Origin of the sequence: Alteromonas sp. 14N.309.X.WAT.G.H12 (assembly GCF_036697315.1) — a bacterium.
Lineage (GTDB): Bacteria > Pseudomonadota > Gammaproteobacteria > Enterobacterales > Alteromonadaceae > Alteromonas.
In genome coordinates this window covers 30,484-88,154 of record NZ_JBAHZB010000001.1, presented here as the reverse complement: position 1 = coordinate 88,154, position 57,671 = coordinate 30,484, and the positions used below count along the sequence as shown (strand labels likewise).

Here is a 57,671-nt window from a genome sequence, read left to right as displayed (position 1 = left end):
TTGAGAGTAATAAGTACAATTACTACAAAAAAGGAGCCCGTCGCCTTGGCGTCCGTTCTCGTCTCTCAAAGCAGGGGGACACGCTTACTGTCCGAACCCAATTGGTAACCCGAAATGTGTCGGTAAAGGTATCTGAAGCACACCGATGATCCCCAAGGCGCTTTTGTCGCGCAAACAAAGACATTTGAATCAATATAACAAAAGCTAAGCAACTGTTTGACATTGTGTCATTTATATTTTATTGTTGATTAGTGTTGACGATGCAGTACCCAACACTTTAGCTGTATCGTTCAACAACATCACCCGGCGTATCATTTTCTATGCTTCCCCCAAAGCCAGAATTTGCCACGTCAGCATACAAAAACCGCGACCTTTCGCGGTTTTTTTGTTTGCAACAAATGAAATGTTAATTGACATCAATGCTCATTTTGATTATTATAGTGACTCACATACACAAAGGATTCACTATGCTTCTTGTCGACTACCAACAAACTGTACCTATCATTCATTCTGATTCTGCCGGATATGACCTTCCTCGCTCTTCCGTGCTGCTCGCGCAAGGCCAAGGCCGTCACTTGGTTCGCGTTGACAAAGCGGAAGAACCTTTTCGCCGATTCGATGGCAAAAAGAGCCGTTACAGCTTGGTACTATTGGAGTTGAGCGAAACATGTAATTCACCTAATGATGAGGCTTGGGCCTGCGTCGTAAGCGGAGAAAGACAGTGGTGGACACCTGGCGAACTTGCTGACATCGGCATCAACGTTCGTCGCACCAAAGAAGGTGTTTGTTCTGAACAATACAGCATCTTCGAACATATCCAATTTTGAGAAAAAGCCGGTAAAGTTGATCGTGTGGACGCGGCTAGCTCTCACTTTACTATCGAGCAACGGCTAACGAAATAAGAAGCATCGCCCGATCTCGGGCCTTTCTCTGCAACGAAACCGAAAATATCGATCATGGTTCTGCTAGCGAACATATAGTCTGCCTCATCCAAAAATATTGAACATATGTCAGCCGCATTCTACGACTCTATTCTTCGAATGAGTCGTCGGAGGCTTCAATCTGTATGGTTGTGCAGCATGGACTCAATGCCGAGATACATGTACTCATAAGCATACAATTCAGATAGCACCCGTTGGGTTCGGGGTTGTTGTCCGGACAGACTGAGTCCAAACAGCAAACAATTGGGAATACACCCTACATGTGCCAGGACTTGCAAGTAGGCTTGTTCTGCGGCATCTCTTGGTGACGGGGATCCGAAACGAAACTCAAAACGCCAATGAGGCTTGCTTTGGGGGAATTTTAGCAATCTCTCCACTTTCAATCCGCTCTTTGATGGTTATCAACCCTTTACGCTTAGCGTTCGACTTTATAATTTCGTCAATGAATTTTTCGGTTAGGCAGATCTGATAGACTTCGCCCTTACATCGGTAGTTACTAACCAGGCCATTTTCCATAAGTAGCGTGATCGCCGTTTTCAAATCTTTTTGTTTGCTTTTTTTGGTGACTTCGTTTTTTCCAAACATATCTAACAAATGAACAGCATTCACTTCCACGATATCGTTAACAATGCTCACTGAACGAAATTCATTAACGATATAGCGATGCAGATACCTTGCCACGTCACTGTCGTTTTCTTGTGTCGATGAAAAGTTATACTGGCGGTAAGCCATTTCATCAATAAGAGATACGATCTGATCTGAAAAGAAAACAAAACACTTGTCAGCGCCCCGGCCCCTGACTTCCTGATCCAATATAGCGGTTGAAAATATATCTAAATTTATCTCTTTGCCTCTGCGTTCAAAAGGAGAGAGTACCGCGGTACTATCTCGCAGTACCTCAAGTGATGTTTTAACCTCCGTAAAACTCCGTGTGCGGCCATGCTTTTGGAGTTCTCGACGAATATCACTGTAAGTGAACGACACACCATAACGTACGGTTTGAGATACCGTTGCCTTAACCAGGTGCCCATTGGTCGCCATAACCAACAAGATTTCCTCAATCAATGCCTCAAGGGAACCTGGGTATTTCAGGTAGTCATTGCGCTTAGCATTTTTATCCATGTTTGTAATGATTGCAGGCTTTAACCGAAGAAGATATTTAACGCCATCTTGAACAAAGGGCCGTTCCTTCGTTAACGTCGCGGTCCGGTCTGACGCTGGGATTGGTGGGTTTTTCCCCCTGACGAATCGAGGCAGAAAGCTGTATTTAAATTGGTTAGAATATTTTGTTGGATCCTTTTTTGAACTGCGAGGTACCTGATCAACATGAGCAAACAATGCTAGTGAGAGTTCATCCAGATTGGCTTCGGTGATAAATTCTACTTTTGAAATATTGTTTTGCGTAGACATTCAGCATTCCCATCATTTGAACGGTTCTAAAATATTCTGTCGCCCCACAGCGCGACAAGCATCAATATAACAGTTGGAACCGCCTACGATCCACTGCGGATCCACTGCGATCCAACGTCGATGAGAGACAAATGAGCCGTTAGTTGTCTTTTTCGGTAGGTAGATTGCGACTAAAATGTAGGATAATCGCGCTAAAGTTACTTTTTGTAATATAAAAAGCTTTTTACTGGATAAAATATTATAAAAAGCGACAGCGTTTCTTTTTTCGGATTGAGAGAGAGCGCCGTTCTCCTTCATTTAAATAGATCAAATCAGCCTGACAAGCCCGTATCAGTGCCATTCTCCTACTTTTTTATGAACTGTTCAGCTCAGCCCTGTCCAGCGCCATATTCCTACATTTTGTTAGGCTAACAATAGGTTAATTGCCCTGCCCAGCGCCATTTTCCTATATTTAACCAGGCTGACAATAGGTCAATTGCCCTGCCCAGCGCCATTTTCCTACATTTTATCAAGCTGACCGTCGATGAATTGCCTTGCATAGCGCCATTTTCCTACATTTTATCAGGTCAACAGTAGGCGAATGACCCTGCCCAGCGCCATATTCCTACATTTTATCACGCTGACAGTCGATGAATTGCCTTGCATAGCGCCATTTTCCTACATTTTATCAGGTTAACAATAGGCGAACTGCCCTGCCTAGTGCCATATTCCTACATTTTATCAAGCTGACAGTCGATGAATTGCCCTGTCCAGTGCCATATTCCTACATTTTATCACGCTGACAGTCGATGAATTGCCCTGTCCAGTGCCATATTCCTACATTTTATCACGCTGACAGTCGATGAATTACCCTGTCCAGTGCCATATTCCTACATTTAACCAGGCTGACAATAGGTGACTAACCCTGTATAGCGCCATATTCCTATATTTAACTAGGCTGACAATAGGCGAATAACCCTGTATAGCGCCATATTCCTACATTTAACCAGGCTGACAATAGGTGACTAACCCTGTATAGCGCCATATTCCTATATTTAATCACGCTGACAATAGGTGAGTAACCCTGTATAGCGCCATATTCCTATATTTAATCACGCTGACAACAGGCGAATAACCCTGCATAGCGCCGTTCTCCTACACTTTAATGAATTCGAGAAAGCAATCCATCGCTTGGAACGTCATATTCCTCTACTTTCGACTTTATGATTTGGTGTGCCAGATAAATGATCTCTTGCTTGTGATCACTACGAAATTGAGTTCACATCGCTAGGCTTTTTTTGCGTTTTACATCACGTAAGTGTGGTTTATTGGAAACTTACAAAATAATAATAATGTAATTATTATTATTATATGTTTATGTAATGAGGGGTAGGACTTATGTTAAGGGGGCGCATTTTTTTTTATTAATCTTCAATAGGTTACGTTATTTTCATCGCCATATACCTACTGTTAGAGCGCGAACCCCCTACTTTTTGAGGGCAAAATACCTTGCTATTAATCGCAATATTCCTCCATTTTATTTTTTCTTTTTTAGATAATCACAGGTTACCCACAGGGTTGTGCACATCATTTGCCCTCATATCGCCAAATACCTCCTGAAATATAGAAATGTTATCCACAGGGGGAGGCCTGTTATCGGTAGGTATTCTGCGCTAGCGCCATTTCCCTACCAATACATCGCCATTTTCCTACCGCGTAAACACCGTTATTCACAGCCATTTTAATGAGTAACCGAGGCAAGTACGGCGAAGCAGAAAACTTCCGCTTCGACGGCTCAGAGCCGGGACAATGTGGCTTCCTTTTTCTTTAGGCGGCGTCCTAACAGCAGAAGCACAATACCTGAAAAAGATCCTACGAAAGGAGCGCTTACTACGGTGGCCGTTTCCTCTTCGGCAGTCAGTGCCATTCCTCCATCGCTGACAAGAAATACACCTTGATTGGAGGATGATGAGTCTTCGGTAAATCCAATATCGTGACCAATGGACAACTCTAATGTGTCGTAGGCAACATTGGTGGTTTGATAAAGCAGTCCTGATCGAACAACATTTCCGTCTTCATCCAGGTGAAATCCTAGGCTAGAAAAAACATGGCCCGCATTACCTAAATCTTCATTTCGGATTTCACCAAACAAGCTAAACCACGTTTCAAAGACTTCTTGTTCTGTCTCGTCTCGGATAACGCTATCTTTTTCATAATAACTTTCACCATAAATAACATCGGTTAACTGGCCATAAATACCGGTTGTTAATGCATACACTTCCTCGTAGGTTGGTAACCGCCAACCGTAAAAAAGCCCACCCTCTTCAAGTTCTTCTTGGACATCAGAGATGGACATTCCTATCGTTTCGGATAAATCCAACCACTCTAATCCGGTCGAGCTATCAACGGTAATCAAACCGTCGCCCTCTGATACCCAATCGGTTGATGTGTATTCGGCATGTACAGACAGTGATACGCCACAAAACAGCATCAGTATTAAAATTATACGATTTGGCATTTTTATTTAACTCCTTGCCTTATGTTTCTCTTCTTAAAAAAAGAGACCATTAAAATCGATGTAAACATAAACGGTAGTGGCACGTCATTCATCGTCCCTATTTCGATGATGGAGCCACGAGAATAAGTATCATTGACATCGTTCCATGCCCCAATTTTTTCTTCGTTCTCATTGTTCAATATGTAAGTGACATAATCCTCCCCATTACCACTACCGTCAGTTGGTTCACCTTCAGCAAAACCATCAAAAGTGAAAGGGTCTCCGCTTAGCCACACGAAAACCCCCTCTTCGTCAACGTCGGTTAAACCTATCGTGATCGTATTGTAATATCCTGCGTAGTCAGAGGTCCCCCCTTCCCCCCAGGTATCATAGACAAAGTCGTTTTCGGCCTGGCTGTTAATACTGATCAGGTTGCCTCCTAGGCTCTCTGCGTATTCCTGCAACTCCTCAACCGTACCTTTCGACGTCAAAAGGTATTCATTTCCGTTCCAGTAAACACTGTCTAAAATCACAATTTCAGCCTGTGTACATGCACTGCCCAGAAGCAGTAAAGCCGTAAACATGAAGCGATTCCGTTTTCTCTTTACCATTCGCGTTAAACCCACCTAAATCCTATTGCTGATTTTTTTAAGCAATAGGCGTACCATTGTCTTTCGAACCGTGATGCTTAAAATAAAGAGAAACATTTAACCGCCGTCTTGATAGGAGAAAAAATATCACGAGCGAGATGCCAGTCCATGGTGCCGGCACGGCCGCTAAATTTCGACTATCAACAAGATCTACCAGTGACTCACCGGTAACATCTCTTACCTGCAAGGCGTTGATGTGAACGTTACCCGCATTAGCGAAGACTTGGAATTCAAGTAATTGAGAAATGTCATCGGCAACAAAAACCCCAATGACATATTCGCCCAGGCCCTCTCCTTCCCCGGAAAGAAGAACGTCGTTTCCACTTCCGTCACCGACACTCATGATCCGATCCCCACCGTTAATGCCATCGCGAAGATCCGTAAACCAAATTTGTACCAGGTATGTATTACCTACGGTCAAGGTGTTGTCGCCTATCTGGAGTTGCACAACATCCTCGCCACCCCCAAAATCCAAGGTGCTGAGTATTGCATCATACTCGCTACTCCCGGTTGTCTCACCATTAAGGAAATCGTATTTTCCACCCGTGTCATCGCTAAAGTATGTCGATGATTCAACAAAAATTGCGTCAGCAATAACGGTGCTTTGATCTTCCTCACCCTCAACGTTAGAGCTGTCGAACGAAAAATTATACGCCTCTACACTTTCTCCCAGCGTTACGACATCCTCGACGCTTTCCGTGTCGAACGTTGGGTACCAAGAGATAAAGGCAGCCCGTGCCTGGCCAGTATGCGCGCATAACAGAAGTAAGAGAGCAAAGAAGGGCTTGGTGTTTAAGGTCGTCATGCTATTCCTGGTTAAGACTTTTGTTTGGTGGTAATGCAATAAGCGTTCCCAAAGCAAAAGCCTTACCGGTGAGGCAATGAGCGAAGCCTGTCGCGCTATAGATGGCGAATTCCGCGATGTTCGTTAAAACATCCTATTGCGGATCAAGAAGAACGGTACCATTCGGACCGATGACGGTCTCCAGCTCACCCTTTAAGACAGCGTCGTAAATAAAGGTAAGGGTACTGACATCCTGCTCACAAACTTCTAAACGGCCTGTGTACGTGATTATTTCTTCGTAGAGCGCAGGCAGGGGGGTGTAGTTAATAACTTTGGAGGAAAACGACTGTTGAACCGCCTCAAAAGAGCTTATGTCCGATTTAGAGAAAACCAAGAACTCTGGCGTCCACGTTACGGGCGTGTTTTGGCCATCTTGATTCAGCAAGTCCATCTTTTCCTGAAACTGGTAGGTCGTTAAATCGAGAGACCAATACTCATTCAGCGCTAACCATGCATGAAAGTGCAATGCCTTTGACCCCAGCTTTTCCGGCACAACCGAGGTTGAGATGCCAGGTCTAAATCCGGTGTGACTAATGACGCCGCCACTGGACTTGCCATCGACACGCCAAGCGGACTCACCAACCATCAACCTACTTTTGATCCCTCTACGCTCCAAGAAACACTGCGCAAGAAGGGAAATGCTGAGGCAATTATGACCATGGGTTTCCGAAGCCGCTTTAGCGAGAACCTGCATTGCGGTACCTAATGCCTTAAAATCGACATTTTTAAAGAGACGTTGAACGCGCTTCAGGTTCTTTTCGACGTTAACTTTAGTGGCCTTCATGGTGCTCCTTATTCGGGTTAACCCAAATGCCTAAATTATCAGCCTCGTCATAGAAGTTATCAAGGTTTTCGTCGAGCTCTTTGAGTGGCGGCATGCGATCCCATATTGGACTGCTCTTCTTGAGTTCCTGCCAGTCCTTGACTGTGTTAATGCTTTCAAGTCGTTGGAGTGCTTCGTACATATTGGAGGCGTCTTCCCCGAGGCGTTGAAGATAGGTGTCTAGCCTTTTTTTTACGTGATTAGCAATTTCTTTTCCAATAACACACGCATCATCATCAACAGCGCCTTCTTTGAAAAATTGCGCAATAGAGATCGAGACATTCCACTTCATAAACATTTACCTTTTAATGCCAGAACGAGAGCAGAATAATACAATCATTTTGATTACTTATCAATAGTGGGCCGCCCGTCATCGATAGGAATGTCAAGGTTTACGGGGGCGATTTGGGGCTGGACTCATCCTGACACTCTCGTCGACGGGTAACGCAAAACGAATTTCTTTAGGCAAACAACTGTCCACGATTCGTTGTGCGGCACTTTCCGGGGATGTTGCATTGTTGGTATTGACGACTTGTCGAATCAATTCCATATCCGCCTTCAAATCATGGGCGTTTAACGTGTGTACAACTTCGTTCGTTATTTGCTGAGGTGTTAACACAGACATATACTCTTGAAGTATTGGCAGAAGGGTTTCATTTAGCACCGATGCGGTACCCGGCATAATATGCTCCCTCGCATTGGGGAAACTAAGAAATACCGATTTTACATTTTTCAATACGGGTACCCGCGCGTGTTTATGCATATTTTTGACAAGTATTAACCAATCGGCCCGGGTTCTCGAACTCATTGCTCCTTTTTTTGAAAGAGAGACCGTGCCACTCATATCCAACAAAAACTGACTCATTGAGTTGAAGGGAGTTTGGTTGGTACTGTAATACTTTTTTAACTCATGCTTCCCATGTAACAGTTGTACAGACTCAGCCACCATGGCGGCATCATTGTTATTGGTCTTGATTGTGAATGGTTGGACAATCCGCCGCTTATCTTTTGGCTCCCTCCCAGCATTATAAAGGGCTTTCTGTTTCTCTTTTAATTCTTCCGTAGCCAAGCCGGAAGCGATCGTCCGATAGGCAAAATCTTCCATCGTCCCATTACGCACGCGAGCGCCGTTCTGGCCAAAGACTTTAGGGGTATACTCCGTGGCATCAAAATAAAGTGCTCTTAATGGCTTTCCGAGTTCATCGGCAGCCCTACTCACCCCTTGAATAAAGGGATGGGTCGCGTCTTCTTCCCGGGAACCGTCGAAAACCACCCGGGCAAACATCCCCTCTTTTGCAAGCGCGTACGCCATATTACTTACATCCACAGCTTGTTCTGGATCTACAACAGAGGGTAACAGAGCCCCGTAAGCGTTATTTTGTGTTGGATGGTTAAATTGTGAAAGCGCTTCGTGAGATTGTTTGCTAGCACGCAAATCAATTTCGTTGTGCCAGCGTTCAATCCGGCTCGCGTTTGAGGTCGCAACGTGCGCTTTTACGTGGGTGAATCTCGGCATGATGTCACCGAGCGTTTTCAGTGCGTTCGATAACATCTTTAATCCTGGCGTGTATGCTGGATAATACGACTCCCCCCGCTTCATTCTTTCGTAGCCGCCCATCCCCCACTTAGAATCACTAAAAACGTGAAGTTCTTTTACATGAAAACCATTTTCTTTTGCGTATTGACTAAGGAGCTGTACACCACGGCTGATGGCGTATAATTCGACGACAACGCTATTCCTAGCACCAAACGTGGTCGCATTGAATTCAATGTCTCGATAAGGCTTCCCGGGTTCTATAAGGCGTAATGTACCCGCTATTCCACCACACATTTTATCTTCGAGGTATGAGCCATCACAAATTATCATTGCTCCGAGCGGAGGCTGATTCTTTTTATTAATATGACTGCGTTTTTGCGTATTACCGTAACGTATTCCAACACTTTTCCCCTGGGCCTGTTTTTCACGCATCCTGCAACATCCTGTTCATTCCTTATTAAGATGTTATCACAACACCTTAATTTTTCGTCGGAACAACACGCTCTGGATGGACAGGGAGACAGGTATGAAAACAAAATACTTCGTTGCGTTGGACGTGGTGGTCGATGTTCTGGCAGAATAGCCAGGAATGGGACGCCCTCCTCGTGTGGTCGGGAGTCTTAACTAAAAAACAATTTAAAACGCAAGGAGGCCATGACTATTACGGACACTGTTGACCATGATCCACCAGCTTCACATTACCATAAAACAATCTGAACTCGCCCATGATACGATTTTCATCTGTCATCAAGACGGATTGCTCACTTTCAGTTACGATGAGCCTGGCCACGCCTCCGTACGCCTGAAATGCCAACTCGAACCGGCTGACATTGTCTCTCCTACCTCGTTCTTTTATGAACTAGGATCCTTGGCGGCAAGAAAAAAAACCGTGTTCCCCCTCGTGGATGTCGCGCGTTTCGTGCAGTCGCCTGAGAAGTCCGTCACGGTGGAACTTGATCGTATTGCCGTACGCAACCAATTCGATACATTTTTTTATCCGCGGGATCACAAAAACAACTTGTCCCCCTTACTCCAGCACCTAGTGCCCGTCTTTTATCAAGGTTACCGAAACGCGGTTCTTGATTCTTTAGAGGGACGGAAAGGTAATCGCTCGTTTTTTTCGGGTTAATTTACTTTCTCAAGTTGCGCGTCGGCATACTCACTCGCTTTACCAAGGAATTCGATATCCTCCATAAAGGTTTGGGCGGCCGCTTCATCTTGGAGGATTCGAACGTCCTCTCTCAGCGGGCCAGAAAGATCATAGGTACCGAAGTCAAAATTGAACGCCAGTTCTTCGCCGGTACGTTCGCGGGCTCGTCGCAACACTCGGGTCGTCGTGGGCGTTGGTATACCAAAAATATCGCTAAAGTCACGCCGTCTCACGCTCTTATTCAAAAGAAGCTGCGCATCAACGAAAGCATCAACGATGTCGTATTTTGAAACACGTTCTAGCGCTTGGTACAACCGTGCACCGTGTCTTTTTTTGGCCAACTCTTTTTGGTTTTTCTCGTCAATGAGGTAGGCCGTGAAGCCGGTGTTTTTTTCGTAATACTTGGATGCGCCATACTTTATATTTGACGGGAAAGCATCGCGGTACTCACGGATCGTCCGCGTTACCTGCGCCGGGCCAACGCCGGTTAGCGCCATCAGCATTTCTCTTTTCATCGGTTTATCATCGCTGAGCATACACGCTTCCAGTGCGATCAGGCGAAGGTTCTTAAATTTTCTCATTACATCTCTCCAGGTTTTTCAGGTCACCACTCGTGCACGTTGTTTCGTGCTTAAGTTAATTATTAACAACCCGGTTTCCGTACTCACTAGTATGCTCAATACGCCTTATAAAAGGACCGTCGACTTCGGTTGGCCGATCTTCTTATTATTTTAATCAATTTGATTATTGTAGGTCAACCTTTTTGGTGATCCGAATACCCATAGCCCTCATAAAGGGGCCGGAAACACCACATCCCTAAGAAGCGACGGCGTTCCTTTTTTTGTAAAGCAGCCCTAATGAAATGTAGTTTTTGGCCGTTTCACTCGGAGTCCCAAAACTTGCCTGCTGCGCCAGTTCAAGCAACGTGTTACGAATGTAATCGGGATCCCCATGAACTTTCAGTATTTTGTGCGCCTTGTTCTCACAAACAATCGTATCTAACGTTATTCTTGGCTGCCCTACTACATCACCATCCGGCAGTATCACCTGATAGACGGTTGGACGGAGCCCGCCATCGTTGTGCAAATGAATGGACAGAGAGCCGAAGTCCGGACGTTGGTATATTTCAATGGAATTCCGGAGTGCCTTTAATTGCTCTACCATACGCGAGCACGTTTCTTTTTTGGTGTACATATTGTCCCTCATCGCTTTGCTTGATGTGTTAAGTCAATATGGGAAGTATACACGAAATGGCGACAGAAACAATCAATATGATTACGTGGATCCATTTATATTTCCGAGTTCACCAGGCCGCTACACCCAATGGGTTTATTTTTTAGTATGGTTATATTAACTTGTTTTTATTGACGAACGTAATCATGTGGATTATTATAAATCTCTCACACACACACTCACATTGGAATCTACTATGAAAATATTTCTTACCTCCCTACTTATTGGCTCAATCAGCGCTGCCTTTATTGCAACAACGTTCAACGTAGACCTTATCGCTAACAGCAATCACCGCTTTTACACCCTCGATGGGTACGCGGCCACTCACCCTGGCGTATATATTGTGGAATACAATGGCACGTTAGATTACATTCAACAATTAAAAGAAAGGGTACCTGCAGATTGTGAGATCGGTCATGATTACCTCACCTCAGCAATGATGAGTTACGGACGCGTACCTTTCAACGAGGTGATTCAAAGGAGTTTGGACGATACAATAAAACAGCTTTGCACTCGGTGACTACTCCCGCCTCACCGGGCGAGGGTTCACGGCCCGTATCCGGGCTGTTGCCCTGAACCCTATCAGGGCAACCTTTTTCGTGAAGGCTACCCCTCCCCTTCTGGCAGCAACTGCATCTGGAACGGAATAAACATAATAGATTCTGTCAGCGCCCACTCACGAAGAAATACGCTAATGAGTAAATCGTATTTTCTCCCTTTGATTTGTATGGGCAACTGAGAGAGCGCATTTCCGCTTTCATCACGCTCAATAGACACATCGCCCAACGTAATGTCCTTACTACAACACTGTTTTTTACCCATCATATGAACAAGCGAAGAGAGCATCGCTTTACGCAATTGGTGCAATTCAGCTTCTATGTGTTTGATAACCGGAGTCGTACTTGACTGCTCACCCTCACCCGTGGTGACTTGTTCAAATAAAGTAATGATTTCCGGTGACAGGTGGCTCTCAATAAACTGCCTTTCCTCGGCATCGGAACCTTTCCGCGCGAACAAATTATTAACAACATAATTGGTACGGGATGAAGCCATGGCCGCTAGTACATGCCCGATCCCCGCCAGAGAACTGCGGAACATAGTATCAATGGTTCCGCCTACCCTACCGTCAATGTCGTCAACCTCATGCAACGCCGCCAATGCAGATAAAACATTGTTTTTACGGGTGGTAAAGTCACCTTTTTTCCCACGGAGCGCTTCACACAACTTATGTGCCGCTTTTACTTCAGCTATATTGCACTGAACCAGGAAAGGGTCTCCCCGCTTTTGCGCTTGCGCTAATGCTCTGTCACTGAAGGCCACAATCGGCTGTAACGATTTTTCACTTATCATCGACTGGTACGCCTTAATGACACTATTATGCTTATTGGCACTCACACAAGCGCTAAGGGCAACCAGGGCTTTGTCTGCATAAGACAATGCGACCAGTTCCGCGATGAGAGGAAAAGCTGCCGTGTCCTGTTTCGCCAAGCCGTTTTCGATTTTAAGAACGGCCACACTGAACGCGAAAACGCTCTCTTTGGGAAGCGTAGCGTGGCTCTCACGCTTGGCGCGTTGCAAGTTGTTTGTCATTTCGACAAGTTGGGCGGTTGTTAATTCCATTTTAGCCTCTTAATAATCCATTATTGAACGGTCGATACAATAAATCAAAATGAGCTCTACATCAAGATATTGACCTCCTTCAGCGTCCCATGAATATATTTTTTACACTCCAAAACACCGACTCACCAGTGTAAACAATTTTACTCCGGCACTCAAAAAGAGTAATCCAAACCCTCATTCACACACATTTCCAGGAGAAGGAGGAATTGATATTTCGTATTTTTGTGCGTTGAAGGAAGGCTGCGGAACTGTAGTATCAGAATGAAATCGGGGTCAAAAGGAATAATGTTGAGGCCACCCTTAAAGATAATGGTTTTTGTGTTGACACGTAAGATCAAAATGATTATTATAGGCCATCAAAAACAAACGGGGATTTTTTGATGGAAACCGGACACACAAAACCGAGCGTTGGGGATAGGGTTATTTGTACCGCAGGCAGTTTGATTGGTAGTATCGGATACATTGGTGACGCCAACGTTTCGGGCTCATCGTACCCTCTGTATTTTCATGCGCGCCCCTTTTTTGACGGCGACACCTTTTCTTTTTCGGGCGGGTTACGTCAATACGCGAATAGCTCTGAAATCCTCAATACCGGCAAAACAACAAGATTCACCGTTGAGCTTTGTGAGGCAGGTTATACCGGCCTACCAAACGGGGAAAAACAGGTGTGTGACGTTGCGCTATGGGAATACCGCGATCCGTCCCCTAGCCCTTTCACGGGGATATTTTCAATTGATGATATCGCAAACAGGGGATTTGCAGACTATGACTTTGTCAAGCAAGACTCGCCTTCCCCTTTAGTCAAAACTTTCAACAAAGAAAGTGACTTTGTTGGCCGTGCCATCTTTAATGCCGCCAAGCAATTTGAGCCGCTGTCATGGACTCGCAAGAACGGTGTTTACGTTGTTAAGGCTGGGTTTAACGTTCTTGGTGAACACCCGAATACCAAAGCCTTTGAGCAATTCATTCAAGCCTACAAACTGACGTGGCATGAAGTAGAAAACGGCTGCGGCTATATCGTACCCAATATGGATGTCGCAGATTGGGCTCCTTCTGGATGGCGTGAACGCACAGATAAACCCATCTCTTATTAATTCCAGAAAACGGAGGGCATTCATGGCTCATCAAACACAACTTGCTCGTACACTTTTTGGAAACATTGCGAGCCTTATAGAAAACGCTGGGAATATCTTGCTTAATCCCCATGGTGAAAACACCAACAGCTTGAAGGGGGCTGTCCGCTTCGCTACAAAGAGCGTTCGCTATACCGCTACGCAGATACAAGAAGAAGACACGCGCCCTTTTCAATACGAAACGCGCAATAACACTATTAAGCAAGAGGAACAACTTTCTGTAGAAGGGCTTGCTCAGTTGAAAACGATACTCCATACCTTTCGAGATAGCGTTACACAGCATATCAATGAAACCCTTGGCGAGGTTATTAAGCTTCCGACCCCTCCCGCCGAAGAAGCTGACAACATCGTTGCGGGCACAAGGTATTTTGTCGGGCGATTCACTGAAATCAATGGTGAAATGCACTACCCGACCGTATTTTTAATGATTGTGCCGCCCGAAGAGGATGCTAATGATAAGCTTCACTCTGTTTTTTCTACCTGCCGAGGGGAGAACGTTAAAGCCAGTGCTGACTTTGTTACGTTTTTCGATGGACTTGCGGCTAAAGAACCTAACATAACTGAAATTTCCAAGCCCGATTTCGATATCATGCAAAAACACCTCGCTGTACTGTAAGGTTAACCCTCAAAAACAGCGCCGAAAAAGGCGCTTTTCTCTTGATTAAATAGAGAAATTCATGCCTAACTACCAACAAGAAATTGGCTCGATCCAATTTACAAAGACTGGGTATATTATTGTTGACTATTAAAATCAAAATGATTATTATAAAGTCTAAATTCACACTCTTGAGGCGTTTATGAAATACCTAATACTTTTTGTCGGCATTGCGGCTTTTGTTGTTCCAATGGTATTAAAATCCTTCACATCAACAACCGAAAATCATACGTTCCATACTCGTTCAGCAATGTGTATCCAGTCTGGTTCTTATAAGTCAAATAAATGCCAAGTTCTGGTGGACTACGGGGTTGATCCTCAGCGATATATTCAAGATGACAACTACCGCGAACAGGTTGATAAAATGCATATCAATGAAAATGGGAAGGCCACTTTGTGATTGGCTGATGTCCTTATGGTGGTTCTCGAAGGGCAGCTTAAAGCCCTTTTTCGCCTGCGCGTTATTCCTCGCCAAGCACAAATAAAACGCGCAATAGGCTATTGATACTTATCTTTCGCGACGATCGTTCGACTTTCAATCATAATGCGTGCTAATACCGAATTAACGGCTATAGCTCTTTTTATCGGTGCACGCAAAATCCCTACCCCGTGCTGAACGGCCACGACGTCACCCTTGCTAATGTCTGCATCCTTTACATGGTGAAACAACACGCAGCAATCTGGTAACCATGGGCGATTTCTTCCTTCTCGTATAATTTTCACTGTTTCTCCCTTTCAGAACTCGTTATCAAGTAAAGTTATAGGATCCCACCACGCCAATCACAACTTTGCAGTGCATATTAAGCAATTTACCTTCTTTGTCTAACGCGATACCAAACCCTATTTTTCAAATCTCCCCCAATTACATATTATTTCATTGAATCAAAATGATTATTGCTGTAATATCTTATAAAGATTTTCATTCACACACAGGAAAAGCCATGTTTTCACTTAACGATGTCTCAAGAGAAATCAAAGCATTCACAGCACTTCACGGTCGCGTCAATCGCGCGCTCAACATTATCAACAACGCTAAGGACGCACAGGATCCGGATAACCTGCGCGAGGTTGGACGCGAACTCCGCACCAAGATGCGCCCCTACAGTAACGAGATCAAGAGCGCGGACGGCGCGTTTCATCGCATTGTTGAAGCGAGCCTAAAACAACTGGATAAAGGGCTCCCTGGTAGCCTAACAGCCAAGTTATCACACCTGAAAAACGATACTACAGGGAGGGATCATTATTCTGGTTTTCTTTTTTTTACACCTGATAAAGAGTCCCATATCGTGTTAAAAATAGAAGCAGTGGTAGACCAACTTAACGACGTCGAGTTTTCTTCTGTCGCGCTCGTCGCCTCACAGAAGCCTCCCCAATGGCTATCAACACCCTCGACGTGCTTTATCGAAGACGTTGCATCACAAATGTTGCTCGATCCGTTTTGGCTCCCTAAGCGGATAGATAAAGACGCGCTAGAACGTGCAGAAGCCGAAATCAAACGTTTGTCACCTTTCTTAGAATTGTCCTTAGCACTCTTGGACAAGCCTCACTAACGCCGTCAGAACTATCGTTCCAGCGAGCCTCGCCTAACGTATCCGCCAGGGCAAGGCTCCCCCTCGGTTTTAATGAGAAACCAGGTACCCCAGTACGCCACCATCGTTGTTTTATTTCAATTTATCCTTGACACAGATAATCAAGTTGATTAATATAAACACTGTTAACCATGACCAAGGGAACAACATGATCCGATTAACTTGCGCTCTTATCGCGGCAACGTCAGTGGCCACCCTTTCGGGTTGCAGCTCTGCACCGAGACAAGTGACACCAACATATTATGTTGATGCCGTTGTTGTCGACTTCAAACGCGCACCTAAAATCTGCTACGTTAAGCGCAAATCCAGCAATAGCAGCGGGAAAACACTCCTTGGGATACTTGGCGGCGGCGCAGTCGGGTATCTTATTGGTAAAAACATTGGTAGTGGCAGCGGTAAAGACATTGCTACAGGCCTCTTTACGGTCGGTGGAGCCGTCGTGGGCGGCGCGGCCATGGTTGAGCCTAGCTACACCCCTCGCACCGGTGAAAAACTTGATTGTAAAAGCAATGGGTATAAAGCAACACTCGTATATCGCCATCCTGAATCCGGTATGGTGATCACAGAAAGCCGATTGTTTAAATCTCGCCCCAGCAAAGACACTGAGGTCAACATTCCCGTTCTTGGCAAAACCGTTTGGCAGAACGGATGAGCCTTTTTTTAAGGAGATAATATTATGTTGACATAACAATCAAAATGATTATAATGGTAGCATCTTAAACGTCCTGCTTTGAGGCCTTATGAAAATCAACATCGCCCCCTACACGTCTTATCACGAACTCGCGAAGAAAAATAACAATTCACGCGTTTGGTTAGAGGGCGAACCGCTTTTGCGTGCTGGGTATAAAGCCCAGGGCTTCTTCCGGGTTTCGTTTGACATAAAAAAACTTACCATTCGTTTGCATTTTGTGCCGGACTCCCCCGAAGCACGTAAGTTACACCGAGAAAAGAAGCTCCGAAAAGTCAGTGGTCGTAAAATGAAAGGCTGGATAAAGCCTATCGTTGACATCTGCAACGCGGATGTCACCCAGTTATTTGGCGAATACTGCCGTTTCCGCGCTCAAGCATTCTCAAATGGCGTTATTGAGTTTTCCGTTCACCCCGAAGAGCTAGCACGGGTGAAGCGTGAAACCACGTTCCTTAATAACCTTGAGGCGGGCGAAATACGTAAAGGGGATGCCTTTCTCGGTATTGGCATTTCTTCGGCGGGACTGGCCGAGGGCTTCGCCAATAAAGGGATCCGCTGCAGGCAAGTTTGGGCTGTTGAAATGGAAGCCCGGTACTTGGATGTCGCTTGCCAAAATTCACCTGACGTATACCAAGGCGCACACCTTTTTGCGGGAAAGGTTGAGGAAATTGAGAAAGACCTGCTCGAACCGGTTGACGCTTTTTCTTTTTCAATGCCGTGCACAAACCATTCCCTGCAAGGCCGAGCAAAGAAATCACTCGCCTGCGCAGAAGATGGCAATGAAGTCACCGCGTTATTTGGGGTTGTGGCGATGATCAAAGCTTCAAACCCAGCCCTTATTTTTTCAGAGAACGTACCAAGTGCCCAAAATTCGACAACGTACCAGTTACTAAAAAAAGAACTACACCGCCTTGGCTATACCTGCCAAGACATGATCCTCGATCAATCACACAGCGGTGCCCTTGAACGCCGTACTCGCTACTGGTTTGTTGCCTACAGCAACGGGTTGGCAATTGGGGATGTTGACGTCGCTCAACGAAAACGTGTTTATGATACGTTTGGGGAAATCATGGAAACGGATGCTGAATACACCGGCAAATGGCATGACATAGAAAAACTGATAACCCGTGAAGCCGTCAACAAAGCCAATGGCCGAAATTTCGCTATGAGCCTGCTGACGCCTGAGACGCGTATTATCAATACGTTGTCGCGTAACATCACTAAGCATCAAGTTTCCAATCCCGTGGTACCAAGTAACGATTTGAAAGCCTATAGACTCCCTACAATCAATGAGCATGCCGACATTAAACTTGTACCTCGGCGACTCATTGGCCACGCCTCTGCAACAACAGCGCACGAAGGACTAGGACAAGGAATTGCATATCATCATGCCGTTGGCCTCGCAGAAGCCACCGCACAAAAACTGCTCGACAAACACGCCTCACAAAGCACTCTCGCTTTCTGAGGCGGCCACCACCACTTTTATGATTAACAAAGGACTTCCAATGACGACATACACCGTTTTCGCTTTCTACGATGAAACTGGACAATCCGCAGCTTTTCATGTTGAAGCTAGGAACCCGAGTCACGCGTTTTTTGTGGCCGCAAAAGAAAATACACAAGCAACGTTCCTTTCCGCCGTAAAAGGGGCGTTGTTTGAGGGCGAGGATGTCGGGTTTACAGGGGGATCTGTTGTTGATGCCAGCACTATCTTGGAACAATCAGAGGTTTTCGACATCTAAAGGTTGTCAAACTCTTTGCTTCGATTGGCACACTCCTTGCTATATTCTTATTTCGAAAACACTAATTAATAAGGGTATTTGGATATGCACATCTTAAAATATGCGGCCTTGGCCGCCATGGTAGTCGCAGGAAGCGCTAACGCTGAATTAGTCGAAACTGACTGGCTAACTGACGGCGATGGGCTCGCGACGTTAGACACCACGACTGGACTGGAATGGCTTGACTTAACAGTCACTGATAGTTTGTCAATCAATGAAGTGTCACTGGAGCTCGGTGAAGGCGGCGATTATGAAGGCTGGCGTTTGCCCACCGCCGAAGAAGTTGAAGCGCTGATCATTAGTTATTTTGGTATCACTGACTATAGCGAAGATGTAGACACTTACACTGTCGACAACAGTGACGAACTTGTGGATGAATGGCAGTATTACTTTGGTGAATCCGGCGCTGATGGCCGTTCCATGGGGCGCTATGAAAATACCTCTGGGGATGGTTCGTTGGCGGGGACGCGCGATAGCGGAACCATCTTCATTAGCTATGGCACTGACGACTTTGATGAAGCCTATCGCTATTACGGCGTCTTTCTAGTCTCTGATGGGGGGACCACATTAAGCTCTGTATTAGATCCATCCATCAACACGCCCACCAACGTGCCAGCACCCGTTGGATTAACCTTGGTAGGGGCCTTGCTGGGTTTCGGCGCATTTAGGGGCCGACGAGGCAACCACCTACAACCCGCCTAGTGCTAAATTTAGAATGCCTTTATCGGGCTCCCTGTCTTTATTTTATCAATATAGACAATCCCATTTCCGCACCGATAAAGGCCTTCCCTGGATGGCTCGTTTCCAGCTATCCCAAAGCGAAACAACTAAAGAACCAACGCCACCATCTCGCTTACTGTGCTAAACCACCCAAAGAATATTCGCCTGCTTTACTTATCTTTGACACTCGGAAGGCTGCCATATTGCTCCTATCGGAGGTAAGAGGTAGTGCTCACTCTCAGGATTATGGGAGATACTTTCGGTATAATTGACTATATTAGGCATGTATTCATCTATTGCAAAAGCACTAAATTTGCCTTGTAAGCACATTGGTGAGCCACAAGTGTACGCTATCCCAACTCCCGATTCGTCCGACATTTCAGTTATATACGCTTCCAATCCATTATCGAGGATAATATGCGCATAAACGTCAAACTCTACACCGTTTTTTAATTTAGCTTTAACGGGCACTACTGTTCCTTATGGGGGGTTAAACTAAAGTATAGAATAATCAATACAATCCCCTTAATCAACTCAATGTTTATACTTGACCTCGCAATAAAACCCAGTATGGCACCTCTCCTTATATCAATTCCTCGTATATGTATATAATTTTTATAAGGTGCACTGACACACTTTTGAGACTGTCAAAGGGGAAATCGATACCCTCTTCTCCGTCATGTTGTTCCCTCGTCTTTCTTAATTAAATGGCTTCAAAGGCTATATTTTGTTGACATTTATGTTCAAAATGATTATTATAAACACTCATTCACACACACACAGAGATTGATTATGAACACTGACCTTTTCGAGAACGTATCAAAGAAACTGTATGCTATCGCAGAAAAAGACGCCGTTGTTTCGGAGTTACTGGAGGCAGGCAATCCCTTTGAAATGACACCTCATGCATTCCAACTTCTCATCATCAATGCAATGAGCAACGACGGCAACAACACTGCGTTGATTAACGTGCTTCAATGTATTGTGCAACGACAGTTTTACATTGAATGCATACCGTGCCTTAACGGCCAGTTCGCGTTTGGCTCTACGGAGATTGATGGTGAAGACATCCCCTATATCCACACCACACCAGCATCGGCTTTCGCGGATTTAGCAGAGGAAAAGCAACGCTATAAAGAAGAGATAGAAAGCGGAGACCGTGAACCCGATGATGAATACGAGGGTCAGGTTGCCGTACTTAAATGGGACGGGGGTGATAATATATCCATCTTGGAATTCGGGCCTTTCCCGTCCGTATGGATCGAAAACGAATCATGGCGGTGGCATGCCGGGATCGAGGACAGTGCTGCCGCCTAAAGCTCACCAAAGGGGCGTTCGCGCCTCTTCTCCCTGACGTTTTACAGGCACTCATCTGCGCTGTTTTTTTTGTCAAAACTAACGCTAAAAAAGCGATTTGTGTTGACTTAAGTAATCAAAATGATTATTATAGACGTTCGTTCCCGCGCACCTTATTCCATGAGGATAGAACATGAAAATTGCACAATACCGCCGTCTCACTGAAAGCTTAAACCGAAAAGCACACGTTGACTACCATGCTTGTGTGACGAGTCAAGAACTTGATGGATGGCGCATGATAACGACACGCCTCGTTGACGACGCGATCCATGCTATTTGCCCTCGCGCCAAGCTGGACGATGTAAAAGAAATGTCTAAGGCCATTGCAAAATGCAATGATTTATTGGCAATTTCTCCGTAAACCCTCGCCCGACAGGCCTTCATTTACGCACACGCAACACCATAAATACCACCTTCGCAATTAATATAACAAAAGATACGATTATTTGTTGACTTAAATAATCAGTATGATTATCATTGTTTTGTTTTCACACACACGAGATAAATGATTATGTACATTGAAGATATGAAACAAGATGTTGATGTTGCTACCGCTAACCTATACCTCAAGGAGACCCAAAGGAAAGCGAAAAACAACCTTCGTAGCATTGAAGAACTGGATCTTCGTTATTTCCATTTTTGCAAGAAAAATGGCCTCGACTCAACAATGGGTCCCGAAAGCCTCCTGTTCACGTTAGAGATGGAATCCCCCTGCTATCGTTACATAGAACGCTACTTAACGCTGCGGGACCGCGCGTTTGAAGATGGCCTATTTCTCATGTCCGACGTGCCTCTCAAGCCCACCCCCCTCGAAACGAAAATGGCCTTAAAGGCAGTAATGAAAGAGCTTGAGGAGCTGGCAGAACTCGATACAGAAACGCTTATTGAGTCCGTTAAAAAAGAAACAGAAGACGATGGCTCTCCCACCATTGATGTCTCAGTTTCGATGCCTGAGCGGAACGCCAAAACGACCTTGCCTTGCTTATCTTCGGTAAAAAAGGAAACAAGCCCTATCCAGTTCGGTTTAATTTTTTAAGGCTAAGGGGGACAACTTTCCCCCTCTCATCAATTACGAGGTAAACCCTATGAAATTTTATGACTGCATCGACAATCTTGGGAAAGCGAAATATCTTGTTAATTTTCACGACGAAACACAAACCTATCCTGACGGCACGCCTCGATTAAACGTGCGAAAGTTCACCAACAAAAGGAAACGTGATCAATTTGTTCGCTCGCTAAAAAAAATGGATTACCTGCAACTGGGGACGCATTAACGAAAAAGCATTGCAGCGAGAACTGCTACGGTGCCTTTTTCCTATCTTGGTGATCCCGGCGCAGAAGGTAACATCCGCTCCTTTCCTGGGGGCGGAGGATTCGAATAGTCGGGTACTTTAAAAAGCCGAATCGCTCACCTCAACCAGCCTCACGTCAAACCGAAACAGTTGGCTCAACCAACACGTTAAGGCAACGTGCTTTTTGACTCGAACATCGTCGTTTACATATATAACGAGGATAAAAAAAAGAAGCGGTCAAGCTTCTTCTTCTTAGACGAGTGAGTTACTCCCAAACATGGCCATGGCCTTTCTTAACAAGACCGCCCAACCACGACCCTAAGAAGCCGTTTAACCTTGCTTTCAGTTTAGGCGCTACGTATCCAGGCCGGGGATAGACCTCATTATAGATCCGCGGTATCGTCCTTTGATAAGCGTAAACTTCGACTGTTTTACGTTCAGGACTATAAAATAAAGTCATTTTTATATCCTGGCTTGGCTCACTATTCTGGGCAATAGAGAGAGCCTGTGTATTTGGGCCGTTAAAGTTGTCTAGGTTCTCCAGTCGCTCGAACACTAAATCTTGAGTTCCATCCGCCTTGCTCTTGCCGTTACGACGCAACGTCCCATCTTGTTGGATAATGTTAAGCGCTACGAGTTTGTCAAAACTGGCTTCAAAAACTGATTTGCTCATAATCTATGCTCCCTCGGTAGTTATTTATTCGAGCAGTAGGAGATGCTCGATTCAATCTCTATTATACATATCTATTAGATATGTTTCAACGTCACGTCCACAATTAATACCAGTTTTTATTCCGCTTCTTTCATTTTCTTTTATTTCATAACATCAAAGCGCGACTAACCCGTCGCGTAAACGGGCACCATGTTGCGCTTTGCAGGTCCAGGAATACAATCATCGCACATACCTAACAGCTATGTAAAAATGGTTGGGTTTCTCTTTATTCTTGTTGACACCTGTAATCATAAAGATTATTATGGGTACTCATTCACACACGGGAATTACTTATGTTCATCACTTTAAATACATACCTCGAAGCGGAATACAAAGAACGTTGCGAAAACACGTTCGTTGCTCGCGCGTACCGCAAACAAGGCGGTATCAAAGCCTTTAAAGAGTCCTTTTATGCCGTGGGCAATTTCACCTCATACTTGAAGGCCATCAGTGGTTCTACGCTCAGCATTTCGCAAACCTACCACTTAGCAAGAGCGTATCTTGTTCACGGTGGCAGAAAAACGAATGAAATCCCTGCCATTCTCAACAGCATATGCCTCTACTACGACATCACCTTACCATTAGCGTACGGGATCACCTCTAAGGAGTATTGGGCTGAACGGTTTCCAGCTCATACAGAACAGGATACCAAGGCTGCGTTGGAACCGGGCCAGGCGATTTCATTAATACAATAGCAATCCACCCCATATTCCTTTAATGTGTGGTTTGCGTGAACCACACGCACCGTGGGACAGACACGAACATCGAGGTCATTATGAACTGTACTATCTGCAATAAACCTATCATCTTAACTCCCAGCGCCAAAGAGCGGGCCGCTAAATACGGAGGAAAACCCAGCGATTACACGGCTCTTTTTACCGAACATTCTGATTGCGCTATCAAAAAGCGTAATGAGGATACTTTAGAATTAATGCGACAAACCACTCAGCAAAGGGAAAATGAAAGGGGGCGCTACCCTTTGCGCCAGGAAACAAACCTTTAAGGTTATTCGGCGAGATCTTTATTCTAACCCGGGAGGATCTTGACAGTGCCCAGGCTTCACCCCTCAATGGGCATAATAAAGTGCGGTACGGCGGCTCCTACACCAGCCGTACCTACAAAGCGTGTCCGAGGCAACCCGCTTTGATAAAAGTTATTATACCTTCCTGGCGCTGGCTGCATCAAATTAAACGCTAAAACATCCATCATGGAGGGGGAGAGCCGCTTTCCCACCCCTGCAGGGTTTCTCAAAACGAATTCATACGAACTCGAAAAAAACACTTTAACATATCTAATAGATATGTATAATAGAGATTGAATCGAGCATCTCCTACTGCTCGAATAAATAACCACCGAGGTCACCATGAGCGATTTTACCACTTTAACCCTTACCGTCACGAAAGCCTATTTTGACGCGCACCAAGGCCTGTTTGAGAATACGGCGCTTATCGAGGTCAAAGAACAAGGTTCCGTCGTTCTTCTTGAATACCATGACGTCAGTGACGAACACTTGGGCATTGAACCCATACTTCAACGGGACCAGGTACCTTACGACAAGGCATGGACTATCATCGCTGGACCTGAGCATAACCGCATCCTTGCTAACGGCAAAGCGGAGGCTGAGGCCTTTCCGCGTGACCTGCCTGACCAGCCTCGACTGATTGAATTGGACGCGGCAATTTTAGCTTACGAAAACGGCGAAATCGGGGCCTTTCTTAATGAACAGAAAAAAAAGGCGGCTTCACGCCCGCCGGCATCCTCTCTGTTAGAGGATGAAAACCAAAAAGCGACCCTACTGCGGAGCAAAAAACAAATCCCTTTCGCACTGGGTAACGAACTTAAAGGTTATATAGAAACCGGCGAAGGACTCGGCTTGGCGGTGCACGTTGACGGCTATAGCGACAACATCTCCCAAAATCATAATGGTACCCCCATATATATCGAAATGTACGAGGGCTGCCTTCGTGCGGTCTTGTATTCAGACATTAACCAAGAGGATCCCACTCACGTCATTTCGCTGGAGAACGCAAAAATCGACAACCGATTTTAATGCACTGTTTAACTGACATGGCCGTACCCGGCCATGCTTAACTAAAATGGAAAATGTATGTTGTCACCAACAAAAGAGAATAATAGAAAGCTATACACTGAAGCGCGTTTGGCTGCCAATTGTTCCCAGAACGACTGGGCGCGCCTTTTTAATTTACAACCTGACACCGGCGTTAAACACCGGCAAAAAGGACAACCCAATGTCTCTGCAAAAGAGAAAGGGACAAAAGGGGTGAACCTCTCTGAGTGCTTAGCGGCCGAGCTGCTTCGCTATTTTCATGCCCAGGGATATGACGTCAAACACATCGAATTTGACGAAAACAATCGTATCGTTAACATACCCAGAACTGACAACAAGTGATCAGCCCCGTTCTCCTCTTACCGGGCATAGGGAATTAAGTGAGCATTGATTGAAGCCTCCGACGACTCATTCTAAGAATAGAGTCGTAGAATGCGGCTGACATATGTTCAATAGCGTTCGAGTAGATCCTTCTCACCATGGACGGTTAATTGGGGAGGCATCGTTTCATGGCTTACAAAAAAAATGGGGACGCTGGGGGGAAGTAGACAAGGAACCTTGCAACAATATACATGGCCGGTTGCATTAGCAGAAACGAGGTTGGCTTGCCTTTATTGAAATAAGGCAACGATACCTGTTGCGTGCTCCCCACCGATTTAAGTGGGGAGGCAGCCTATAGGATCACCTGCCGCGGCGGGGTCTATACTTGGGAGCACTCTCTGGTTCGGGCAAACGTCCATCATGAAAACGGTACAATTCTTTAGCTTGCCGCTCAGTCTCTTCGAGTGAAATAGCGTCCAGGTCCTCACCTTGCTTTTCCCGCGCCAGTTCAACCCATAGCAATAGATTTTCTTCGTTCAGATCTTCGAACGCAATCACATCTATTGCGCAATCTTCAACAAGAAATTCTGTTAAATTTTCTTTTAGAATGTCGACTTTGCGAGAGTCAAAAGAAACGCCAGCCTTTTTCAGCTCTTCAAGGGCTGCACGGACTGCTTTATCCACATGAGAATCAGATAAGTTAATCATAATTAGGCAAAGACCTCTTAGTTTAGTAGGAAGTACCCCCCTTTTATTCTGCTTTATTATCTGGCAAAAAAAAACGCCCCAATTAGGAGCGAATAGAGGGAGCACACTCGTCACAACGGGATACGGTGTTCATTGGTTCGCGTGAGGTTGGGCGACGGGTCACAACTCCCGTCGCCACTTTTGCCAGTTATCACACTGGCGATTCACACACGAAGTAAACGCTTTGCTTTTGGGTTGATTAGGCAGTGGATAGCGAAAACCATCACCGCTTTTTACTAGAAGCCATTGTCTATGCAATAACACCCAGGGAACCATACCCAAACTTTCGTATTTCTGAGATGACCGAACGTAGATTCTGGACCAACATTGGCTCTCTAAAATACATCCTAGGCGGAAGCGCTTAGCACATTTCCGCCTAGCTAAAATCTACGTACATAGTAATCTTTTTGAATCGTCACGGCAAGCGTTTTCTTTAGTTTTAACTATTTTTTTTGTTTCATTACGCAACGAGATATGAATGCCTGGTACGTTACTCTACTGCCCACATTAACCACAAATACAGCACGGTAAGGGAAGGCTAGCAGGCATAAAAAAAACCCAGGGCTTCGTTATCATTGATTTATATTTCACTGCAGCGCTTGCAGTACACGCTCAAGGAAACGCTTACCTTTGTCTGTCAGGTAAGCACGGCGTACCCTATAGTCGTTCTCATCATGCTCCAATTTAATTAAACCTAACCCATCCTTGTGTGGGCTAACGCGATCACCCAGCATCCTTAGATTACGGCTGATTGTTGCTTTGGGTATACCTAAACGCTCCACCAATCCTGTAGAAGATAGGCCTTCATTACTGGCTATCTGGAGAAATACAGCAAAACCGTTAGGGGGGAAGTCGGGGTGATACTTTCGCAGTAGAGAGGCGATATTCAATCCCCTTTCAAGTTCTTTTCTCATTTGTTGCGGGTCCAAAATGTTTCATGATTTTATCCCTACCTTCTCAGTCACGCCGGTAAGTTAGGCTATGGATGTTTTCCATGTTTTAAAGGTAGGAGTATGTAGAATCAAAAGTTTTCGTCGAGATCCTGTTGTCTGACGACGTTCCTGGGGAAATGTAAAACCAAACCGTTGCGCGGTTCAGTTTTCTTCATTTAGTTGAGATTGAAGCGCGTCAATACGAGCCATCAGCTCTTCTAACTCTTCCCTAGTCTCTTCTAGGTATTCCAGGTCATCTTCAAACACAGGCCCTCCTTATACCTCTGAAAAATATCTAAGATTGTGCATTTTGTTGATGTCCTGGTCAGAAAAACCAGATTCAGATAGCATTTTAGATTCGTAGTAACCTAGATTTATCAAGGCTGGTTGCGCGGCAAATTCTTTGTCACTCATGTATGCAGACGAAAGCTTTTGTACGCTTCTAAGCTTAAAGGTTTTACCTACCTTACTGACAACGATTACGCACTCATAGTGCCCACCAAAACCATCATCAGTTTTAAAAATATGCCTGTTGGTCATCTGTAATACCTTATCGTTTAAACTTTTAACTTACGGGTATACTACCATTTAGTTTCACATTGTCAACTAATAATTAAGCGGTTTTTCTTTCTTTAATGCACATCCATGATGAAAATATATATTGCCTGGTAACACCTAATAACAGAATGGATTCTTTTTTTACGTCAAAGATATCGCTGTAAAGACGCGTCGCTGGCTGGTACTTTATCGCGGCAATATCGTCCGCAAACCCACCCTGGATAAACGCATCAATGTGACGCTTACCAGCCGAGGTCACATTAAATAAAGCACCGTACGCATCATAGTTACATCTCCCATCTTATATCACTAATTAAACGCTGAATTTTACTCGATGTATGATTCTTTATTGGAGGAACGTAACGCTTTTGCTCAACGTATTCTAGACTTGGAAAGATAATAACCACTAATATAAAAATAATTAAGTAATTAAACCTCTTTCACTTGCGCATATCTATTGGGTATGTATAATTAATCATGAATCGGGCATCTCCTACTGCCTGTTAACTGGATTAAAGCCGAGGTGATTATGAGTAAATATTTAAAAGCGCATTATGAAAACTTAATGCTACAAGCGCAAACTGCCGCTGAATCTAAATTTTCAGCAACTTTTGTAACTAGCAGTAAAAATGTTTTATTGCTACGCGAAAAGTCTCCTAGATTAACTCGCCAGCCATTTTTAACGATGAAAGTTAACTTACATGACATGCACTTCCATGATGGTCGTTACGACATGAGTTTTGATAGTGCCGTTGAGGACTTCAAAGGGTGTGTTGAAAACTCGTCTTTTAACCCTCAATTCGACACTCCAGCTATAAAAGGAGGCAAGTAATCATGGTTATTGCTTATCAAATTGAAGACAATCATGGCCGAGCTTAGCATGACAACATTGACCGTCCTGGCAACCCCAGAACGGCTCTAAGTGAGCAAAGAGCCATTGAATAATGCCCTGTCTCCTACCTGGGCTTTTACATAACCTTGCGAGGTATACACTAATTCATTGCTAGCACAAGCGCGTGATTGCTTGTCACAGCTTATCGACAGTGCCTTTCTCGATGCAACAGAAATGGCAAATTATTGCTTAGAAGTATTTGATAAGTATGAATGGGAGCCTAAGAGCAAGTTAAGCGAAGAAGGTGGCATTCGCTGGGCTGCACTTCTCCAAAAGGGTAATGATGGAGAACTCAATGGTGATGAACTATCAGAGTTTCTGGAACTAACAAGTCCTGAAGGACAAACTCATATGTACTATCATCGAATCCATGCTAGGAAGCTTGTTAATTCACTTCAGGAACATGAAAAAGAAGCGAATTCAACGGTTGTTTCAATTGATAAGGCGAGCAAAAAGGGCTGCTGCAACATGCTTGTTTGACTTGGGATCTGACGAACGCAACGCCGTAAAGGCTTTATCTCCTGATGCTATTTTTGATGCAGTACAGCTATCATCTTCATTAACGATAAATGTAGATAACACAGAGTATGATCTCGAACCTTATTGGCCATATCTTTCAGAAGATAATGCGTTAGAGATATTAGAGGACATGCGTACCGCCATCGAGTCAGAACTGGCCTCGCAATACAAGGCGCTGACCTGATAAATACCCGTTAGCTTTCAACCCTAAAAGATGAATCCGTAAGCAAAGTGAAAGCCATCAACGGTTTCATCGACAATAAAATCAATATTGGTATTGCCTTGCACTTTGATGGCTATAGCGATTGCTGCTCAACCGATAATCAAGGTAAACCCGTGTCTATTGAACGGTACGATGGTGATTTACGTGTCATTGATTACGCTAAGTTTAATCAGGAAGATCTAACACACGTTATTTCACTGGAAGGCGGACGACACGAAAAGTGCGTAGCGGAACAACCCTTATATAGCGCTAATGACATTATGGTTAGCGCTTCACTTTGTATGAGATAACTATGCCCACCAAAGAACGCAATAACAAATTCTATGACGCAGCGCGATAATCAACAGGAACCTCTCAGACCGATTGAGCGAGGTTTTTAACTTACAGACTGACACTGGCGTTAAGCATCGACAAAAGGCCATCCTAATGTCGCTGAACTCCCATTTATAGGTCATACCCTGGTAGAAAGCACTTCCAACAGGACGCGCTACCCCTCTCTTTTTAAATCACAGATAACCCGTATATGACAACGCTGTATGTTAACTCCCCCTGCAAAGATCCCCCTTACATGAAAGCGGTAAGGGCCATCGTTGGTCAACAAACGGCAGCGATATTCACATCCTGCCTTACCTAATACCGCATCGCTCGACAACACATCTAGCACTTCAATCCCACCAAGACGCGTCGCTGCATGGTACTTTATCGCGGCAATATCGTCCGCAAACCCACCCTGGATAAACGCATCAATGTGACGCTCACCAGCCCAGGCTACATTAAATAAATCACCGTACGCATCAACTAATCCGCGACGCTTAGTCAGACGTTCTTTACGTGTCATTCCCTTTGCTCTCTCACACTCTATACGGATCTTTTCCAGTAAGGTGCGGAGCTCACTATAAATACCCTCAAGGCTAGGCGTTATCTCTTCTGTTATACGTAGCACCAACGCTTTAGAGGCCACAGGTAAGGCTTTCCACTGCGCTTCCTTCCGCTGCATTTCGGTCGCTTTACGACTGATTTTTTTGATCACCGGCACGGCTTTTAACACAAGGCCGCGAGCCGCTATATCGCGTAACGCTGCCGCTCTTTCATCAATGAACTGACCGACTTCACTGCATGCCGCCAAAGCAGAAACCCGCCTCTCAAAGGCTTTCATTGTGTGTACCGCTGGCGCACTGTAATAAAGCTCACTGGCCGCTTCTCCCACCGCACTCGATTCGTCTTCATCCATTTTCAACAAGCCTGAATCCTTAACCAGCTCGCTAAATAACACCCCAATAAGACTGTTCGCATACCCTATTGCGTCTTTTTGGGCCGACTTTGTTTTAAATGATTGTGCTGACAATGCGGCTGACTCTGATGCAACGAATCGCTCGTAAGTATTAACAAAAAAGGTATTCCCCTGGCTCTTTTTAGCTAAATAAATCATGTCTAACATCGTAATACTCCGTGCGTGGCTGCGTGAAATTCACCTTGATATAATAATCAAATTGAGCACGAAAATCAAGTTTTAAATGCCCATGTTTTGTCATTACTCACGGTTTTTACTAGGACTTTTAACCATAAAACCAAACCTTTATCACAGTTGTACGAACGTTGTTTCGTTTCAATTCTTGAACTTCGAACGGTGAAAATGCGTGCTATCATGCCTGATTGAAACGGTCTTACGTGTCATAAACGCCCTGGTTTTTCGTTTCCATTCAACGGTCAAACCATAAAGCGGTGGCATCATCTCGACGTGTTGTTGTGCTTAAATTCACATATAGCGGGTGGCGTTCTTGTTAATCCTATTGGTAACGCTTACGGTAAGCTTAGACATGATATCGCGTCCATATCAGGGCTATCTATCAAAATAAAAGGAGAGTGGGACCCGACGACTTACGATGCAGTAAGTGTTCTCGAATTTGTTGTCCGTAAAATGGGATGTCCTATAAAACTACGCGCTATATTGCTAGAATTAAACACGGACGTTAGAACATTATGACTGGAACTTGCGCTTTAGATATTCATTCTCACGCTCCGGTAAAAGGCCGGATATTCCTTTTCCCGATGAACATTTAATGCCGGTTTCTATCCCCCTACACTGGGCTACCTTAGAGTAGAGCTAGCTCCCATAGGCCGGTTAATGGCCGTGTCTTGATACCCATTGAGGCCGATATTGCTAGGGCATCGGTAAAACCATCCGCCCCGTAATCCACCTATTTCTTTAAACCATTAAGGTTTAGGTGAGCGTTTTTAGCACCCCTGCGCAGCCTGGTAATAAGCATAATCAAGCGGTAAATAAAGGTGATCATCAACGTTACCAACGTACTCCCCCTCTTCGTGATTGCTGGCTTCAGGTTTAATCATCACTCGGTAAGTCTCCGGGTCAATGTCCAATGCGTCACCATCAATCGTACTACGGATCCTTGATTCCACCCCCACTTTAAGCGCTCTTATGTCATCTTCCTCAAGCAGGATATGACCGTACCGCGAAGTGAAAAGCCGCCCTTTCTGAGGCAATACTGCCCAGCCCTTAGATGCCATCAATGCTACATCACTCAGTTCGTCGTCGCTGAGACGAAACAGCATTTCCTCATCACGGCACGAACCGTAACTTTCAAATCCCTGACTATCCTTAGCTATTAACACATACTCTCCGCTCTCAATATTCTTGAGCCAATGCGAGGATAATATCTCTTCATCGTAACAAAAACACCCCAGTTTATTGTCGTAAAAACCGGTATTTATAATCTGCATGCTCTACTACCTTCGCCTATGAATAAGTCACTATAATAACCATTTTGATTGCCAAATTCAATCGGGCAAAATAAAAAACTCCATATTAAAAGGCTCAATACTCACTCGTTACAATACTATAAAAAGGAAAATTCACCCCCATCAACACCTAACCCTGAACTCTAAATTTCACCACTACAACACTTCCCCAGGTAAATCTTATAACAAAGTCTTATAGCGCAATAACGACACCAGGATCTTACGTAAACGATTCTGTAAATCTGCACCTTATAAACGAATCAATACCATTATCTCTACATAACACACACACAAGTAAAACTCCCTAATCCATACAGTCGCGGTTATAGACCAACAGCATCAATATAGTTCCCAGGCCCCAGCACCACACATCCATCTTGGTGAATAACAAGGGGGGACTCTCCTTATCCTTGCTCATTCACCACCCTCCTAACTGCTACATATACCCCTAATTAATGCCTGTTGTTATCCCTCAATACCTTCAATCATTCCTACAGAGTTTCAACAACTTTCACGCGACATAACATTACCCAGTAGCCTGTTACAGGTAACAACGCTACCCTCACCATCGGACAAGAACTCTCCCCTAATTTTCCTGTTGTAATCCCAACAATCTTAAAACAGAACCGTTCACTGCATACAGAGTTCCACCAATACATAACACGGCACGCACACATACTAAGCAGGCTTTCCGCCTCACCCCTGATTCGTTTCCCACTACACTAGCAACATTTCTTACCGGATATACGTATAGCTAAACCTACAGAACGCTCAACGTTTTTCAGTCGCATTTTCAGTTGTTGAAATAACGCAACGTTGATGTAACCACCCATTAAATGATGCAAAAAAAGCATGAAAAACGATATTTTTAAACACTTCAAAGTTGCGTCTATTGTCTCATTTTGGTAAAATAAAATACATTAACAGGCAGTGAGAAACGTCCATGGGGAATAATTTTTTAACAGTTGGTAATATCAATGATTTACCTGACTTAATCAGCGATTCTGATGGTGTGATAACAGACTTTTCCACTGCTTTTCATGCTTACATGGCTGACATTCATGGTCATGTCGCTCACGTAAATGAACCTGAAAATTACAACTATTCCGACGCATACCCTAACCACCCCGAACCTTGGGTCCACATAAAAGAATTCGTGAATAACCCTGTTCATTTTGGCTCTGTTAAAATCTACCGAGAGGCCATTGACGCATTAAAAGTACTACACGATGCAGGGGTGAAAATCCGTATCCTTACCGCAACAGGCGACTCCCGAGATGTCATAAATACGAGATTAGATTGCTTTAACGAACACCTATCTCGCTATGTAGAGGATGTCCAATTCCTTCCTTTTGGGGCCCTTAAAACAGATGCTTTAAAACGTTACCCCCCTGGTTTTTTTATTGATGATCTTGTCCGTGAATGTCACGGTGCGCTATCAGCAAACCACAAACCTTTCCTTTTCCATCGTCGTTACAATGCATCGGCCACATTACTAAATGGTGTCCACAGATTGAAATCAGGATGGTCTTCCTTGCCTTATTTTCACCAAAGAAAAAGCTCTGGATAATCGTATTCACGAGGTTGGAACACCTCCTTTTTTTTCTTGGCATTACGGGGCACGCGATGCGCACCCCTCCATTTCTTTTGTTAATACATCATCAATCACTCAGCAGCACCTAAAATGACCTTTGTTATATTAATCACCTTTTATACTTTGATTTATCAGGGTTCAAATCTACATCATATCTATAATGGGATCCCCGCCGATCCATAAAAAGCAGATCCTCAAAGGGGATTTAACGGTGCGCTCCCGTCACACCGTTAAATGCTCTCGAAAGCCGCGTTCCGTCTATTTTTGAATAAAACCACCCGAATACACACTCCCTACGTTACTCCGAGTTAAAAAAAATAGGGAAACGGATTATCCAAAAATAGGGAAACGGCTAGCAGTAACGCATTTTTATTCCGATTTCTGCCCAAGCATGGTGCTTGTTTAAAGACGCTTGAATCTTGCGGTTTATGATTAGAAAAAAATATTTTTCCTATTTTTATAAAAATCGAAAAAAGGGGGTAATATAGGTTCGCCATAATAAAAAGCATGGACGCTTCCCTGTTTTTTTTTCGCAATCATGATTGTCAATGAAATATCAACACCCAATACAGAGAGATTATTTATGGAAATTAGAATGAATAAACACACCAACAAGCAGAAAGGCTTCACCATGATCGAAATAATGGTCGCCTTAGCTATTATGCTTATCGGTGTCGCAGTCATTGCGCCGCTCATGAATGACTACTTTAATTCAAGTAAAGTTAGCAATGAAATTTCAGCAATGCGAGGCTCAATGCAAAACCTTACACGACGTTATCAGCGTGAGCCTATTACTTCTGATGTTGATAACCAAGAAATGATTGAGTCTGGTATGCTGTCGAGCAACTATCGCACAAGTGGTACCGATGTTATCTATAATATTTTTGATGGCATTATTGAGATTAATGGTGTCGATGATAATGGCTACACTTGGGAAAGTTCCGGTATTGATGAAGACGTGTGTTCTGAATTTGCGGAAAGTGCCCGCTCTTTGCCTGTAGATCTTATTCAGATTGGTGGTGAAGATTACCGTTACAGTGAATCAGGAAACAGCGACTTCACTTCTGCTTGCGTTTCTGCGGCAGAATCATCTGAGGGTGACACGGTCACTCTTACCTGGACTCGTGAAGAAAATTAATCGTTACTTGGTGGTTACACAGCGCCAGCTTTATAGCTGGCGCTTTTCTTTTTTTCCGCAATAAGCAGGCACAAAAAAGCCACCCTTCTGGGTGGCTTTTGAGTGTTTTCAGGATGGTGAAAACTAAGTGATAAACAAGGTAAGTAAATTAATAACTTAACTGTTGCTTATTTTGTCATCTAGGAATTTTTTTGTCAAGAATAAAAATGGCAAACCTTGTGTTAAAATAGTACCAGCAAGCCTCTCCTGAGATACCGCATAGCAAAAAGGGATTTTATGAATACTGTATCAAATAAAGCAAAGGGATTTACCCTCATCGAAATGCTCATTGGTTTCGCCATATTTATGGTTATCATGTCGTTTGTTATTCCTTTCATTGCCAGGCAAGTTTTTTTCTTTGATTTGGATCAAGCCTCATTTGAAATTGCCAAGGTTGTTGACGGCGTCGACCGCCGGAATTTTAATGACGGTTTTCTGTTCTCGCTTTGGGATGAAAATGGAGGGGCTACGCCAACGGAGGAAACCTTAACTTGGGACGAGGGGAGCGAGTTTATTACCCTACTTGATGAGTACCTAACGTCGAGTTCAAATCCATGGTGTGGTGTCGACGATGGTTGGAACCCTGCGAACGAAGGGGGACTTCCCGATTTGGGCGATGAAACATCAGTCGAAGACGTTGCTCTGGTCGGCTGTCATTTATTTAGAAATTCCTTACCTTTCAACATCAAATTATCTGCTGCATTAAGCAGCGATCCTGTTTATGACAGTGTTGATAAATTCCGTCTCTACATAAATTTAGAGGACGCACGCTTCGACTTAAATGACGATGGCGAAGTCACAATGACTAAAATGGAAATGTTCAGGGCTTCCCTACGTGATTCGTTTCGGCGAATTCAATATGGGACAGCGAACGTTCTGTACGGAACGCCAGGCTCTTCTCTTGATGACATTGACGATGATGAGTCATTCTCAACACCCTCTGAGTGTGAAGCGGCCCTCGACGGTGGGGGGGAATGTATGATTATCGCGGAGATTGATTACGCAGGCAACACGAACGGCAAATTCAAAACAACTGATAATACGAACTCGCATGTGGATGATGTAACGTTCACTCAAGGGTACGGGGCCGGTAAACAAAAATGTGCCTACTGGAGCAAAGAAAGTGGCACATGGACCGCGGATATTGTCGACTGCGCAATTAAAGCGGGCATTAATGATGATGAAGTCACGTTGGTTTTCGACGGCGCGCAATCAAGCAATTTCCTTTTAACAAGAAAAGTTGCTGACAGTAGCGATGATGGTTTTGTTGAAGTATCTAACCTATGCACCCTGTTCGAACCAGAATACACAGGTGCCACCTCCACTTCACACGCTGATGACAAAATGATACTAACCCCAATAGATGAAGAAAGCCCTTGCGGACTAACTGACACAGGGGATGTTGTCCAGCTAATTTCAGATGAGATTCACGGCGGTATCGCTTACGTGGAAGAAGTCGTTTCGGATGATATTTTTGCACAAAGAGCAACGCTTTACTCAAATACGGACGGAGATGTTGTTTTAAAAGTATGGGACTCAACACACACTGCCCTCGCTTTTACCTTGGATAACAACGGTAACCTTTACACGTCGGGTTCGGTTGATATTGGTGGTGATACCACTGTCGATGGTGACACTGTACTCAATGGGGATTTAACCGTGGACGACAATGTCAGCTTTGCTTTAAGTAACACAAGCAGCGTATTTAATATCGGCCGGATTAATGGGAACGCCGGAATGTCTATCACACGCGACACAGATACCTTCAGAATGCACTCTGATTCAACCGTAACCGAGTTTGTTGCTGGCGACAGTTTGGATGAGGGTGTGATTCTTGAGGATCAAGGGGATGGTAATATAGAAATGCGTCTCAAAGCTGATCATGGTGTCGTTGCGGAAAATGGCACAGACATTCACGCCTCATTCAGCACATTGTTGAATCAAGATTTTAGCTCAAGTGGCATCGACACGGACGACCTTAAATCTGTATCTAAATTGGTTACCGCAGACATGGCAAAATATCTGGATGACACATCATCACCAATACAAATTGTAGGTATAGAAAGGGTCGAAGGTGAATACTTACAACTCACCAAACCAGACTGTTTAGCTTTCATGGATGATGACAACTATTCCAGCGCTGATGCAAACCCTTACCGTTCAATTATTGATGAGGGCGATCTCGGTGATGGTGAAAGTTACGCAAGAATTGTCCTTGTTCCCATGTATATCAAGACTTACAACTCTGCCTTTGGTGATAACCAGGTCTTCTCACAGCACGCTGCGCATTCCTCCGCAACAACGTGGGACATTTACCTCTACCTTTCTGGCGAAGGTGCATTTGGTACTGGGGCAAGGGAAGACGGGGCCGGCGGTTCTCTGGCTATGATTATGTGTGATTACAGTAGCATCAACTTCTCACGACAAACTTTCTAATTGTGCTATTATTGATGGGCAAAGGATTGTGGAGTTATACAAAATGGAAAAAAAGAAAACCTTATTTACAATAGTGATAACGACACTGTTGATGAGTGGTTGCACAGCAACACGAAATGCTAAGCCGATCACCAATGGCGAACTATCGCCTTTCGAACAGAAAATTTACGAAGATAATAAGCGAACAAACGAAATTCTAAGTAACGCTGCTTTACTTAGTAGTAAAAGCCTAGCTACCTTCGTACGTACAGAACAAGCGCTCGCACAAAAAACGCTAACCGCTGAACAAATACGTCAAGCGCGTTGGCAGCGTGACTACATCCCTGTCAACATGGAGCAAATGATGCAGACCGGATGGGGGTATGCCCCAGAGCCGCTCATTGCCTTGGTTGCCAGCACCGCGGGATATCGCGTGATTTACCACAACGAACGTCCTCCGATCACCCGTTCCGTGATCGTTGAAGCTAAGTCAAGAAGACTTGTTGATTACCTCGCTATTATCGACCAGCAAACTGAGGGTTACATTGACGAGATTATCCCTGACGACGGACAGGAAGATAAAGTAATCCACGTTTACTATTCTAAATTCTAACTGAAAGGATTCAGTATGAAGCGCTTATCAATTTTATCCGCAATCATTGCGTTATCTCTATGCACAGCAAATGTGCATGGGCAAGAGGACAAGGATGATGACACCAATTCCGAAAAGTATGACCTTACCAACAAAGAGGAAGCGATTGTTGATACGAGTCTCAATTCTTTTCGCGTAAATGAATTGAAAGAACTTTATAGTGAAACCGCTAAGAAACGGATTATTAACTTTGATCGGGAATACGTAAAAGACGTTGATTACGATCTTCGGTCTACGGTTGACTTCAGCCACCCCTCATTAGGAATGCTAACGACAGAGATCACCGAAAGTGATTTAGAGGCCATACAGGAAATCCAAAAAGAAAGTGAAGCACAAGATATGCGTAACAAAACGATTATGCAGTCGGCCTTCCACTTTGGCTACGCAGCAGCGTATTACAAACGAACTCGCGAAAAGCATGATGAACTGATCTCTCAAGACAAGCTTTATACGCAAACCTTTCCATTCTATATACTCATGGAAGACCATGGACGCGTAAAACCCCCGGTTGTTTTAGAGATCCCTTTTTCTCGTGAGATTGAAGACAAAAGAACTATTCGTGAAACAAAGCGACGCTACCGTATTGCTAAACAGGCAGAAGTCACTCTTCGCCCGCCAACCTATCTCGATTACTTCAACAACCTTCTCACGAAGAAACCGGACTTGCCTAGCGTTTACATGATCCCGCTAAACGACGAAGAGTTGGTTTACTGGCGCAAAGGGATTATGCATGGTTGGGTTGAAGGTAATGAAAAAGCGAACATCGTTATTCAGCAGGATATTCGAACATTGTTTTCTGAATTTATTGGCATGCTTCGATACCACGCTCAAGTCCGGGCCCACATTCTGAACCGGCCTAGCACTAAAAACACACAAGTGGGTACAAACGCGCTTGGTAATGTTATTAACATCGGAGAGTCTGTTTTTGAAATCACTCGGCTACCGGAATTTAATGACGATGATATTCATTGGATTGCCCTACCCGAGGTTGATGACATTTTTAACGACCTAACACAAGAGAGCATCAATGAACTTACGCAAGAAATTGTGGAAAGCGGGGCGTTAAACTAATGGGTTTTTCTCCTGATATCCAAGACCCCACCAGTCTCTTCTTACCTGACAGTATTGAAGAAGAAATCGTTAATGGCATGTCCCCTCAAACCATTAATAAAATTTTTTCATATGGGCGACTATTGAAGGTCTCTGACGTGATATTTCAGGTTGGATTCCCTATCTGGATCAAGATAAACAATTTCGTTTTCCCAATCTCCAAAAGCGAAATTTCTCTCACTGTCATGCAGCAAATCATCGAGGCTCTTTTTAAAGCGCCTGAAGGGGATGATCGCGCCTTCATGGAAGTCATGTCCGGTAAGAACCCAGACATCAGTTACACATTCAAGATAAGCAAAAGTGGCCAACGCGATAAATTCATCAGGTATCGGGTCAATATAACACGAGATGGTGAGAGTGGACTTTCTGCATTTTGTCGTCTGAACAATGAGGTTATCCCTAAACTAGAAGATATCGGACAGAGCCCAGGAGGGGAAATTTACCAAAGCATGTTTCGCATGAAAGGGACGGTTTTGGTTACCGGTGCCGTGGATTCAGGTAAAACAACCCTAGTCTACTCATGTTTAAATCACTTCATACTTTACGATGAACGACCTGCGGTAATTAACACTTATGAAAATCCTATTGAAGGTGATTTACAAACGCCAGCCAAAGAATATTCTGAAGTAGGGAATAAAGTCGTTTGCCAATGTCCTGTGCCTCAAGGTGCAGCCGACTTTAAAGATGGGGTTAAACGTTCTTTGCGTAGAAACGCTGATATCATATTACTGGGAGAAATCCGAACGCCAGATGAAGCGGACTCGTTCGTGGAAGGGGCTAATGCAACCGCAAAGTTAATGATTGCGACGTTACATACCGACAGTATCCCGCTAACGATAGACCGAATGCTCAACTTACTGCGAAAAGACAGCCAAGGTGAAACTCAGGCAATGCTAAATGCCTACCTGAATACCGCGAATATGATTGTTTCTCAAAAATTAATCAACACCATAGATAAAAAACGGGTGGCGGCGTACGAGTGCTTAGTCTTTACGCAAGAAGTCCGGGAAAAACTTAAATCTGTATCAATAGATGAAATAACAGAGACTGTTGCGCAAATTATGAAAAGTAACGGTAACACAATGGTTGATAAGGCCAGAAAATACTACGAGCAAGGGATTATCAGCGAAAAAACGTTCCGTGAATTCGAAAGAGATTTTGGGTACTAGAAAAAGGATTATGTTTGAATGAACAATGAAACCTTAGAGGTAGAGGTCATAGCGAAGCGCCCTGTAGCTGTCGCCTCATATCAAGCTTACATCTTTGGAAACACAAACAACAGTGGTATTGGGATCCCAACGTACATCGTTGCTTCTTTGGCTTGGTATACCCTACTTCCGTTTATGCCATTGCCATTTAAAGTTAAAGTTACAATGCTAGTTTTAGCAACTATTCTAGAAACAGTGATAGTATACGGAATGAGAATCAGGGGAGGGATTTTTGGAGCACTCGCGATAATGAAATACAGTATAACCTCTTCAAAACGAAAGACCGTACGAAATTAACCTTTTTCAGGGATGAAAAAATTAACCGTTTTCAGGGATGAAAAAATGAAAAACACTATTTGTCGCAAAACATTTATCGCTATGGCACTAATGTCTGCGTTCAATTCAACTAACTATGCATTCGCTGACTTGTTGAAAATAAGTGATGACGCAACATTGCTGCAGCAAGAAAATGCCCAGTACTTTAGCCAATCTGGGCTGTCTGGCGAAGAAGCCCAGATTGTCGAAACAGGTGGCGCAATGCTCCCCTTATCCCTAGCTACAAGCCTTATCATCCCAGAAAACTGGGAAATAAAACCTTCAGGTAACTTTGATAATGCAGTTGTTTCTTGGAAAGGCGGGGTTAGCTGGCCTATCATCATTCGAAACATCGCGGAAAACGAAGGGGTTTATGTCACCCTTGATTGGACTAGAAAAATAGCGTCCATATACGTTCCAGGCTCCGGAAAGCAGCAGGAAATAGCCGGGGACAAAGACCTCGATACCCTTGATGATGCTCGCCAAGAGTTCAGAAAGGCGCAACGTGATGAGTTTGAAAGAAAACAGCATTATGAACAGCGCACCCAAGAGCAAAAAACGCAGTTTGAAGCCATTTTAGAACAACAACGCGGCGCTCAAGAGGCAAATCAAGAACTTATCGCCCAGATCAACAAATCAAGAGCGGAGGCTCTTGAACAAAAAGAAGCGTTGCGCACATCTCTTGATGAGCAGCGTGAGAAATATGCTCGGTTGGTAGAAAAGTATTCCGTGATAGACCCTACCCTAACAGGTAAAAACCAGATGGACCCCACTGAGCTCTTTAAAGAGTATCAAGCTGCTTCTGTCTTGCCTTATGAAGACTCGGTCGATTACTTCCTTAAGGGAGGGCATAGCGATCGTATTGAGTACGGGACGAGCGCAACGTACATAGCGCGAGAAGGAAGCGTTCATGAGGTTCTACAGAAATGGGCGGACCAGATCGGCTGGTACGTTGACTATCAAGCTGGAGTCAACCACATCAACCGTTTCGACTTCAAATTAAAAGGGACATTCAGAGAAGTTGGCACACAGTTCATTAAGTATTTCCAAGCGTCAGATCGGCCTTTGAATATCGACTTCTTCCCTAAGTTAAACAAAACCGTGAAAGACCCGAAAACCGGCGAAATCAAAAAATATCATGGGGTAGTCATCGTTAGTGATTTGAACTACAAAATTGGAAGATAAGGATACCAACCAATGACCTTTTTTAATAAAACGAAAATTTCACTAGCTATCGCGGGAGCCATTCTTCTGGGAGGCTGTGCAAACACTCACTCTCCAGATGTTTCTAAAGCTCTCAGTGACGTTGAAAAGGAATTCGAAGGGGGCTATGACGAGCAAGTCAAAAAAATTAGACCTTACCGAAATGAAATCGGGCGGGAACACAATGAAGTTAGCTTTCTTGATGTGAATGACTACGAGATCATCTCGGAAGATGATCGCCGCCTACCCACACAGTTCGACTTGTCCGTGGTGATCGGGGATGATATTGAAGGTGAACCCGACTTGTTCACTCTGGACTCGTTTGCTGCAATGATTTACAAAACTACAGGCATTGTCGTTGATGTGTCTTCCCCTGACTTGAGTGTTTTGTCTAAAAACAAAAAAAAGGAAGGTGCAAGCTTGAATTCTAGTTCAGAGCTAGGTTCACCTACCCTTCGCGCTCAAGGCGTTCGTAGTGACTCTGTGCAAAGTTACAACCCGGCCCAAGATGTTCTGGGTGGTGAAAAATCTAATGACAACGACCGTGATGAGTTGAAGCTGAAGCATTTTGAATATAACGGTGATCTCCGCGGGCTTCTCGATTACGTGTCCATCCTGAATGGTATCAAATGGAAGTATGACGAAGAGACCAAGCGGGCCTACATGTACGCTTACGACACAAAAAGCTTCTTTATTCATGATTTCAGTGATGATATGGAGCTAACTTCTGAAATAACAACCACGACAGATCAAGACACTGACAGTACGTCTGGGGGAAGCTCTAAGACAACCACACGAAGCTCTGACTTGAAGTCTTGGGATAATATCAAAGATGACGTAGAAAACATGCTTACGGATGGCGTGGGGCGTGCTGGGTTTGATCGTAAGTACGGATTAATTACCGTAACTGATAGTGACTTTGTTTTGAACCGCGTGAAAAATTACGTTGATAAAAAGAACCAAGCCTTTGGCAGAACGGTCATTCTTGACATTCAATTTATTCAGTTCACCTATTCTGAGGGTGATGACAAGTCCATCAGCCAAGCATCCCTAAATGACAGCCTAGAAAGCAATATCCTAGGTTCGTTCGATCTGGATCTAGGTACAGGCCCAATGGCAGCCGACATTAGTGGCAATTTGAGTACACTTCAAGAAATGATGTCGGGGAACTTCTTAACTCTAGCCACAGAGTCTCAAGAAATCTTATTGGGAATGCTGAATAGCATTGGTACCGCTAAAACATCATTTAAAACCCAAGTTGAAATATTAAATAACGACAGTATCTCTGACCAGAAAGTGACAAATCAAGAATACATTGACTCCATCGAACGCTCAACATATGGCGATGATGATGACAGTGATAGTTATAGCACAGAAAAAGGGGTTGCTGTTGACGGTGTCAATTTGACTGCCCGGGTTCGTATTGTAGGGGATGAGATCTTGCTTAACTATACGATTAGCAGCTCTGACTTCTACGGGCTGGATGATGCCGGTTTAAGCAGTGGGCTGGAAGGGATCAGCCTCAAGAATGAAGGGTCGCTTAACCTTGACCAGACTGTCACATTGAAAAACGGGATTCCGAAAATAGTGAAATTCACGCACGAAAACGACGAAACCGTGGATAGCCAGGGTCTGTTTAGTCATATGACTTGGTTCTTGGGTGGGAATGAAGACCTCGACGTATCCAAAAGTGCAACCATTGTTACTGTTACGGCATATTACGACAACTAAGCAGAGGACCAAGGATGGATACTTCTCCTAAATACCCTGACGACACGCTACTTATTGGTGGAAAACCGTTTTTAGTTTCCACCAATTGGAACACGGTTGAAAAGTACAATCGGCTAATATTCCCCCTCCAGCTCCGCGCGAAAGCGTCGGAGCTGGGGAGGCATTATGCGGTCGTCAACAGAAGTGACAAGAAGGCGAATCACCAGTATGGGCAATATGCGCTGTTACGGGTCGGTTCTGGCCAGTTGCTCTCCCCCTCACTTGATCTCGTTGCCGCCCGTCATGCCCAAGAGTGGGTTACGGCACACTTTGAGGCTAATACTGGAAAGGTAGATAGGAACGAATCTGACCTTAACAGCACGAAGATACTGATTACAACAGTCGACAATAAAGGCTCCTCTTTTGCCCCGGCCGAGTATGTTGTGTCAATGATTTCACCGCAAGGCGAAATTGCTTATATTGATAGCGGACGCAGCCTCAGAACGTTTGATAGTATTGATCTTGCTGACTTATTGGAAACCGAATTTCAGTTAGATGAAAATATTACTCTCCTTGTCATTGAAGATGATAGCGAAGCGATTAATTTTGCGCATAGTGTATTACATGGTCAGCAGCTCGAAATCGAGAAAAAATTAGCCATAGTAAAACGCGAAGCCTTCGACAGTGCTGCATTGAACAGTGATTTTTTGCCCACCAGAGTTTACAGACCGTCGAAGATAAAGATAAAAAAGGTAGGTTTTTTTGCGGCGGCCGGCGCTTTGCTTACGGCTGGGTGGCTCGGATTTTCTTTCCTCAATCAACTTGATGCGGAAGAATACTTTACGGACAGTGCATCTTGGGGAGACATTCAGGAAGCGCGCGAATATTACAAGGGCGTTTCTGCTACGTTGGATCCAAACTCATCATATTGGGACGACCGCACATATCGCAACGATGTCCTTGATGCGTTTCTGGATTCCCTATCAGACAATTTGTATACGCCTGAAGAAGTTACGTACATCATGCGGTATATCAATATGACACTCCCTCTGTATGCGTCAGAATGGGAACTTTCGTCATTGGAATATGCACATAACAATTTTATTGCAACATACAAGCGGCTGCCTAAAGGCAAAGGTGTCTTCTTTATGCTTGACGAAGACATCCACCAAATTGATATTAACGACGACGGTTTTCATGCCGAGCCTCTATCGTTAGGGGATAGGGCTGATACTCGACAATACTCCATTATTCCTGCTATCAATTTGCAACGACAATCTGAGTTTTCGCAAATGAGGCATACTCTCCAACAAGAAAATGCCGCGGCTAAAAAGCTGTCGACTGTTGCTGACACAGCATCAAAAGAAGCTTCTGAACTTGCTAGGTATCAGCGCCAATACGAAAACCTTGGTTTCTTCAGTAAATGGTTCATGCTAGAAGGTGATTCGTTGTTTAAGGAAGCCAAAGCTGTCCAGGAAGGCCCTTATAATCGAGCACTGAAAGATGCGGACGCAGCTAAATCAGCGTTTATGAATACCCAAACTCTCAATCTGGAAAACGAATTGATCATTGGTAACAAGTATGACTTTGTCACTATGATGCAGCTAGACAGCTTTTTCGCGTGGACGTTTCCCGAACCGACAAAATCCTTCCCAGACGCTAACTTGATCGAAGAGAAGAATAAAAAAGACAAAAAGAAAAAGAAGAAAAAGAAGGAAGTAGCGGTACCTGTTCGCTATGGGCCAGCAATTATTAGTTATGCCGTTTCAATCAGCACGCAAGAATCACAGAATGAAGAGGGTAAAGCTAATTCTTACGGAATCTCTGATATGATACGTCTTGGAGATATGCTCAACAAACCCTTTGTTCATGTGGATTATGTGAATTACGACAAAATCAACGAACAATGGGAAATGAAAGTGCATTTCTTTACTAAAACACAAGATTATGAAGAAAAAGTGTCCCAGTTCACCAACAAGGATGTGTAAAAATGAACACCTTTAAACTCACATGTGTTGCTGCGTTCATCTGCGGGGTCGTTTCCGGTAACGTTTTTGCGGCATCAAAAAACGACAATCTTTCTGAGCAAGAAGAAAAAGAAAAGCAAGCAAGTCTTAATATTGATGGCGTCAACACCGTTGCTACACCAGAATTGATCAAGCGTTCTGACGCCGAAGGGCTAATCCGAGATCGGCTAAGAACGGAAAAGGATATCGATGGCATGCGTATTGACGATGCCGATAACAAAACCATCTTAGCAAAAAAAGAGCGTGAATTACTCATTACCAAATTCATCAATGAGAATGTTCCGATTCATGTTATTGCTATGGGCGAGAATGCGATAAACGCCTACTTGATGGAGCACTTTTTACTACCGGAAACAGGGGATTCTGGCTCTGAACCAATGGTTGTTTGGGAGAGCTCAAGCAACGTGCTTTCTGTTCCAGCCACCCCGCCAGATGCCTGGACTCCGGAAGTTGTCACGATTAAAAAGCCTGTTGTGGAAGCGCCTAAGCCAGACAACACCATTGAAGAAGTTAAAGAAGTCAAAGACAAGGCATTCAAAGTCACCGATGAAGATCAGAAGAAAGCTCTGGCAATCTTCGGTATGAACCAGGGGGATCTTGATGCCCTTTTTGATGGTAGCGTGAAAGCCGAAAAAAAAGCTAAAGCTGATATTAATTCAAATGATATCAATGTTTTAATCTCAGACATTGAAATAAAACACTTAATCATCATAGGTGACACAAAATACATCGACACTAAGCTGACGTTTGACGTTCTGCGTAATGGGCAGAGTCGAAAGATTATCGTCAACAAATCTGGCTTGAAACCCGGTGCGATATTCAGCGTTGAAAAAGAACGTTTCGAGTTGGTTTCGATAGATGAAAACCAAGTGGTTTTTGAAAACATCGATAAAAGACAGACGTTCACTTCACCCGTTGGCTAATTTGAGTCATTTTCACAAATCATATTTTTAATAATTTAGGGGTCCAAGGATGGATGAAAGAAATAAAGGACTGGCTCGCAACAATAAATTGATCATTCGACGTAACCAATTACCAATGAACATCCGATTCGCGGGCGAGTTTTACGGTAGTGGTGAAGCTGAGGTGGATGGCGATCATGTATTGAGCAAAAAAGAACGTGAATACATGTTTGTGTTCAGTGACGCTGATGTCTTAGAAGTTAATGAGCCCGAACTACATATTCTCGTTTTTCTTGAAGAAAAAAGTGACAATGTGCCTCTCTCCGCGAAAGATAAATTAAGAACGATTCTTAAGCACCTCAAGCAAGGGGCCACTGGAAAATCTAATACTCGCTATAAAACAAGCATATTGTCATACTCTAAATCCCATGAAATTAGAGAAGAGCTCCAAGAGAAGCTACGTGAGCGCGAACAAGCTATTAGCGAAGATATTGCTGTAAATAAAGACAGAGGCCGTGAGGCAGAAAACAACAAAAACGGCAAACGGTATCTCGCTATGGCCGATAACTACTTGAAAGAAGCCATGGAGTACGGTGCATCCGACTTTCACATTGAGGCTGACGCTAGCCGCGCATTTGTTCGATTACGCATACACAAGCAGTTAATCGACATTGACGAAATAACTCATCACGAAGCTGCGCAGTTAGGCGTGACGTTCTACAGTGAATTTACCCGTGGCCGTGGTGAGGGTCAGGTTAAAGGGATTGCCGAGGGCACATATCACGAAAGTTCAATTCTTGATGCTGAGTTTTCCCGCAAAATAGGCGGGAATATATCACTCAAAGCCCGGATGGTTAACATTGGTCTAAATCATAGCGACTCGTTCAATATTGTGCTTCGATTAATAGACAAGACAAAAACGTCCGAAGCCATCCCTTTTGAAAAACTTAATTTTTCACGGACCATTTGCCGGAAACTACGGATCCTAGATACAGCAAGCAAGGGAGCTATTCTTGTTGTTGGCGTTACGGGGTCGGGCAAAACAACCACTTTGCAAAATATGATTCAGCACGAACGGGATCGCACCGGGAATACTCGGAAAATCTATTCCATAGAGCAGCCTGTAGAAACACACATTGATCGCGTCGTTCAAATCAACGCGACTAGCGACGAATCTAAAGACGTTTCCGCTGACAAAAACTTTTCTTTTGACAATATAAACAGAAGCTTAATGCGGGGGGATCCTGATAGCATTATGTATGGTGAAATCCGTGATGTGAGTACTGCCATAGCTCTACAAATGGGAGCGAATTCAGGGCATCTCGTTTATGGAACAATGCACGTCAAGTCTGCAATTGACGCATTCCCTCGACTTGAGTCCTTCGGCTTATCCAGAGAAATCATTGCGCGGAATGGCTTTTTGGTTATGATAATGTGTCTGCATCTCCTACCACTATTATGCCCTCATTGCTCGATTCCATACAAAGACAAAAACTCGGTTCCTGAGCGCTATAGCGAGTTCGACGCTATTGCTAACTACCGGAAAAAAAGAGATAAACGCAATATCATGCGAGATGTTATTGCTACGCAGAAATCAATTAAACCCGGTGACTCTCTGCTTCGAGAACTGCAATGTAAGAGTTTGATTGATTCGCAAGACGTTTTTGAATTACAACAAAAAATCAAACTCATGAATGAGGGCCGAGACAATGTTGAATTTATCGAAAGAGTGGAAACGGTCATTCGGGGAAGCATGATGCCGCGAGAAGAAACAAATGTTCGATTCAAAGGCCCAGGGTGTGACCAGTGCTTCAATGGTACCGTTGGCGTTGTGCCCGTTGGCGAAATCATTATTCCAGACGAAACGTTTCTCTCTTTTGTTCGTGAGGGACGACTTTCGCGTGCTGAATTATATTGGAAATCAAATCTCGACGGGATAACCATTACGCAAGATAGCTATGAAAAAATCGTATCAGGAATGATCGATCCAAGAGATGCCGAAACCGAATTGCCAGAGCTTCTGGGGAGTTAATAGATGGACATTTTAGACGTAGTTGCCGACTTCGCAAATAAACTCAGTAATCTTGGTGAGGCGGCAAGTAAAGATACGATTAGAAAGAAGCCCGCAATCCGCAAACGGTTCTATATGCTCGTAAAGGATTACCTGTCATCATCGGGTACAAAACCACTCAATGATTTCTTTGAATGGTATATTACACAGCTTGATAAAAGAATGGAGATTGCCCCTCAATGGCAAAACGTTTGGTATCGTCTCACCCGCAGCAAAAACAGCTCAAACCTTCGCTCTTTTTTGGAGGCGTGCCACCGCTCCGACAATCCGGATTTTAAAGAAAAAATCAAAGATTGGATCCCACAGGACGAGTATATGATTCTGGCCAGCCAACAGAAATCCGATATTACTGAAGGCTTGTTGATAGTTATTGATATCTGTGAAGAAAAAGAAAACACAGGGAAACAAGCGGTAAAGATTTTCTTTGCCGCTCTACCCAGTTTGGTTACTGCCGCAGCAATGCACACCGTACTTTACAAATTTGTGTATCCTGTTTTTGTTCGAATTGACGCAAGGGACACTTGGGATATTATGAACGCTGGGCAAAAAGTGTACTTTATGTACAATTGGTTAAGCGCCTATTCCATTCCCCTCTTTATAATCTTGGCCATCTTAACTAAGTTGCTATTCATCTCCGTCAGGAACTGGAGCAAGCGAGGTATGTTCTTCCGGGAAAATTACATTGACTGTATCCCGCCCTACTCCTTATCAAAATTAAAGGCGCAATATAATATTGTTTCTCTCACTTACAACTACTTACGGTGTGGATTGTCTGACTTTGATGCTATTTCCGAGGTCAAAAATGGAAGCGATAAATATACAGCCTATCAGGTGGGAAAGATAACAAACCAGGTGAATGTAAAAACAACCGACGCTTTTAATACGTTATTTATGGGAGATTACGGATGTGATATCGCTGAGCGTGGTCAGTATGTCAACCTCCAAGAATCGCTAAAAGAGCTTATGGGCGGCATGAAGGAACGGTATGTCGAGCGGGTTAATGTATTTAACAAGATCTTATTTACCTACTTCTTAAATATCGTCGTGTATGGGTCCATTGCCGCATCCATCGTTCCACTTATCTTTGCTATTGGTAGTATGTTACCGGATAAAGTCTTATAAAAAACGGGGCTGCTTGAATATTAAAATTGGTTCCTGAAAAGATATTATATTTGGTTTGAAACTCTCGTATAGCTTTTGTTTTACGCAGAGGAAATGTATCAAGTTACCTTTAGAATAGAGACTACTCATCGCCTGATAGGGCGATGTTTCTTATTTCGTTAGCTTGCATAAAATAACCACAGAAGGTGGTGGAAATAATTTTTACATTGCATCTAATTGGGATCAGGAACTGGCTGATGAAATAGCGTCTTATGCTAAGTAGGCGTTGTTGCGTAGTACGAGATCCCACAAGTTGGCTTACGGGGCTTACAGGGTGTTATGGTCGACAAAATGGCATTAAATAATAGAACAGGCACATGTTGTTATTAAGCGCGTTCTAGAACATCTTTGATGTGCTGTAAGTTGGTTTTTATCCACATCTTGTCTATTGCCCCCCAGGATTCCACTTTATAGCATGCGTTTTTCGTTCCACCCCTACTTTCTATAATAACGTCCAAGTCCGACAATGCCTTTAACGTCTCCTGAAGAGCCCTCCTGTGCATTTCTGTGGCTTCGAGCAGTGCAGGCAAGGTGTTGCTGCCTGAGTCAATCAAGAAGGCTACATAGAGCCTCCTGTAATAGCTTACTTTCGTTTTACTGTAGTTAACAGTCATCGTATAAATCGTCTTCTTTTCTCAAAGCACCCATAACTACTTTTTACAAGGCCAACTGTGACTATCATATATTGGCCCAAGCTTAACGCAAGCATCACGGGAGGTCTTGCGAAGAATGTTTAATCATTCATTATTCATCAACACGAAATTCTTACCTTAAGACTTAATCACTTAGCGAGTACACAGTGCTCTCTATCGCCACTCTTGCAGCATCCAACTGTCGAGCCCTTTCTTTTTGTTTCATAATAAGCAGCCTTAGTTGGTTCTGTAAGGCCATTTGTTTTTGAAGTTCTAATAACTTTCCATTTTCAGAGGCTGATGCAATAATTCTTTGATGGTCAGGCAGCTTCGAACGCTCAATAGCATAATTAATAGCATCAAGCTGACTAACAACCAGTCCGACTTTGTTAATTGGCTCACGTACCTGTGCGACACTTAGCATGTAATCGGTCGAGAGACTTATGACTGAGAGTGCCTGTTTGTAAAACCCAACAAATTGCGTTTTTGAAGACGTTTCTTCTTCTCGGGAAGTTGGCGATGTCATGTAAAGAGTGCCGGTTAGGTTCTTTATATACTGGTAAGCAGCCAAGGATTCTACTGCCGAGTATGTGTACATGGTTTGATAGTCATCTGACGTCCCGCCGTTTTCTTCTCCTCGATACCCTGTAGGATACATAAACACATAGGCATCCATATCCGCATTTGGAGCCACTGAAGGCTCGTCACACATGCCCATTAGGGAGTCGTCCTCAGAGCAAAATACTTCATAATGGAAATCAACACTTTGTTTGGCTGCAGCACTAATACTCGACACAGCCTGAATATTGCTAACAATTTTCGTGCTCCGCCGGCTTTTAAGTTCCTTGCTTTCATTGATGATTTCTTCGCTGTACAGTTGCTGCTGCATCTTGGCAGCGCTGCACATCTGTTTTACGAACTGGTAAGTTGGAGAGTCTTGGTCGATCACTCTCGATTCACCCTCGTCAGGCTCCATCATTGACGAATCCCCAGGAAACAGCATGTTTTCGAGCTGTTCTTTCTGCGCGTTAAGCTCCATCTCATACGCCATCTTAAGTTCTTGGTATTGACGATCTATTTCAATGAGGTTTGATTGCTTTGCTTGAGATATTTTAATCAATTCAGACGTGATGGTATTGAAGGCACTGCTTATTGCTTCTGATTGGATCACAGTAGCAGAATTTACTGCGGCCGCCACCACCGCATTCATGCCCGTATCAAAAGAGGTTTCAGCCTGCTCTATCGGCAATAACGCCGCCGGCATAAAACTGGTGACCGGCAATGGTGATAATGTGGGACAGTTCGCATAGGTTATCACCGTGGCGCTTGCTGTTAACGTAGGTATCCAAAACGCGGTAACCAGGCCAAGAATAGTAAGTGCTTTCTTTAACATCATTTATTCCCCTGACGCAGCTCTTTCATTAACGACACAACAGCGGGGGAATTAGCATATTGTGCATTAGAAATTGCCTTTAAAGATAGTGTCTGTTCTGTAATAAGGTACTCTTTCATTAGCATTTCGTTTTGTAAAGAGACTGATGCCAACACTTTTTCTAACGCGTCCGCACCAGAGGGATCCGCAACAAAATCATTGCCAGAGTTAGGCGAGTCCCCATTTTGAGCTGAGACTTGCGTTGTTGCGGCCTGCTGTTTGACACGATCCTGAAGGATGTCAAGCGGTCCCGCCCCCAAAACACTTTCCTTATTGTCAGAACTCTCCGTATTGATTTCGAAACGGTCAACACCATCAAACTCGCCCTCTTCGATCATCGTTCGCATTTTTTCACCGACACGTTCGAACATGGACTCATTCAAAGCCAATCTCACCATACTTAACGCTGACGCACGACTCATCATTCTTGATTGGTACTCTGCGTTCGACGCCTTACGTCTATCCGAAGCATCAAGCGCTGGTACCAAATCCGCACCTACCAAGTTGTTAATAAAATCCATAGATGCCTTTACTTGATTGGCATTTCTGTATGTGTTCACCAAGTCGACAGCACGTTGATTCGGGTTATCAATCAAATCATCACGATCTAAAGACTGAGCCCTAACCTCGTCTTGAACATCATCATCGAGATCATCGATGTAACCATGTGAGGATGCGGCTGTTGGTGCATTGAAATTGGTCGCCGAAACGTCCCCGTTGGGAATGATATTACCAATAACGATTGATTCTTGGTAATCTTCAGCCGACAGGTCGTCACCACACAACCCTGCTTTGTATTGAGCGGGTGAACACGACAATACCTGCTGACTTGCCATACGGCGTGTTACAGACCCAGATACGTCTGTTGTCTCCATTGCTGTCTTGCTTTCTTGTTCGGCGACTTCTGCTGAGGCAACGCGAGATTTATTCTGTCGTTCTTTCTCTATTAATTTCCTTTTGTTCGCAGAACATTGCTTAAATAACGCCGATAATTTCTGTCCAGGGTAAATGCGCTTTGCAATGGAGCAATTCCCAGTTTCTGACGTATCGCTAGTATCACAAACACCCTCTGACGCCTTGATTGGGACAGGCACATAACCAAGTTCATCATCTTTATCAAAAGTCTCTTTGAGAAGAAGGATAATTTCAGGGACCGTTTTGGACGATTGACTTGAGAGCGTATCAAGGATCAACTGGAACTCTTCTTTCGTGTCATCCGAAGAAACAATGGCTGTATTTGCACGAAAGGCGTTCTCAACCATTTGACTCTTGTGCGCCATTTCGCGATCCGCCATCGCCTTTTCGACTTTAAGCTTTTGGTTAATCTCAATTTGTGAGAGTTCAGCTTGTGCTGACACCACTGTTTGCGCACCTGTCGAAAGCGAACTGGCATTCGCAGTTGCCATATCAACGAGTGCCTGGGCGGTTTCATTTGTGGTGGTGGTGATGGTCTGTGTGAAAGTGATTAACTCTTCGTCCGCATTAGATCCCGAAATGGTTGATGCTTGTGCGGTTGTGGTACAAGGCACAATTGGCGGGCAATACGCAAAAACAGAGGATGATGCGAGCAGGAACGCGGCCCCTAAACTTAATTTAGATAACTTTTTGAAGTGCTTCATTCTTCTTCCCTGATGATTATGAATGCATACTAACTATACTGACATGAAAAAAATCATTTACGCTTTGCTAAGATTGATTTTGTAACATTGTTCATCGCAATGAAATTGGCCGATATAGGCTCAACAAGGACTTGCAGTATTTCGCTTGGCGACGCCAAATATCGTTCAAGACTTTTTTGGTTCTTGACAAGCTTATGATTAAAATCATGAACCGATGTCGTGATGATTTCCGATGCAAGGAATAAGGTGTTGGAGTAGAACATAATATCGTCCGGTTGTTTCTTAGCTGTAACCTTTTCCACCATTTTGAAAAGCAATTCAAAAAGGAAACGAGAAGCATCTACGTTCAGATCGACGATAGTATCAACTCCTGTAATGTGCCCGCTGGTCCTCAGTGAGGTATGAAACAACCAGACCGGCATAAACATCCTGGACAAACTTCCTATTACGTAGCCTTGAATATCCATCTCCAATTTAGTCCGTTCCACCTCTGATATTCGGGCGTGACGTTCAGAAACATCCTTGATTGCTTCTGCACAAAACGAGGTCAAAAAAGGAGCGCACTCATCAAAAACATCTTTAATTTCGCTTTCCATCAACTGAAGGGAGGTCATATTAAACATAACAACACTATTACGGAGGGATTTCGCCAACGTCAGGAATAACTTGTCTGAAATTAATGAGGTGTCCGTAAAATTATGCCGTTCTGACAGGGATTCCACGATTTTCCCTCCCGTTTCGACAACGCATTTAAGCAGATCTGGAAGAGAAACATGGGCAATACTTTCGGTGTTATGGTTTATCTCCAACGCTTCAATAAGCGGCATCAGAATGTTGGCTACCTTATGGGCATTCACCATCTGGCTCATATACTTTAAATGTTCACTTTTTTCATCCATTAGACACTTCTCCCTGCATTAGCGGATAACCCACCCGCTTTTTTAGAGTCACTTAAAGTGGGCACAATTTTGTCCCATCTAGCGCTATCTTCATACCTTTCATGGGGCACATAACTTTCGTGAGTACGATAAAGGTCATAATCCAACCCCCGGAATGCTTCTTTTACTTGGGGCATTAACGTCCTAAACCCATTCTCTTTTTCTGTCTGGAAATGGTCCCAGCACCCAACAACCTCAACAAAGGAGCTCGTTCTTCCGCACTGACTCAGGACATACCAAAGTTCTCTGTCGATAATTTTTACCCACTTCATTTCGGCTGACGCCAATATTCCAAAAGTCCAACTCCTTTCCAATAGAGAAAACAATACCGTTTTCTCATAGGCATGTGTCAGCAAAGCATCACGGACCAAGCGCTTGCCCTTTTCATACATATCCTTTTCCGAATCAAGTTCTTCAAACGACGAAACCAGAGGGTCGTAAGGGTCCTCAAACTCTGTGTCTACAAAGTAAGGGGTCTCGAATGCGTCCTTGTATGTGTTTAAGATATCATTCACGTCCTTCTCAATAGAATTCCATAAGGCTTCCTTTTTTTTCCTTTTCATATCCCCATTCACCTCATAGTAATCAAGAAGTTTTCGGTTCATTAAGCGTGACGTTCTCACTTGGCCAAATATGTGGGGAACTAAAACGGCAAGTATGCAGCGGAAATTCATATCGAGACTGTCCAGCCCTGTCCATAAAGGCCCCACGTTTTGTTTAAGGACGGGGAACGCTCTATCTCTAACCAGGGTGAACTGAGATTTCTGAGCCCGAGTAAAAATCTTTCGAACTTTTTTCGTGACTATCTTCTGGGTCAAATTATGCTCTCGAATCCAGGTTAAAGGCAGTTTTGCTAACGCATACCACCCACTGTCTAAATCCGGGTCGTTAATCATCTTATCCATGATATTCACGACAGGTTTGATATAAGGCCATACTTCTTTCTGGGAGGAAGTGTATGAAGACAGCACTGACCCCTTGTTACCGGCAAGCCATAACGCCAATTTACTCCTTCTCCCTGGCAAAGGGATGGGGCTCGTCTTACGATGTATTTCTTTGTAAGAAACAAGGCATAATATCAACGCTGGAATTGGCCAAAGCAAACTGATCGTTACGGTGTTAATGTCTTCTTGCCGATCAAGGCCGACGCCAGAAACATAGTACGTTGCATAATCATCATGATGCAGAACTAAATGATTGTGAATTACTGAAATTAATTTAGCTTCATCCGCCCAGAAAAAAACATATCCTGAGTACTCAACTGGAATAATAGCTAAAACTTTGTATGTGTATAAGTTAAAGTAGTACCATGGGTATTGGTAAAAATAAATGAAACAAAATACGCAAGCAAGGCCGAACCCTATCGCCAAAACAAAGAGCTCGAATTCAGCCCTCTTCCCACCTTCACTATCCATATGAACTTCCTTTTATTTACCCATCACCGTAGTGTTCGATGCGCTTTCCTAGCCACTACTGAATCTTTATGAGGAACCGCGTTCCCCACGATGTGGAACGCATCCCTCAGCCCTGGATTTAACCGCTTCTCCTAGGGCACTGCCAAACATGTCATGCTTGTACTACCATATGGCACTCCGCAACACTCACCGTTAACGTACTCCCACCCTTCATACCCATAACCGTCGTAAATACCACAAATCCCACTGCTCGTCGACGCGTCTTCATTTTCCGTGGTTTCCGTCTCCGTTTTGGTTTGCGATTCACTGATCGTACAATCAACTACCGTCTTTGGTGCTAAGTTGTAATAACTCTCCCAGCAGCGCTCACTAATGAAGGTGGTCACACAAACCGTTTCATTTCCTGAGTCGGTACAGTCTGCATCACCATCCTGTTCCCAGTCGCCCCAGTCACCCCAACCCTCACCGGTCATTGTACGAGGTGCTGCAACGGTCTCCGTTTTGGTGTTCCTTTCACTTGTGCTCGTGATTTCACGTTCTGGATCCATGTCGTAAAGTTCGTAAAGGTAACGGTATTGTTCATAATAGACGGTGCAAGTCGTGTTGTAACAGATACGGTTATATTCTTCCCAGTCACCCCAGTCACCCCACTCACTTCCGATATAGTCCCGAACGGCCTCCCCTGTACCTGAAACACTGGCCTGTGTCATTTCTGTATCGGTTTTGTAGTCATATTCCGTGTCGTATTTCGTCTCACTGCCATCGTTCCAGACGTAATATACATCGCGTGAATTTACATATGAAATGGTGCACGTTGTTGTTTGCGTAAATGATTCGTCCGGTTGGTAATCGTCCGAATCTGGAGAGGTGCTACAGGAGCGACTCTCCTCGGTCCATCCGATCCAATCCCCCTCATCCGTCCCTGTGATATAGGTACACGTTGGCGTGGAATACTGCTGGTAGGCACCGTCTACACACTGAAGTGTGGCGGTACCTGAAATTGAGCTGTCGTACGCGTAGGATGTCGATGCGGAATGGTTAACGCTGATCGTATCGCCATTATTGTTGGCGGTGACGGTTGCCTCGCAATACGCGCCCCACGTTACGGTTTGACTGGAGCAGTCCATTTCGCACGAACTTGGAGTCACCACCAGCTCACCGTTTTGGCAAACATAACTAGCGCTTCCTGATGTGTTCGCGGTTGTCGATGTGATACTACCTGATGTACCATTGGGTATATCACCCGGGTCGGCTCTGCACAAATCCGTCTTGTCTTCGCCGGAGTTCGAATACCCATCACCCCATACAGCCTCAGACGTGCAATCAAGTAGACAGGCCCCACTCTCCTGAACCCAGTTCCCAGTATAGCCGTCACATTTAAAGGTTGATGTCCCGGTGTTTGTTATACTGGTGTATAGCGTGACGACCTCATTGTGTGAGTAATTCCCTGCTGGGATCGTGTTTGCACAACTCTGACTGCCCTCGGAATCCTCCCAACCAACGGTGACATTCCCGGTGCACGTTTTATAGCACGTAGAATCACCCGAACTTAACACTGACTTACTGCCGTCATTACATAAAACATCAACGGAGCCATTAGTGGCGCTGTCGAAAAAGTCATAATGCGACTCTTGGCCCGAATAGTTCTCTTCAACATCAATCTCGCACGTATTGCCGGTTACGCTATCAGTAAAAGAAAAAGTTCCGCTCTCGCAATTCTCACAATCCAACAAGGTCTCCTCTGAACAAAGATCCCTATAAAATTCACCATAAAGTTCAATTTTAGAATAAAGGCTATCTTCATCTACAACATCACCAATACATTCACTGTTCTCACAACCATCAATAATTTCTGTACCCACATATCCCGAACAGCTCGCTTCAATATCGTAAATACCATCCGTCTCTGTGGTTGATCTAAGGATGTCGTATGAATCAAGTGTTTCGTAGTTGTTTTGAACGCATAAACGCGAAAGGACAATGGCTTCTCCTTGGGTGGCGTAATAAGTGCTCGGAATTTGCCCTGTCACGGTTGCAGTATCACAACTTTCGATGGTAACGACCGAATTAGTTTCCGTGTCTTCAGTTGAGCAGGATGCAGTTAAGGGGTCAGAGTCGCTTAGCTCATAAGTGGTACAGATAGCCTCCACTGAATAATATTCCGCATTACCGGTGCCAGGCAGTGCCTCGCTTGTACTCACGATCTCCTGAACATTTTCAAAACCGAGAGGTTCACAAAGGTTTTCCTGCACATCCGTTGTTGTTATATAGTCGCCAGCCTCTACCGCTATATAACCGTCATCTCCGGTAGATACGTAGGCCGTATCACAATCAACAACTTGTCCGAGCGTTGGCTCCGGATTTGATTCAACATCTGCATCGCACGATGTCTGGTCTCCTTTACAAAGGACTACCGCATCATAAAGGTCAGCCGTGTAGCCTGTTTTCGTTTTCCTTTGGTCT

56 protein-coding genes are annotated in these 57,671 nt (G+C 44.2%); 34 read left to right on the top strand and 22 right to left on the bottom strand.

From position 1 onward, the window contains the following. Positions 1-467: 467 nt before the first annotated feature. On the top strand, positions 468-827 hold the full coding sequence (locus V5298_RS00420; protein WP_332929478.1) for a hypothetical protein: 360 nt from the start codon (positions 468-470) through the stop codon (positions 825-827). Between the two features lie 441 nt (positions 828-1,268). Here the strand turns inward: V5298_RS00420 and V5298_RS00415 are convergent, their stop codons facing one another. The 7 genes from V5298_RS00415 to V5298_RS00385 all read right to left on the bottom strand — a co-directional run bounded on the left by V5298_RS00415 (position 1,269) and on the right by V5298_RS00385 (position 9,113). After that, on the bottom strand, positions 1,269-2,351 hold the full coding sequence (locus tag V5298_RS00415; RefSeq protein ID WP_332929477.1) for a hypothetical protein: 1,083 nt from the start codon (positions 2,349-2,351) through the stop codon (positions 1,269-1,271). A gap of 1,774 nt (positions 2,352-4,125) precedes the next feature. After that, a complete protein-coding gene (locus V5298_RS00410; RefSeq protein WP_332929476.1) occupies positions 4,126-4,848 on the bottom strand; it encodes a hypothetical protein in 723 nt (240 codons plus the stop codon). 2 nt (positions 4,849-4,850) lie between these two features. After that, complete coding sequence (locus V5298_RS00405) at positions 4,851-5,411, bottom strand: lectin-like protein (protein WP_332929475.1); 561 nt, start codon at positions 5,409-5,411, stop codon at positions 4,851-4,853. A gap of 64 nt (positions 5,412-5,475) precedes the next feature. Further along, positions 5,476-6,282 (bottom strand): hypothetical protein, encoded by an 807-nt coding sequence (locus V5298_RS00400; protein WP_332929474.1) that lies wholly within the window; start codon positions 6,280-6,282, stop codon positions 5,476-5,478. 133 nt (positions 6,283-6,415) lie between these two features. Next, positions 6,416-7,105: a hypothetical protein gene (locus V5298_RS00395; protein WP_332929473.1), complete on the bottom strand. Its 690-nt coding sequence runs from the start codon at positions 7,103-7,105 to the stop codon at positions 6,416-6,418. Next, positions 7,092-7,436, bottom strand: a complete 345-nt coding sequence (locus tag V5298_RS00390) for a hypothetical protein (protein WP_332929472.1) — start codon at positions 7,434-7,436, stop codon at positions 7,092-7,094. Before V5298_RS00390 ends, V5298_RS00395 begins: the two co-directional genes overlap by 14 nt. 93 nt (positions 7,437-7,529) lie before the next feature. Next, complete coding sequence (locus tag V5298_RS00385; protein ID WP_332929471.1) at positions 7,530-9,113, bottom strand: hypothetical protein; 1,584 nt, start codon at positions 9,111-9,113, stop codon at positions 7,530-7,532. Positions 9,114-9,360: 247 nt separating this feature from the next. Here V5298_RS00385 and V5298_RS00380 point away from each other — a divergent pair, with 247 nt between their 5' ends. Next, positions 9,361-9,810, top strand: a complete 450-nt coding sequence (locus V5298_RS00380) for a hypothetical protein (protein WP_332929470.1) — start codon at positions 9,361-9,363, stop codon at positions 9,808-9,810. On the opposite strand, the gene V5298_RS00375 is transcribed toward V5298_RS00380, so the two are convergent. Then, positions 9,807-10,412 (bottom strand): hypothetical protein, encoded by a 606-nt coding sequence (locus V5298_RS00375; RefSeq protein ID WP_332929469.1) that lies wholly within the window; start codon positions 10,410-10,412, stop codon positions 9,807-9,809. The genes V5298_RS00380 and V5298_RS00375 overlap by 4 nt on opposite strands. Before the next feature lie 235 nt (positions 10,413-10,647). Further along, a complete protein-coding gene (locus V5298_RS00370; RefSeq protein ID WP_332929468.1) occupies positions 10,648-10,995 on the bottom strand; it encodes a hypothetical protein in 348 nt (115 codons plus the stop codon). 265 nt (positions 10,996-11,260) lie between these two features. On the opposite strand from V5298_RS00370, the gene V5298_RS00365 reads away from it, so the two are divergent. Then, positions 11,261-11,584 (top strand): hypothetical protein, encoded by a 324-nt coding sequence (locus V5298_RS00365; RefSeq protein WP_332929467.1) that lies wholly within the window; start codon positions 11,261-11,263, stop codon positions 11,582-11,584. Positions 11,585-11,670: 86 nt separating this feature from the next. On the opposite strand, the gene V5298_RS00360 is transcribed toward V5298_RS00365, so the two are convergent. Further along, complete coding sequence (locus V5298_RS00360; RefSeq protein ID WP_332929466.1) at positions 11,671-12,684, bottom strand: hypothetical protein; 1,014 nt, start codon at positions 12,682-12,684, stop codon at positions 11,671-11,673. 380 nt (positions 12,685-13,064) lie between these two features. On the opposite strand from V5298_RS00360, the gene V5298_RS00355 reads away from it, so the two are divergent. The 12 genes from V5298_RS00355 (at position 13,065) to V5298_RS00300 (ending at position 21,880) form a co-directional block, all read left to right on the top strand. Beyond that, positions 13,065-13,778, top strand: coding sequence for a hypothetical protein (locus V5298_RS00355; RefSeq protein WP_332929465.1), 714 nt, complete (start codon positions 13,065-13,067; stop codon positions 13,776-13,778). A gap of 22 nt (positions 13,779-13,800) precedes the next feature. Further along, the gene (locus V5298_RS00350) at positions 13,801-14,433 is read left to right on the top strand and encodes a hypothetical protein (RefSeq protein ID WP_332929464.1); all 633 of its coding nucleotides are present in this window, start codon (positions 13,801-13,803) and stop codon (positions 14,431-14,433) included. Positions 14,434-14,614: 181 nt separating this feature from the next. Further along, the gene (locus tag V5298_RS00345; protein ID WP_332929463.1) at positions 14,615-14,872 is read left to right on the top strand and encodes a hypothetical protein; all 258 of its coding nucleotides are present in this window, start codon (positions 14,615-14,617) and stop codon (positions 14,870-14,872) included. 541 nt (positions 14,873-15,413) lie between these two features. After that, positions 15,414-16,022, top strand: coding sequence for a hypothetical protein (locus V5298_RS00340; protein WP_332929462.1), 609 nt, complete (start codon positions 15,414-15,416; stop codon positions 16,020-16,022). 187 nt (positions 16,023-16,209) lie between these two features. Then, entirely contained in the window at positions 16,210-16,713 is a 504-nt protein-coding gene (locus V5298_RS00335; protein WP_332929461.1) for a hypothetical protein, read from the top strand. Between the two features lie 88 nt (positions 16,714-16,801). Then, positions 16,802-18,214: a DNA cytosine methyltransferase gene (locus V5298_RS00330; RefSeq protein WP_332929460.1), complete on the top strand. Its 1,413-nt coding sequence runs from the start codon at positions 16,802-16,804 to the stop codon at positions 18,212-18,214. Positions 18,215-18,254: 40 nt separating this feature from the next. Next, entirely contained in the window at positions 18,255-18,491 is a 237-nt protein-coding gene (locus tag V5298_RS00325) for a hypothetical protein (protein WP_332929459.1), read from the top strand. An 84-nt stretch (positions 18,492-18,575) separates the two neighbouring features. After that, positions 18,576-19,232 (top strand): hypothetical protein, encoded by a 657-nt coding sequence (locus V5298_RS00320; protein ID WP_332929458.1) that lies wholly within the window; start codon positions 18,576-18,578, stop codon positions 19,230-19,232. An 810-nt stretch (positions 19,233-20,042) separates the two neighbouring features. Beyond that, the gene (locus tag V5298_RS00315) at positions 20,043-20,567 is read left to right on the top strand and encodes a hypothetical protein (protein WP_332929457.1); all 525 of its coding nucleotides are present in this window, start codon (positions 20,043-20,045) and stop codon (positions 20,565-20,567) included. 172 nt (positions 20,568-20,739) lie between these two features. Next, on the top strand, positions 20,740-20,967 hold the full coding sequence (locus V5298_RS00310) for a hypothetical protein (protein WP_332929456.1): 228 nt from the start codon (positions 20,740-20,742) through the stop codon (positions 20,965-20,967). A 144-nt stretch (positions 20,968-21,111) separates the two neighbouring features. Beyond that, a complete protein-coding gene (locus tag V5298_RS00305; protein WP_332929455.1) occupies positions 21,112-21,642 on the top strand; it encodes a hypothetical protein in 531 nt (176 codons plus the stop codon). 49 nt (positions 21,643-21,691) lie between these two features. Next, on the top strand, positions 21,692-21,880 hold the full coding sequence (locus tag V5298_RS00300; protein WP_332929454.1) for a hypothetical protein: 189 nt from the start codon (positions 21,692-21,694) through the stop codon (positions 21,878-21,880). 283 nt (positions 21,881-22,163) lie between these two features. On the opposite strand, the gene V5298_RS00295 is transcribed toward V5298_RS00300, so the two are convergent. Continuing rightward, positions 22,164-22,571 carry a hypothetical protein gene (locus tag V5298_RS00295; RefSeq protein WP_332929453.1) on the bottom strand — a complete coding sequence of 136 codons (408 nt, stop codon included), beginning with the start codon at positions 22,569-22,571 and terminating at the stop codon, positions 22,164-22,166. A gap of 332 nt (positions 22,572-22,903) precedes the next feature. Here V5298_RS00295 and V5298_RS00290 point away from each other — a divergent pair, with 332 nt between their 5' ends. The 3 genes from V5298_RS00290 to V5298_RS00280 all read left to right on the top strand — a co-directional run bounded on the left by V5298_RS00290 (position 22,904) and on the right by V5298_RS00280 (position 25,020). After that, a complete protein-coding gene (locus V5298_RS00290) occupies positions 22,904-23,305 on the top strand; it encodes a hypothetical protein (protein WP_332929452.1) in 402 nt (133 codons plus the stop codon). A 668-nt stretch (positions 23,306-23,973) separates the two neighbouring features. Next, positions 23,974-24,660, top strand: a complete 687-nt coding sequence (locus tag V5298_RS00285; RefSeq protein WP_332929451.1) for a hypothetical protein — start codon at positions 23,974-23,976, stop codon at positions 24,658-24,660. A gap of 57 nt (positions 24,661-24,717) precedes the next feature. After that, positions 24,718-25,020, top strand: a complete 303-nt coding sequence (locus V5298_RS00280; protein ID WP_332929450.1) for a hypothetical protein — start codon at positions 24,718-24,720, stop codon at positions 25,018-25,020. A 339-nt stretch (positions 25,021-25,359) separates the two neighbouring features. Here V5298_RS00280 and V5298_RS00275 read toward each other — a convergent pair whose 3' ends face one another. The 3 genes from V5298_RS00275 to V5298_RS00265 all read right to left on the bottom strand — a co-directional run bounded on the left by V5298_RS00275 (position 25,360) and on the right by V5298_RS00265 (position 27,218). Next, positions 25,360-25,707 (bottom strand): hypothetical protein, encoded by a 348-nt coding sequence (locus V5298_RS00275; RefSeq protein WP_332929449.1) that lies wholly within the window; start codon positions 25,705-25,707, stop codon positions 25,360-25,362. Positions 25,708-26,333: 626 nt separating this feature from the next. After that, positions 26,334-26,660, bottom strand: a complete 327-nt coding sequence (locus tag V5298_RS00270) for a hypothetical protein (RefSeq protein WP_332929448.1) — start codon at positions 26,658-26,660, stop codon at positions 26,334-26,336. Positions 26,661-26,954: 294 nt separating this feature from the next. Next, positions 26,955-27,218, bottom strand: coding sequence for a hypothetical protein (locus V5298_RS00265; protein ID WP_332929447.1), 264 nt, complete (start codon positions 27,216-27,218; stop codon positions 26,955-26,957). Between the two features lie 547 nt (positions 27,219-27,765). Here V5298_RS00265 and V5298_RS00260 point away from each other — a divergent pair. The 4 genes from V5298_RS00260 (at position 27,766) to V5298_RS00245 (ending at position 29,160) form a co-directional block, all read left to right on the top strand. Further along, positions 27,766-28,068 (top strand): hypothetical protein, encoded by a 303-nt coding sequence (locus V5298_RS00260; protein ID WP_332929446.1) that lies wholly within the window; start codon positions 27,766-27,768, stop codon positions 28,066-28,068. A 168-nt stretch (positions 28,069-28,236) separates the two neighbouring features. Continuing rightward, positions 28,237-28,608: a hypothetical protein gene (locus V5298_RS00255; protein WP_332929445.1), complete on the top strand. Its 372-nt coding sequence runs from the start codon at positions 28,237-28,239 to the stop codon at positions 28,606-28,608. Further along, positions 28,601-28,831: a hypothetical protein gene (locus V5298_RS00250; protein ID WP_332929444.1), complete on the top strand. Its 231-nt coding sequence runs from the start codon at positions 28,601-28,603 to the stop codon at positions 28,829-28,831. The genes V5298_RS00255 and V5298_RS00250 overlap by 8 nt, the downstream gene beginning before the upstream one ends. A gap of 47 nt (positions 28,832-28,878) precedes the next feature. After that, positions 28,879-29,160: a hypothetical protein gene (locus tag V5298_RS00245; protein WP_332929443.1), complete on the top strand. Its 282-nt coding sequence runs from the start codon at positions 28,879-28,881 to the stop codon at positions 29,158-29,160. 197 nt (positions 29,161-29,357) lie between these two features. On the opposite strand, the gene V5298_RS00240 is transcribed toward V5298_RS00245, so the two are convergent. Both V5298_RS00240 and V5298_RS00235 read right to left on the bottom strand, forming a co-directional pair. Continuing rightward, a complete protein-coding gene (locus V5298_RS00240; protein WP_332929442.1) occupies positions 29,358-30,308 on the bottom strand; it encodes a hypothetical protein in 951 nt (316 codons plus the stop codon). 797 nt (positions 30,309-31,105) lie between these two features. After that, a complete protein-coding gene (locus V5298_RS00235; protein WP_332929441.1) occupies positions 31,106-31,501 on the bottom strand; it encodes a hypothetical protein in 396 nt (131 codons plus the stop codon). A 1,069-nt stretch (positions 31,502-32,570) separates the two neighbouring features. On the opposite strand from V5298_RS00235, the gene V5298_RS00230 reads away from it, so the two are divergent. The 12 genes from V5298_RS00230 (at position 32,571) to V5298_RS00175 (ending at position 49,133) form a co-directional block, all read left to right on the top strand. After that, the gene (locus V5298_RS00230; RefSeq protein WP_332929440.1) at positions 32,571-33,197 is read left to right on the top strand and encodes a hypothetical protein; all 627 of its coding nucleotides are present in this window, start codon (positions 32,571-32,573) and stop codon (positions 33,195-33,197) included. A 619-nt stretch (positions 33,198-33,816) separates the two neighbouring features. Continuing rightward, a complete protein-coding gene (locus V5298_RS00225; protein ID WP_332929439.1) occupies positions 33,817-34,359 on the top strand; it encodes a pilus assembly FimT family protein in 543 nt (180 codons plus the stop codon). Between the two features lie 276 nt (positions 34,360-34,635). Beyond that, positions 34,636-36,834: a prepilin-type N-terminal cleavage/methylation domain-containing protein gene (locus tag V5298_RS00220; RefSeq protein WP_332929438.1), complete on the top strand. Its 2,199-nt coding sequence runs from the start codon at positions 34,636-34,638 to the stop codon at positions 36,832-36,834. A 91-nt stretch (positions 36,835-36,925) separates the two neighbouring features. Continuing rightward, on the top strand, positions 36,926-37,426 hold the full coding sequence (locus tag V5298_RS00215) for a DotD/TraH family lipoprotein (protein ID WP_332929437.1): 501 nt from the start codon (positions 36,926-36,928) through the stop codon (positions 37,424-37,426). A 15-nt stretch (positions 37,427-37,441) separates the two neighbouring features. After that, positions 37,442-38,536, top strand: a complete 1,095-nt coding sequence (locus V5298_RS00210; protein ID WP_332929436.1) for a type IV secretory system conjugative DNA transfer family protein — start codon at positions 37,442-37,444, stop codon at positions 38,534-38,536. Then, the gene (locus V5298_RS00205; RefSeq protein WP_332929435.1) at positions 38,536-39,744 is read left to right on the top strand and encodes an ATPase, T2SS/T4P/T4SS family; all 1,209 of its coding nucleotides are present in this window, start codon (positions 38,536-38,538) and stop codon (positions 39,742-39,744) included. Before V5298_RS00210 ends, V5298_RS00205 begins: the two co-directional genes overlap by 1 nt. A 381-nt stretch (positions 39,745-40,125) precedes the next feature. Then, complete coding sequence (locus V5298_RS00200) at positions 40,126-41,283, top strand: hypothetical protein (protein WP_332929434.1); 1,158 nt, start codon at positions 40,126-40,128, stop codon at positions 41,281-41,283. A 12-nt stretch (positions 41,284-41,295) separates the two neighbouring features. Beyond that, positions 41,296-43,032, top strand: coding sequence for a hypothetical protein (locus V5298_RS00195; protein WP_332929433.1), 1,737 nt, complete (start codon positions 41,296-41,298; stop codon positions 43,030-43,032). Between the two features lie 14 nt (positions 43,033-43,046). Then, positions 43,047-44,999, top strand: a complete 1,953-nt coding sequence (locus V5298_RS00190) for a hypothetical protein (RefSeq protein WP_332929432.1) — start codon at positions 43,047-43,049, stop codon at positions 44,997-44,999. A 2-nt stretch (positions 45,000-45,001) separates the two neighbouring features. After that, complete coding sequence (locus V5298_RS00185) at positions 45,002-45,961, top strand: hypothetical protein (RefSeq protein ID WP_332929431.1); 960 nt, start codon at positions 45,002-45,004, stop codon at positions 45,959-45,961. 49 nt (positions 45,962-46,010) lie between these two features. After that, positions 46,011-47,972 carry an ATPase, T2SS/T4P/T4SS family gene (locus V5298_RS00180; RefSeq protein ID WP_332929430.1) on the top strand — a complete coding sequence of 654 codons (1,962 nt, stop codon included), beginning with the start codon at positions 46,011-46,013 and terminating at the stop codon, positions 47,970-47,972. A 3-nt stretch (positions 47,973-47,975) separates the two neighbouring features. Further along, on the top strand, positions 47,976-49,133 hold the full coding sequence (locus tag V5298_RS00175; RefSeq protein WP_332929429.1) for a hypothetical protein: 1,158 nt from the start codon (positions 47,976-47,978) through the stop codon (positions 49,131-49,133). Positions 49,134-49,498: 365 nt separating this feature from the next. On the opposite strand, the gene V5298_RS00170 is transcribed toward V5298_RS00175, so the two are convergent. The 6 genes from V5298_RS00170 to V5298_RS00145 all read right to left on the bottom strand — a co-directional run bounded on the left by V5298_RS00170 (position 49,499) and on the right by V5298_RS00145 (position 57,409). After that, entirely contained in the window at positions 49,499-49,786 is a 288-nt protein-coding gene (locus tag V5298_RS00170; protein WP_332929428.1) for a helix-turn-helix domain-containing protein, read from the bottom strand. A gap of 163 nt (positions 49,787-49,949) precedes the next feature. Further along, positions 49,950-51,200, bottom strand: a complete 1,251-nt coding sequence (locus V5298_RS00165) for a hypothetical protein (protein ID WP_332929427.1) — start codon at positions 51,198-51,200, stop codon at positions 49,950-49,952. After that, the gene (locus tag V5298_RS00160; protein WP_332929426.1) at positions 51,197-52,855 is read right to left on the bottom strand and encodes a hypothetical protein; all 1,659 of its coding nucleotides are present in this window, start codon (positions 52,853-52,855) and stop codon (positions 51,197-51,199) included. Before V5298_RS00160 ends, V5298_RS00165 begins: the two co-directional genes overlap by 4 nt. Positions 52,856-52,908: 53 nt before the next feature. Next, entirely contained in the window at positions 52,909-53,754 is an 846-nt protein-coding gene (locus V5298_RS00155; protein ID WP_332929425.1) for a hypothetical protein, read from the bottom strand. Continuing rightward, positions 53,754-55,208 (bottom strand): hypothetical protein, encoded by a 1,455-nt coding sequence (locus V5298_RS00150; RefSeq protein ID WP_332929424.1) that lies wholly within the window; start codon positions 55,206-55,208, stop codon positions 53,754-53,756. The genes V5298_RS00155 and V5298_RS00150 overlap by 1 nt, the downstream gene beginning before the upstream one ends. A 131-nt stretch (positions 55,209-55,339) precedes the next feature. Next, entirely contained in the window at positions 55,340-57,409 is a 2,070-nt protein-coding gene (locus V5298_RS00145) for a hypothetical protein (RefSeq protein ID WP_332929423.1), read from the bottom strand. Between the last annotated feature and the right edge of the window lie 262 nt (positions 57,410-57,671).

What these genes read in the sequence shown, in the direction of transcription:
- V5298_RS00335 (WP_332929461.1), top strand. Translation starts at nt 16,210, where the DNA reads ATGATCCGATTAACTTGCGCTCTTATCGCGGCAACGTCAGTGGCCACC.
- V5298_RS00160 (WP_332929426.1), bottom strand. Translation starts at nt 52,855, where the DNA reads ATGAAGCACTTCAAAAAGTTATCTAAATTAAGTTTAGGGGCCGCGTTC.
- V5298_RS00175 (WP_332929429.1), top strand. Translation starts at nt 47,976, where the DNA reads ATGGACATTTTAGACGTAGTTGCCGACTTCGCAAATAAACTCAGTAAT.
- V5298_RS00320 (WP_332929458.1), top strand. Translation starts at nt 18,576, where the DNA reads ATGCACATCTTAAAATATGCGGCCTTGGCCGCCATGGTAGTCGCAGGA.
- V5298_RS00365 (WP_332929467.1), top strand. Translation starts at nt 11,261, where the DNA reads ATGAAAATATTTCTTACCTCCCTACTTATTGGCTCAATCAGCGCTGCC.
- V5298_RS00400 (WP_332929474.1), bottom strand. Translation starts at nt 6,282, where the DNA reads ATGACGACCTTAAACACCAAGCCCTTCTTTGCTCTCTTACTTCTGTTA.
- V5298_RS00310 (WP_332929456.1), top strand. Translation starts at nt 20,740, where the DNA reads ATGAAAATTGCACAATACCGCCGTCTCACTGAAAGCTTAAACCGAAAA.
- V5298_RS00155 (WP_332929425.1), bottom strand. Translation starts at nt 53,754, where the DNA reads ATGGATGAAAAAAGTGAACATTTAAAGTATATGAGCCAGATGGTGAAT.
- V5298_RS00215 (WP_332929437.1), top strand. Translation starts at nt 36,926, where the DNA reads ATGAGTGGTTGCACAGCAACACGAAATGCTAAGCCGATCACCAATGGC.
- V5298_RS00225 (WP_332929439.1), top strand. Translation starts at nt 33,817, where the DNA reads ATGAATAAACACACCAACAAGCAGAAAGGCTTCACCATGATCGAAATA.
- V5298_RS00180 (WP_332929430.1), top strand. Translation starts at nt 46,011, where the DNA reads ATGGATGAAAGAAATAAAGGACTGGCTCGCAACAATAAATTGATCATT.
- V5298_RS00170 (WP_332929428.1), bottom strand. Translation starts at nt 49,786, where the DNA reads ATGACTGTTAACTACAGTAAAACGAAAGTAAGCTATTACAGGAGGCTC.
- V5298_RS00390 (WP_332929472.1), bottom strand. Translation starts at nt 7,436, where the DNA reads ATGAAGTGGAATGTCTCGATCTCTATTGCGCAATTTTTCAAAGAAGGC.
- V5298_RS00265 (WP_332929447.1), bottom strand. Translation starts at nt 27,218, where the DNA reads ATGACCAACAGGCATATTTTTAAAACTGATGATGGTTTTGGTGGGCAC.
- V5298_RS00370 (WP_332929468.1), bottom strand. Translation starts at nt 10,995, where the DNA reads ATGGTAGAGCAATTAAAGGCACTCCGGAATTCCATTGAAATATACCAA.
- V5298_RS00290 (WP_332929452.1), top strand. Translation starts at nt 22,904, where the DNA reads ATGTTCATCACTTTAAATACATACCTCGAAGCGGAATACAAAGAACGT.
- V5298_RS00210 (WP_332929436.1), top strand. Translation starts at nt 37,442, where the DNA reads ATGAAGCGCTTATCAATTTTATCCGCAATCATTGCGTTATCTCTATGC.
- V5298_RS00360 (WP_332929466.1), bottom strand. Translation starts at nt 12,684, where the DNA reads ATGGAATTAACAACCGCCCAACTTGTCGAAATGACAAACAACTTGCAA.
- V5298_RS00340 (WP_332929462.1), top strand. Translation starts at nt 15,414, where the DNA reads ATGTTTTCACTTAACGATGTCTCAAGAGAAATCAAAGCATTCACAGCA.
- V5298_RS00260 (WP_332929446.1), top strand. Translation starts at nt 27,766, where the DNA reads ATGAGTAAATATTTAAAAGCGCATTATGAAAACTTAATGCTACAAGCG.
- V5298_RS00200 (WP_332929434.1), top strand. Translation starts at nt 40,126, where the DNA reads ATGAAAAACACTATTTGTCGCAAAACATTTATCGCTATGGCACTAATG.
- V5298_RS00420 (WP_332929478.1), top strand. Translation starts at nt 468, where the DNA reads ATGCTTCTTGTCGACTACCAACAAACTGTACCTATCATTCATTCTGAT.
- V5298_RS00150 (WP_332929424.1), bottom strand. Translation starts at nt 55,208, where the DNA reads ATGGATAGTGAAGGTGGGAAGAGGGCTGAATTCGAGCTCTTTGTTTTG.
- V5298_RS00220 (WP_332929438.1), top strand. Translation starts at nt 34,636, where the DNA reads ATGAATACTGTATCAAATAAAGCAAAGGGATTTACCCTCATCGAAATG.
- V5298_RS00315 (WP_332929457.1), top strand. Translation starts at nt 20,043, where the DNA reads ATGAACACTGACCTTTTCGAGAACGTATCAAAGAAACTGTATGCTATC.
- V5298_RS00410 (WP_332929476.1), bottom strand. Translation starts at nt 4,848, where the DNA reads ATGCCAAATCGTATAATTTTAATACTGATGCTGTTTTGTGGCGTATCA.
- V5298_RS00405 (WP_332929475.1), bottom strand. Translation starts at nt 5,411, where the DNA reads ATGTTTACGGCTTTACTGCTTCTGGGCAGTGCATGTACACAGGCTGAA.
- V5298_RS00395 (WP_332929473.1), bottom strand. Translation starts at nt 7,105, where the DNA reads ATGAAGGCCACTAAAGTTAACGTCGAAAAGAACCTGAAGCGCGTTCAA.
- V5298_RS00300 (WP_332929454.1), top strand. Translation starts at nt 21,692, where the DNA reads ATGAAATTTTATGACTGCATCGACAATCTTGGGAAAGCGAAATATCTT.
- V5298_RS00285 (WP_332929451.1), top strand. Translation starts at nt 23,974, where the DNA reads ATGAGCGATTTTACCACTTTAACCCTTACCGTCACGAAAGCCTATTTT.
- V5298_RS00205 (WP_332929435.1), top strand. Translation starts at nt 38,536, where the DNA reads ATGGGTTTTTCTCCTGATATCCAAGACCCCACCAGTCTCTTCTTACCT.
- V5298_RS00195 (WP_332929433.1), top strand. Translation starts at nt 41,296, where the DNA reads ATGACCTTTTTTAATAAAACGAAAATTTCACTAGCTATCGCGGGAGCC.
- V5298_RS00270 (WP_332929448.1), bottom strand. Translation starts at nt 26,660, where the DNA reads ATGAGAAAAGAACTTGAAAGGGGATTGAATATCGCCTCTCTACTGCGA.
- V5298_RS00230 (WP_332929440.1), top strand. Translation starts at nt 32,571, where the DNA reads ATGGGGAATAATTTTTTAACAGTTGGTAATATCAATGATTTACCTGAC.
- V5298_RS00380 (WP_332929470.1), top strand. Translation starts at nt 9,361, where the DNA reads ATGATCCACCAGCTTCACATTACCATAAAACAATCTGAACTCGCCCAT.
- V5298_RS00415 (WP_332929477.1), bottom strand. Translation starts at nt 2,351, where the DNA reads ATGTCTACGCAAAACAATATTTCAAAAGTAGAATTTATCACCGAAGCC.
- V5298_RS00165 (WP_332929427.1), bottom strand. Translation starts at nt 51,200, where the DNA reads ATGATGTTAAAGAAAGCACTTACTATTCTTGGCCTGGTTACCGCGTTT.
- V5298_RS00185 (WP_332929431.1), top strand. Translation starts at nt 45,002, where the DNA reads ATGAACACCTTTAAACTCACATGTGTTGCTGCGTTCATCTGCGGGGTC.
- V5298_RS00330 (WP_332929460.1), top strand. Translation starts at nt 16,802, where the DNA reads ATGAAAATCAACATCGCCCCCTACACGTCTTATCACGAACTCGCGAAG.
- V5298_RS00355 (WP_332929465.1), top strand. Translation starts at nt 13,065, where the DNA reads ATGGAAACCGGACACACAAAACCGAGCGTTGGGGATAGGGTTATTTGT.
- V5298_RS00375 (WP_332929469.1), bottom strand. Translation starts at nt 10,412, where the DNA reads ATGAGAAAATTTAAGAACCTTCGCCTGATCGCACTGGAAGCGTGTATG.
- V5298_RS00295 (WP_332929453.1), bottom strand. Translation starts at nt 22,571, where the DNA reads ATGAGCAAATCAGTTTTTGAAGCCAGTTTTGACAAACTCGTAGCGCTT.
- V5298_RS00190 (WP_332929432.1), top strand. Translation starts at nt 43,047, where the DNA reads ATGGATACTTCTCCTAAATACCCTGACGACACGCTACTTATTGGTGGA.
- V5298_RS00275 (WP_332929449.1), bottom strand. Translation starts at nt 25,707, where the DNA reads ATGATTAACTTATCTGATTCTCATGTGGATAAAGCAGTCCGTGCAGCC.
- V5298_RS00325 (WP_332929459.1), top strand. Translation starts at nt 18,255, where the DNA reads ATGACGACATACACCGTTTTCGCTTTCTACGATGAAACTGGACAATCC.
- V5298_RS00305 (WP_332929455.1), top strand. Translation starts at nt 21,112, where the DNA reads ATGATTATGTACATTGAAGATATGAAACAAGATGTTGATGTTGCTACC.
- V5298_RS00240 (WP_332929442.1), bottom strand. Translation starts at nt 30,308, where the DNA reads ATGTTAGACATGATTTATTTAGCTAAAAAGAGCCAGGGGAATACCTTT.
- V5298_RS00350 (WP_332929464.1), top strand. Translation starts at nt 13,801, where the DNA reads ATGGCTCATCAAACACAACTTGCTCGTACACTTTTTGGAAACATTGCG.
- V5298_RS00280 (WP_332929450.1), top strand. Translation starts at nt 24,718, where the DNA reads ATGTTGTCACCAACAAAAGAGAATAATAGAAAGCTATACACTGAAGCG.
- V5298_RS00385 (WP_332929471.1), bottom strand. Translation starts at nt 9,113, where the DNA reads ATGCGTGAAAAACAGGCCCAGGGGAAAAGTGTTGGAATACGTTACGGT.
- V5298_RS00345 (WP_332929463.1), top strand. Translation starts at nt 14,615, where the DNA reads ATGAAATACCTAATACTTTTTGTCGGCATTGCGGCTTTTGTTGTTCCA.